The sequence below is a fragment of the Hyphomonas sp. genome (assembly GCF_965284475.1).
Lineage (GTDB): Bacteria > Pseudomonadota > Alphaproteobacteria > Caulobacterales > Hyphomonadaceae > Hyphomonas.
The window spans coordinates 3,191,357-3,246,719 of the sequence record NZ_OZ260087.1; the positions used below are offsets into that span (position 1 = coordinate 3,191,357).

The following is a 55,363-nucleotide window of genomic DNA, read 5'->3' on the forward strand; positions in this document are numbered from 1 at the left end:
AAATGGGTGCCCAGGTTGGGAGAGTGCCGAATTGATTTCGGATCTGGCGCTGAATCAGAAAGGGATCGTATTCGAGTGCGCCGTCACCCTTGAAAGGCGCCTGGTGACAAACAATGACTGTATTGTCGGCTATCACCTGGATTGGATTGTCTACACCCCTTTGAAAAGGTTGCGGATGATGAAAAAAAGCAATGCGGGCTCTCGTGGTTCTGTCGCATGGAACGCGTTGAACCCCGGACAGATCCAACAAGGCCGCCAGTCTCGGATTGATGGTTTCGTGAGGCAGGAAAAAGTCATGCCCGGTCACAAAGTGCAGGCCCACTGCCAAGCCGGCTGCTTCCAGCGCGCGAACATCTGTTTCCACGGCCGTTGCCGTGCCGCCCATGAATCGTGGATCGACAAGGATCAAGGCGTCGTACTGTGTTGATGCCATGGCCCTGTTCCGAGTGTCCAGAATAAAGAAAACTACCGTGAAAGCCTAGCAAAACCCGTGCCTGCCGCAAGCTGTATTGCCTATTGGACGGGCGCTTCGCACTAGCTAGGCGAGCGCAGTTACACACCTTGTCGAAAAGGCTCCGCAAATCGATGGGCAGATTCGCCAGTCTGGGACTCAAAGTCGGCTGAACCAGGGTTGCAATCGCCAACGATAATAGCTCGAAAGACAGAAATTGCGGTATAGCTATGCCAGTATGACCAAACTGCTCCGGAGCGGTAATCCGTGCCAAACTGGATAGCGCAATCATGAATTGAAGGCGTTTCTTGAGCAGGGTTAACCAATTCTGGGTCCTGCGCGCCAAGTCTGTCAATCTTGGTGTTGCCATACGCTATCTTGTTATCGAAGCAGCCATCGGGACTTATGGTCGATCGCACTTAAGTCGTTCGGTGAACGACTTTGCATGACTCTTGCAGGTTTTACAGGATGTGGTGTGCCATGTAAGGCACAGGAGTGGGCATCGACCGAATGGGGAGAATTGTATGGCAGGTCGCGTAAGTGTCATTCTGCCCACCTATAACCGGGCGGGCCTGATCGCTGAGACGTTGGACTCCCTGATGGTTCAAACGCGCCCTGCGCATCAGATCATAGTCATCGATGACGGATCGACCGACGGCACGGGAGACATTGTCCAGCGCTACAGAGAAAAGGTTACCTATTTAAGGAAAGTGAATGGTGGCAAGGCAAGTGCCCTGAATGTCGCGATGAACGAGATAGTCGGCGATTACCTCTGGATTTGTGATGATGATGATTTGCTGGAGCCGGATGCCTGCGAGCGGTTGGCAGGCAAGCTTGATTCTGACCCCGGGCTGGGGTTCGCAGCCGGTCGTCACGATGATTTTGTCGTGGATCATGAAACCGGTGAACACTTGCACAAATCGCCAGGCTACTGGCTGCCGTCACGACCTGCAGAGATATTTCCCGACTTGCTGGACGGCTGTCATATATTTCAACCCGGCATGATCGTCCGCAACTCGGTGTATGAGGCAGTCGGTGGGTTCAATCCAGCGCTGACCCGTGCGCAGGATTATGACATGATGCTGCGCATCGCACGTATTGCGCGCGGCCATCTTTTTTCGGAACGCGTCTATTTGCATCGTGAGCATTCCGGCGCACGTGGCTCTGCCGCAGAGCGATTTTCCACCGAGCAGATCAATGCCAAATGGATAAAGTTTCATCGCATGATCTTTGAACCATTAATGGGCGAACTGGAAGATGAAGAATTGCTCGCGCCTGAGGACTGGCTCAGGCCCGAGGTTGCACCGGTGAGTGACCGGGTCGCGAAATTGAGGCGCGCTCGTATATATGCACGTCACATGATGTGGCCTGAGGCGCTTGAGGCGCTCAGCGATGCCAGCGAGCTGCATGTGCATACCCCGCTCAGCCATTTTGAGCGGGATCTGGTCTTGGGGGCGACAATCTACAATTTCGGGTGTGCGCCGATGTATGACGATCCCGCCTATCGTGCAGAGGTTATGGGGCTAAAAGGCAAGTCACCAATCGGGCGCAGCCTGGCGGGTTTGCTCGGCCGGTCATTGCATTGGCGCATCAGGGATGCTGCGCGCAGCGGAAAGCTGGGGCTGGCTGCGAAATTGACGGGATTTGTGGCCCAGAGCCGCATTTAAGGGCTTCAATTCCTGTTCCCGGGCATGCGGAATATCCGGAACCGAGCCTGTAGTCTCTCTGCGCCAGAAAGTGTGTGCCCAAGAATAAAGCGCTTGCCCGGGATTTCGGCGAAGCGATGCAGCAGCAAGGCTGTTGCGATCACGATGATGACGGCCAGCGCAACCGATATCCAGGGAGGGATGCCCGCGCTGTTGAGCCAGTACATGTAGACCATCCCCGGCCGCTCGTGAAACAGGTATAGTGGATAGGATGCGAGCCCCACCGCGATGAAAGGCGGCCATGTCAATGGCTTCAAAAGTACGCTTCCGGTCAGGAAGAGGACGAACGGCAGGCCAACCATGAGAAGCATGATGATCTGACGGGCAGCAGATTCCGATATTCCGGTTACGCCTGGTGCCAGACTGATTATCGGACCAACCAGCACGGAGAGACCTGCAATGGTGGCGAGCAGGAGCAGGGCCGGATGTGCGCCCAGATCGCGCCACTTCCAGCTCACCAATCCGAGTGTAAACCATGCGAGCATGTCAGGCTGCACCAGCATGGCGAGTGGCCATAGTCCGCCAGGTAGCCCGCCCATCGCTTGCTGCAGGACGTCGACGCCAAAAGAGAGCGCTTGTAGTGCGGCCCAGACCCAGAGAAACAAGCTCCGTGGGCTGAGCCAGAAGGCGATTGCAATAAGCGCGTAAAAGCGCACTTCGCTCCACAGTGTCCAGTATACACCTTCCACCCAGCGTGGCATGTCCGATTGCTGGATGCCAAACAGGCTGGCTGTCATGTCTGGCGGGATGAAGACAATTGATGAGAGATATTCTACTGGCGTGACCTGCCAACGCGTCACATTCTCGTACAGATTTCCAACGCCCGAAACATTGATGATCAATGTCGATAGCGTGGCGCAGACCAGCATGGCCGGCCAAAGCCGCGCAGCACGTTTCACGATGAAGTCAAGCAGTCCCGTTGCGCGCTCCAGTGTCATCATGATCACGAAACCGGAGATAAGAAAAAACAGGTGCACGCCGACCTCGCCGGCCAGCTGCAATGGCAAGAATGTGGCCAGGTCGTCGCCATGCGCATAAAGCGTGGGTGTGAATTGCGGTTCTGCCCAACGAGCAAAGAAATGATAGGCAACAACCATCAGCGCCGCGAGGCCCCGCATGCCATCCAGAACTTCCAACCGCTGATCGGATGCGGTCTTGATGCGTATCACGGGCGTTGCGGTCATTCCGGCCTTGTGTCTGCCCTCAGAATTGTTGGTCGAGGTGCTCCAGATAGTCTACCAGCGCCTCGGTCACGCGTGGATCCTCAATACTTGCGGGCGGCATATAGCTGTCAGCAAATCCATCTGGATCATTCAGGAAGGCGATAAGGTTTTTACGGTCCCACCGGCCATCCTTGTTGCTGAGGCCATCCGAGTAGCCCTCAAATCCGGTTGCTGCGATCTGGTCATTGAATATCTGGCTGAGGCCTGGCGCCTTCTCATTGTCGTCCACCTGGAAGGAGTGACATTCCACGCAGCGGTCCATGACCGTATCGAGGTCAGACTTGACGCGGCGTGGGAGATTGCTTGTTTCAAGCCACTCCTGGAAGCGCTGGCCTTCGTCTACTCTTTGCATGGCGGAGAGAAAGATCAACTCGGAGTTATCGGTCCATAGAGCGATACGACCATCGGTATGCTGATGAACATATCGGATACGCGAACCTATTGGGATGCGCTCGGAATAGACTGCCTCATGTCCTTCCATGCGGACCCGGTGAAGTGCTTGATCGGAAAGAGATGAGACCAGGATATCTCCGTCCCAGCTTTCATCAAAACCTTTGACAAGGGTCATGCCGGAGACGGCAACAGAAGGCACCCATGAGAAGATGGGCGGTTGGAACTGGGTGTGACGACCATAGGAAAGCGAGTCGGGAATGCGTGTTCCGCGATACGTTGTGCCATAGCTTTCCAGTGGCCACCCATAGTTAAGTCCATCCTGGATGAGGTTCAGCTCATCTCCGCCGCGCGGTCCATGCTCCGCAATCAGAACAGTGTCGTCGGGCAGGGCCGCAATACCCTGCGCATTGCGATGACCAAGTGACAGGATGCGGCCTTCGCCGGTTTCCACATCCACGATAATGGTCTTGCCATACATGGCGTCAGGATCCTGAGCGATACCCGGACCCACCGAGCGCATGCCATCAAGGTGGAAGTCGCCGCTCTGAAAGATGATGGTCGCAGGCGCGCGGAAGACCATGCGGCCTCCGGCCATATGGCCCTCCATTGCCAAATGTTCCTGTTTGAAGGGCATGCACGGTTCCGTGCGGAAAAACACGTCCCAATCATCGGCTGAAGCGCTGATTTCGTCTACACTTCTGACGCCTTCTGGTAGGGCTAGCCTGGCCAGAGTGTTCGTGTAGCAGGCACCTTCAGGATGATATTCGGTATACGACGAAATAAGCGCAGGCCCCGATGGGGAGTCAATGTACATAAGGTCATTGTAGCGCAAATACCCGCGATGGAAGGTGTACTGCGAGAATGCAGGATCATCACTCAGGGCCTGGTATGCCTCCCGATTGTTGTCCGGAGCCGCAATCGCCGTTTCACGCGCAGCACCGTTGCCGGAGGATGCGTAAATTTTACCATTATAGGCCAGAACCAGGACGTCCTCACCGAGGGAGGTCAGGCCGCCCCCATTCTGGCTGAGGGGGTTTTGTTCCTGGCTGTTCCGGCCTGTATCAACGACTGAGACAGTTGATTGCAAACGCACCAGCGCAGAATTGTAGATCGTTGATTCCAAGGGCGGTGTCGGTCCGCCCCTGAAGAACATGTAGTCGAGCTTGTTGGTTACCTTGGCAAACAGGGGGTAGGCAGGGCCGACTTCGCGTTCGCCTGACACAAAGCCGAGGAAAAAGATGAATCCAATCGCCCCCGCAAGGATGGCGCCGGCTCCGGAAAGCTGCATCCATACAGGCCGTCTGCAAATCCATGCCCAGCTTGACACCAGCCAGTCTGGAATTCTCAAACGTCTTTCAGAGCCCGGATTTTGTTTCATGACCGTATTCTCACTCGATGACTTCGGCGGCTATTTTGATGTGTTTACGGCCAGCGTCTCAGGGGCTGGCTTGCGGCCGGAAGCGGGCATGGTTAAAGGCGGCACTGTCGGGGTGCTCACTTTGGTCGTGCCCGAAGCCAGGCTGTCCAACAGCATGTTCGCCATGCGGTTTCCGTCCCGGATCGCGTAATTCGTGCCGCGATCCATCGGGTAGATCTGGCTGAAATTGCACATGAATACGCCTGGGCATGGTGTTTCGTGAGGTACCAGTTTGTTTTCCTCAAACCCGATATCGACAATATGCTGGGCGTTACGCATGCGGAACAAGCCAGCATCGATGATCAGGCTGGGGTCGAAATCGGGAAACATCTTCTTCAGTTCCGCGTACCACAGGGCTTTTAGCTCTTCCTCGGGCATCGACATGTATTTGTGCTCAGGGGGGACATAGTCGCCAATATAATAGATGTGGTTGCCGTCAAAATCCTCAGTGCCGATCAGGGCTGTGAAGGACAGGAACACAACGAAGGGCGAGTTCGGGGTGTTGATATTGTGCCAGTAATAGTCGGTGATCTTCTGCGGGGTGCAAAAGGACAGCACGGCAGCGTCGAGATAATCCACCGATCGTATCTTCTGGAAATAGGTCGGGTCTGTGCTTTCATAGTCGGCGATCATCTTTGCGAGGACATTGGACGGAACAGTCGTCAATACACGGTCAAATGCCTGTTCCTCGCCACCCCTCATGGTGACCACAACCTTGCCGCTTGTTTCGTCATGATGAATCTTGTCGATGAAGCTGTTGAAGCGGACATCTGTGCCGGCAGCGCGCACCGGGGCTTCGAGAGCGTCGATGACGGTCTTGAAGCCGCCATCGAAATACCCCAGCGCTTCCCCGCCTAGCTTGGAATCACGGGAGTCCACGCGCTGCAGGACGCGGCCCCAAAGCCATGACATTGTTACCTTGTCATAATAGCGGTCGAATTTTCCGCGGAGCAGGGGTTCCCAGATAACATCAGTCACCGCTCGGCCAGCATATTTTCGCAGCCATTCCAGTGCGGTGATTTTCGATAATTTGCGCCAGTTGCGTTCTCGCTGGAGCCATAAAACAGTCAAGCCCGCCCGTATGCGGTCGATGAAGCTGATAGGCGTGAACCTGATGAGGTCTATTGGGCTCTCCATCGGGTAGAGCCGATCTCCATAATAGGTCGATACTGAGGACTTGTGATAAGTAAGTTTATCGTTCAGCCCCAGCTCGTCGACCATAGCGAGGATGAACTCGTCGGTTTTGTAGAGGAAGTGGTATGCCTGCTCCATGCGGTAGCCAGCCAATTCGTACCCCGCCGCGAGCCCACCCAGACGGTCACTGGCTTCGAAAAGAACCACATCAACGTCCTCCTTCGCCAGTTGATAAGCTGCGGTGAGGCCGGTTAGGCCACCGCCGATAATCCCGATGCGAGGCTTGGTCATTCTACTGCTTCCCTGGAAGTTCGGTGCCTGGCTGGCGTGCCTAGGCCGGTGAATCTTGAGTTTTTCGGAACGTGATCTTGGAATTGAGGATGTATTGGATGAAGAAGACAACGGGCAGTGAAACAATCTTGCCTAAATTTGCGCCAACAGCTTCATTCGTGAACAATTGCTGCACGGAAACAATCACGGCAAAACCAGCGACATAGCCGATGGTACAGACGATACAAAAGGCGACGAAGCGTTTGAGCGCATGGTCGCTGGTCTTGAAATTATGCCGCGCATTTACGACAAAGCTGAATACGACGGCTGTCGGTACTGACACCGAATGGGCAACAAGCTCTGACGTACCAACCCCATTGTAGAGGACAAAGAAGAGGATGAGGTCGATGGCGCTGGCCATGCCGCCGATGATCAAGTATTTGAGCAAGTGATGGTGGCGCGTATACAACTCGCGCAGTTTTTCAATCAGGCCGTCATTGGTGCCTTGATCTGGTTCTTGATTAGACACTCTGGTCAACTCCTGCCATCACACTGAATACTAATATTTGCCTTCGACCCCACAGTCAGACCCCACGCGCCTTCAGGCTTTACCGTTGAGCCATGCCAGGCTGTATCACAACCAATTTCATTGAGGACAAATCCGTTCGGGTAAATCCCGGTCGCGGATTCGGGCCCCTTGCGACCAAATTCTTGCAATCCTCATGCCAGTCAGGGGGGAAGATTCAGGCTTGAACTCTCCTGCGACGCTGAAAGAAAACACCAGGATATTTAGTCCGTCCCCAGACAAAGGCATTGGTGGCGACGTAATTCCAAACGACTGTAATTAATGCGCCTGCGACGGCTGGAATGAGAACCGAGACGGTTGGGTAATCCTGGTGCAGGAAACTGGCCACCCCGACATTCCCCAATATTCCCACTGAGCAGAGTGCGACAAATATCAGGAAGCCAGCATAGAATTTGGCGCCTTTAAGTCTGCGATCCGAATAGGTTACCAGGTTGTTGGCTGTATAATTGAAGGCCATGGCGACAAAGGTCGCGACAAGCTGGGCACTCACAAAGGGGTCCGAGTTCTCGCCACCGAAAAGGGCCAGCATCGGAAAGAGGACAGCCAGGTGCACCAAGATGCCAATCGAGTTGATGAAGGCGAATGATAAAAACCTAGCCGGGAGAGGCAGGACTGAACTGATCTTCTTCTCAATAAAGAACAGGAAGAATTCATACATCACGCGATTATCCAGCTTGGACTCCCCATGCTGGCGTTCGCGGAACTTGAAAGGCACTTCCATCACGCGTGGTCGAGGGTTTGCAGAAACAATCAAATCCATCATCACCTTGAAGCCGAGCTCTGAGAGGTCTGGTAGCGCGCGCCTCACAACATCCCTGCGGACGACGAAGAAACCTGTCAGGGGGTCCGTCATGTCCAGTTTGAAGATGAGATTGGAGAGCTTGATACCATTGTTTGAAATCGCAACCCGCTTGGCAGAAGACAATCCGTCAGCGCCATCTTCACGCAGGAAACGGCTCGCTGAGACCAGGTCTGCTTCGCCATTGCGAACCTTGTGGTACATGTCCGGCAAGACGCTTTCGTCATGCTGAAGGTCGCCGTCCATGACGGCAACAATATTCGCCGATGCCGCTAAAGCCCCTTCGATGACCGCAGAGGCAAGGCCCCGTCGATTATGACGGGAAATGAGCCGGACCCGATGGTTCGTGCGCGCGATAAAGCGAACGACATCTGCAGTTCCATCGGGAGAGGAATCGTCGACAAATATCAGCTCCCAGGAGATGCCCTTTAGCGTGCCATCTAGCCGATGGACCATCTCGGAGATGTTCTTGCTCTCATTATATGTCGGTACGACAACTGTGAGTTCAATCTCAGTGCCGATCTGTTCCCGTGCCATTAAAATTCCCACACCCCCTGCGCTGGTGAACTGCTTGGGCACGCTTTCTGCAGCTATCCCTGAGCAGGGCAATAACCTGCGCCAATCCACCACCTTTAATGATTTTATAGACTTTTCGCGCAAGAAAAAGGGATCAGTCAGATATTTCCGCCATTCGATCGCAAAACAGTGGCCGGAGCCTCCTGGCACCCAACCTGTTCGTTTGATTCGGCCAACATTGCTTCGATGGCCTGGCGCTTGGGGGTGCTCTTTCCTGAATGCGGGATTGTGTCGCGTCCGAGAGCATGCCGGCAGAGGCGCAGGACAAGGGCCATTGTCACTTCCGGGGGAGCCGCAAATGTGCGAACTGCACCTCGGAAATCCCGCTTTTTAGTCATTTCGATCAAGCGCACCCATGCCCATTGCTTGTGAGCGAGTGCCTTGTGCGCGCTAATGGCCTGGCGTTCATCACGACTGAGGTGGCGTTTGCGCAGCAGAGCGATATCCGTGTCGACGATGGGGCGAAGCTCTGTTGACGTGTACGCCTTGGACAGGGAATTTGGATAGTCGACTGAGAAATAGCCGCACGGATCAATCAGGCCGAATCTGGCATTTGCCGACAAGGCCCTTGCATAAAGATCATAATCCTCAGCCAGGCGCATGCTTTCATCGTAGGCAATACCATGCGTTTTCAGAAACCCGACACGCATCAGTGGCTTGAGGTATCCGAGTTCGCGTCGACTGCCTGTGTTTTTGCCGATATTCTCTCGGACAAATCGGGCGAGGTCTATTCTGATGCACCCTATCGGATCGTCTGACCATAACCGTGTGCCCGTGATGGGTGAAGGCGCGTCAGCCACCCTGATGAGATCGTCGGCCACAATGTCGAGGCTCTCAGCCCTTGCGACCTGTAGCATGCGACGGATCCGGTCCGGGTGCATGTAGTCGTCGGCATCGAGGATGGCGATCCAAGGTGTTTCAGCGGCCGCGATAGCCCTGTTTCGTGCAGCGGACGGTCCTTGATTGCGAGGCTGTTGGAGCACGCAAAGGCGTGAATTCTCCCGCGCCAACGCCTGCAACTTTTGAACGGTATCGTCGCGCGACCCATCATCCACGGTAATTACGTTAACAGGGACTGTTTGAGCGAGCGCGCTTTGGACGGCCGCCTCAATCGTGGCAGAGCTGTTATAGCTTGGAATAATGACGGTCGTTTCGGTCAAATCGACGGCTTTCTTACGCGGAATGGAAGCGCTTTTGAGTGCTGGATTTCTGCAAGAGTCGCGCCGGGTTCCCAAGCATGGCGGGAAATCTTGATCCCGGGCGACCAAACACAGAAATTGCGATGATTTTTCCGCCTAGATCAGCTAAACTGGTTCAGCTCGCTGTCATGGCGCCATCGACGACAAGTTCCTGCCCACTGATGTAACTGGAAGAGTCGCTGGCAAGAAAGACAACAAGATCAGCGACTTCCTCGGGGCGGCCGGCACGCCCCATCGGGGCGCCCTGTGCGATGACATCCGCGTTGAGCGAATTTGCACCTGATGGCCCTGACAGCCCCGCAATCTGTTCGGCGGACATGGTTTCGGTCATGCGCGAGATCGATTTGTGCCAGATTGGTGTATCGATAATGCCCGGATGGACCGAGTTGACGCGGATTGGCAGACCAAGCTGGCCGCACTCGACTGCAGCGGCCTTGGAGAAAAGCCGAACACCACCCTTGCTCGCGCAATAGGCGCTGACGCCTGATGCGCCGCGTAATCCAGCGATGGATGAGAGATTGATGATTGAACCACCAGCGACCTTCATGGCTCTCATCGCCGCGCGTGTGCCCAGGAAGACGCTGTCCATGTTAATTGCCATTTGTTTCTGCCAGTCTGCGAGACTGAACTCCATTATCGCGCCGCCAATCGCAACGCCTGCATTGTTCACCATGACGGACGGGACGCCCAACTCGGCTTCACACAATGTCATTATCTCGTCCCAACGAGCTTCATCGGTCACGTCATGATGCGCTGATAGGGCCTTCCCCCCATCTTTCTCAATGATTGCAACAGTTTCGGCGGCGCCTGCATCGTCGATATCGGTCACGAGAACTGCGACCCCTTCGTGAGCCAGACCTACACAGCAGGCCCGGCCGATACCGCTGGCGCCACCCGTAACGATGGCTGTCCGTCCCTTCAGGTTCTTCATTGTCTTCCTCCCGCACTTTTTGAATGTTTTATGCGCCAGCACTAGCAGGCGGACGGCTTGACGCGCCAGTCAATTTGGTGTTTTACCCGCCGCTTATCTACGGGCTGGTGCGGAGCCGCCGTTGAAATCGTGGGTGCGAATTAGCGCCGCCCACCGGCCCGCGTCAAAAATGAGGTACTACCATGTCACGTCGCCACAGCGCGAAGTACAAGATCGACCGTCGCGTCGGTGAAAACATCTGGGGTCGCCCCAAGTCTCCCGTCAACAAGCGTAACTACAAGCCAGGGCAGCACGGCCAGAACCGCCGCAGCAAGGTCTCGGACTTTGGTATGCAGCTCATGGCGAAGCAGAAGCTCAAGGGCTATTACGGCGACATTACTGAGAAGCAGTTTTCGCGCGTGTACGTTGAGGCGAGCCGGATGAAGGGCAACGCTGCAGAAAACCTGATCGGCCTGCTTGAATCGCGCCTTGAGGCGTTCGTTTATCGCGCCAAGTTCGTGCCGACGATCTTTGCTGCCCGCCAGTTCGTCAATCACGGGCACGTCACGGTCAATGGTCGCCGTTGCAACATTGGCTCGGCTCGGCTCAAGCCGGGGGATGTGGTCCAGGTGCGTGAAAAGTCGCGTAACATTGCGCTCGTGCTTGAAGCCCTTGGCAGCCCTGAGCGCGACTTGCCCGATTATATCGATGTCGATCCGAAGGCGATGTCGGCGACTTACACCCGCGTCCCTGGCCTGGCCGAAGTGCCTTATCCGGTACAGATGGAACCCGCACAGGTAGTCGAGTTCTACTCCTCATAAGATACTTGTTTTTCTTGAAGTTTTGGAAAGGCCGCGCCAGACTGGCGCGGCCTTTTGCATTCCGGAGACGAATTCATGAGCATACCCAGTATCACGGCGACCCGACGCGCTCTCGTGGCAGCACCTGGCAAACCGTTCGAGCTTGCAGCGCGGGACTCCCGCGATCGGTCCCTGTTTGACGACAAGGAGACGGCGGAAACCAGCCTTAAAAAAGACGCTGCGGTGATCAATGAGTTGAAGGACCGGATGTACGCCGAGGGCAAAAGATCCCTTCTGGTTGTCCTTCAGGGCATGGATACAGCCGGCAAGTCGGGCACGATCAAGGGCGTTTTTTCTGATACGACGCCATTGGGCATGGAGGTGAAGGCGTTCAAGGCGCCGAGTTCGAATGAGCTGGCCCGAGACTATCTCTGGCGCGTACACAATGCGGTGCCCGCCAAAGGGCATATCGGCATCTTTGATCGGTCTCACTATGAAGACGTTCTGGTCGTGAAAGTTCGAGAGTTTGCGCCAGCAGATGCGATCGAACAGCGTTATGGACAAATCAACGCTTTCGAGAAGCATCTCACCGAGAACGGCGTCACAATTGTCAAATGCATGCTCAACCTGGGATATGAAGAGCAGGGCGTCCGCCTGGCCGAGCGCCTGGAAGAGCCGCACAAGCAGTGGAAGTTCAATCCTGCGGATCTTGAAGACCGCAAGCGGTGGCCCGAATTCATGTCGGCCTATGAGACGGCGGTCAATCGCTGCTCCACCCGGCATGCGCCCTGGTACGTGATCCCGTCCGATAGTCGTACGCGGCGAAACGCCATGATCGCGCGACTTGTGCGTGGCGCGCTGGAGGACATGAAACTCGAATGGCCCGGCTCGAAATACAAGCCGGGCGACTTCGACATAGGTTAGTGGAACGTCGTCGAACCGCCTGATATTGAGCGATTGTTCTCACGGGTTTCAGGGGCGCCATAGATGTCGACGCTGCCGCCGCTCGATGTGTGGCTCTTTGCTTGTTCAGAGGCGTAGGCCCTGACTGACCCTCCACTCGACGCTTTTGCGGCGACCTTCTGGCAGCTGACACTTTTTGCCGAAGCGTTCCCACCTGAGTTCGCCTCGATCTTGAGCGATCCACATTTGCCGTCGGCCTTGATGTTGGCGCCACTGGAAGCGTCGAGTACCAGGATTTCGGAATCGATTCCCGAGGCGCGGATACTGGATCCTGAGCTGGCCTCTATCTCATTCAGCTGTGGCGATGTTATGCGCACTTTTGCGCGGACACGGTCGCGCCAGCCTGACGTCGCCTTTTGTGAAATATAGAGGCGGGAGCTATCTTGGCGAAGTTTCATGTCGTCCGGGCCGCCGTGCTTGAAGTCGATGACGACCGCATAATCTGGCCCCGTTTCATAAGTGACGTCGACGCCTGCCGAGATGTCGAGGGCGTCGAAACCTGTAAAGTCATAGGCTTTGGACGTATCGGCGATAGCGGCGCCGGGTATGAAAAGGGAGAAGCAAATCGCTGCCAGGAGGGTCTTGTACATGGAATTGGTCCTTCAGGAATTAGCCGTTGATCTCAATGTTGCCGCCACTGGACTCGCTGATGTCGCGCGATGGCGGATTTCCGGAAATTTCAATATCGCCCCCGCTCGAGGCGCGCGCTTCGACACCCTCTTCAAGGAAAGCCGAAATGTCGGCGCCGCTGCTCGCCTGGACCATGCCCGTTGCGCAAGGCAGGTCGTGGGCTTCGACGTCGGCACTGGATGATGCGGCAATGTCGAGGCTCTCACAGCTTCCCGACACCTCAACGTCGGCGCTCGATGATGCTTGGACCGACACCTTGCTCGCGTCAAAGGCTGTGACAACCACATCAGCGCTCGAGGAAGCCTCAACATCGAGTGTGCCATTGCGGACAAGGGCGTGTGCGTCAGCGCTCGATGAGACGTCCAGTTTCAGGCTTTCAGCTTCGAACTCTGATGCATCGAGATCGCCGCTTGATGATGCACGCAACGAAACCTGTGCAGCCTGACCTGCGAGGACGAGGTCAGAGCTGGATGACACTGCGCCACTAAATGTCTGACTGTTGATGCCGGATGCCTTGATGGATGACGAGTTGGATACAGAGGCTTCGGTCAGCAATGGTGCGGTGACGCGAATGGTATAGGTAGGCACTTGCTTTCCGTTCACCTTGACCACTTTCTCGCCATCCTTGTGGCGGACCGAGATATTGCGAGCCCACCCGGCCTTTTCGCGGAGACTTTTGCGGCCGATCTCGAGCTTCGCACCATCTTGGCCAATATAGATGTCGGTGAAATCTCCGTCGTCCTGATCGACGGTGATCGAGGCCGTTTCGCCGGTTTCGAATATGACGTCGATCACGCCACTGACATCCAAGCCAGTGAAGTCGCCGGCGGGGTATGTCTTTGTCTCGGCATTTGCGAGTGGTGCCAGCAACACAGCCAGGGCGAGCAGGGGAAGTGTCGTGCGGGTCATGTGATGTCTCCCAAGTGATTTCAGGCGACTATGATATATCGAAATACGATATGTCAACATATTGTTTTTCAATAAGTCTATTTTTCCGTGAAATCAGGGACTTTCACTACAAAGAAGCGTGCGCTCGGGGATGTGGGCTCGCGAAGACGTGGGCCTTTGGCCGGATTCGACTGCGCGGACGCTCACAAACCTGTTCTGCTAGGCAGGTTCTGCATAGAGATCGTACGCGTCGGCATCGGTGATGTGCGCGCTTATGATGTCGCCGGGCTTCAGGTGGGCCGCGTTCGCGAGATAGACCACCGCGTCCACTTCTGGTGCGTCGGCCTTGGTGCGCGCCAACATTTCACCCGCCTCGTCACCTGGACCATCAATGATCACGTCCTGCGTCGTGCCGACCTGGGCCGTGGCGCGGGCAGCGCTCACTTCGGCCTGGGCCTGCATGAAGCGGTGCCAGCGGTCTTCCTTGACGTCCTCCACGATATGGCCGGGCAGGTCGCGACTGTCAGCGTGGGCGACATTTTCATACTTGAAGCAGCCGGCCCGATCGATCTTTGCTTCACGAACAAAATCGAGCAGGATCTGGAAGTCTTCCTCGGTCTCGCCCGGAAAGCCGACGATGAACGTGGACCGGATGGCAAGGTCAGGCACATCACGGCGCCATTGCTGGATGCGCTCAAGAACACGGTCCTGTTTTGCGGGGCGCTTCATGGCTTTCAGGACGTTGGCCGAGGCGTGCTGGAAGGGGATATCCAGATAGGGGGTAATCAGGCCCTCGGCCATGAGGGGTATGACCTGATCGACATGGGGGTAGGGGTAAACGTAATGCATTCGGGTCCAGACCCCGAGACTGCCCAGCCCCCTGGCGAGATCCAGGAAGCGCGTTTCGTATTCAGTTCCGCGCCAGTTCTCCGGTTTGTAGCGAACATCCAGTCCATAGGCTGACGTGTCCTGGCTGATGACCAGCAATTCTTTCACGCCTGACCGCACGAGTTGTTCGGCTTCTGTCAGGACGTGGTGGATCGGGCGGGATGCAAGGTCGCCGCGCAGCTTGGGGATGATGCAGAAGCTGCAGCGGTTGTTACATCCTTCCGATATTTTCAGGTAGGCGTAGTGGCGGGGCGTGAGACGCAAGCCAGCCTCTGGCACGAGGTCCAGATGGGCATTGTGGGGTGGCGTGAGGTGGGTGTGCACTGCGGCCATAACGTCTTCGTACTGGTGGGGGCCGGTAATGGCGAGCACCTTGGGGTGCGCTCGCTCGATCACGTCGGGTTCGGCACCGAGGCATCCGGTGACAATGACCTTGCCGTTCGCCTCGATAGCTTCGCCAATGGCTTCGAGGCTTTCATCCCGAGCGCTGTCCAGGAAGCCGCAGGTATTGACCAGGACAAGGTCTGCGCCAGCATAATCTGGAGCGATCTGGTAGCCTTCTGCGCGCAGGCGCGTGATGATACGCTCTGAATCGACGAGTGCCTTCGGGCATCCGAGAGAAACGATGCCGACTTTTGGCGCGCGGGTGCTGGGTGAGGTCAGTGTCATGGCGCGCGCTTTACCACATCGGGAGGCGTTTGCGAGCCGATTGTCTCAGCGGACCGGTCAGACATCGTCGTAAACCGGCGGTTAAGCGGATGGACGGATTTTCCAGATTACATTTTCGTGAACGCAAACACGTTTGGCATAGACTGCGTCTCGGAGGCGAGGCGGAGGTTTCAATGGCAATGCTGGATGCGGGCATCCTTTACTGGCTGGCCTCAGGCGTCGGGCTTTTCCTGATCGGGTACGTGCTGCTGCGTTGGCGTAAGTCTGCGCGGGCCTGCTACCCGATGCCGTTCCGCCGTCGCAAGGGCTATCTGGCTGGTCTGCTTTTTGGTCTTACAGTCATGCTGCTGCCACTGAGCCTGCGGCCGGATAATTGTGCCGGATGCGCGCTGGCGGCGGCCCCGTCCACGATTGCCAGCCTGATCGGTTACACACTCTAGCCGCGGTCCAGACGGTTCAGAAGGCGCTGATGCAGGCGGTCCTGTAGCAATTGGGCAGGATCGCGGTCCGCTTCCGGCTTGCTGAGCGACAAGACTGCCGGGGACGGGTTGGCTGCGTTGTACGTCAGCGCAAGCGGTGGCTTGTTCGTCGCAGCAAGGACCGGGGCTGACTGGCGCACATGTGCCGGGTTTTCGGAGGACACCAAACGCAGCGCGCCCTGCCTCCCCACTTCGGCCGTTGACGCGGCGCGGGCTTCCTGAATATCGAACAAGGCCGTCAGTACGTCATGGCTGTTGAGTATCGCATCCCGAACAATAACCGTAATGGCGGCTTGGCCCGGAACCGTATGGATGAACTGAACCTTCATCTCGTGACGCTGACGGGGGAAATAGCGATATATGCCCCCGGTTTGCCCATTGAACTCGACAGTCAGCGAATGAACGTCCGACACGTTCCGCATGAGAAGCGTCCACGGCTCACCTGCAACACACTGATTGTCTATGAAAAACTCGAATCCCTGTCCGACCACGTCACATTCTCCTGATGCGTGTCCCATTCATAGAGGCGTGAAAAAGATGGGAAACAGGTCAGGCAGTTACGCGTTATGTGCAGATTGTTCGCTTGATCGAGATCAGGCTGCTTCGACTTCGACGCCTTTTTCCAGGAAAAAGTCGCGCAGTTCGCCGCTTTCAAACATCTCCTTGACGATGTCGCAGCCGCCGACGAATTCGCCCTTCACGTAGAGCTGCGGGATCGTTGGCCATTGCGAATAGGCCTTGATGCCTTCGCGTACGCCAGCATCTTCAAGAACGTTCGTGGAGACATATTCGACGCCAAGATAGTCAAGGACCTGTACGACAACCGAGGAGAAACCGCACTGTGGGAACGTGGGCGTGCCCTTCATGAACAGGACGATATCGTTCGATGTGACGACCTTCTCAATGGCGTCGTGGGTGGTTTGATCTGTCATGGCAGGTTCCTGAATGTTGATTAGACGCTGATGTGTGGTGCGCGGCCGCCCTCGTCAAGCGGACCGCCGCGCACAACAGTATCGAGCCTATTCTGAGGCCTCTCTGTCCCAGCCACATGACTGACCGGCATTTTCCTCTTTGAGATAAACCATCAGCGGGTCGAAATACTCAACGATTGCACTGCCATCCATCTCGCGGGTGCCGGTGAAGGATTCCAAGGCATCCGGCCAGGGTTTGGACGCACCCATTTCCATCATCGCGTTGAAGCGCTCTCCGACTTCCTTGTTGTCATAGATCGAGCAGCGGTGAAGCGGGCCTTCCCAGCCAGCCTGTTCGCAGGCCGCTTTATGGAACTGGAACTGCATCACAAAGGACAGGAAGTAGCGCAGGTACGGCGTGTTGCCCGGAATGTGGTACTTCGCGCCCGGATCAAATGCGTCAGCTGGCCGTTCGCCTGGCGGTATGATCCCCTGCAATTCGAGGCGCTTGGCCCACCAGGCATCATTGTAGTCTTCAGGCGCGGTTTCGCCGGAGAGAACATCCCAGCGCCATCCATCGACGGTCAGCGCGAAAGGAAGGAAGGCGACCTTTGTGAGGGCCGTGTTGAGCAGAAGCGCAGTGTCGGCCTCGGCTGGCGGCATCTCGCTCTCATCGATCAGCCCGATCTGCTTGAGGTATTCCGGCGTGATGGAGAGGCCGACAAAGTCGCCTATGGCTTCATGGAAACCATCATGGGCGCCGTCCTTGTAGAGCAGGTCCTGATCCTTGTAGGCGCGCTGGTAAAAATTGTGCCCAAGCTCGTGATGGACCGTATCGAAATCCTCTTTGTTGACTTCGGTGCACATCTTGATGCGCACGTCTTCCTTATTGTCGAGATCCCAGGCTGAGGCGTGGCAGATGACTTCACGGTCAGCCGGTCGAGTGATCATCGAGCGCTCCCAGAAAGTCTGGGGCAGTGGGGCCAGGCCCAGCGACGTGAAGAAGGCTTCACCGGTCTTGACCATCTTGATCGGGTCATACCCTTTTTCGACAAGGCGCGCGGTGAGGTTGTAGCTGGGGCCGGGCGTGTCCGTCTTGACGACGTCGTAAATGCCCGACCAGTCCTGAGCCCACATGTTGCCAAGAAGGTCGGCACGAATGGGGCCGGTCTTTGGCTGGACGTCGTCGCCATACTGCGCGTTCAGCTTGGTGCGCGCGTAGCAGTGGAGTTCGTCGTAAAGAGGCTCAACCTGCCCCCACAGGCGGTCGACTTCCGCTTCCATCTCTTCCGGCGGCATGTCGTAATTTGACAGCCACATCTGGTCGAGGCTGGTATAGCCGAGCTCTCGCGCGCCTTCATTGGCGATCTCCACCATGCGGGCATAATCATCCTTCATGGCCGGTGAGACGGTGCGCCAGCCTTCCCAGACCGCTTTGAGCTCTTCAGGATCACGTGACGTTTCGATAATGGTCGACAATTCGTCGAGCGTGAGGTCCTTCCCCTTGTAATTGAATGTACCGGTGCCGTAGGCGGCATCCAGGCCAGTTGTGATATTGGACAATTCTTCCGCGGCGCCTTCGGTAGACGGGGCAGGGATGGTGATACCCGCGCGCAGGCGCGTGAACTTGCGGGCAAGGTCTGGCGGCAAGTCGTCGATATTGAACGTCTTGGACTCATTGGCGAGTGAAACGGCCAGCTTGGTTGCGCGCGCGCCAACTTCTGCCGCTGCCGCATTCGTCTCGTCAGTGATGTTTGTGGCCTGGTTCCAGAATACCAGGCTGGCCTCGTCCGACATGTCCGACAATTCCGATTCGGCGCGGGCCATGAACGCCTTTGCGTCTGCAATTGTCGTGTCCTCGGCGACGGTTTCAGTGGCAACCGGCGTTGTTTCTGCGATAGTTTCTTTGGGTGCCGCACAGCTAGCGACGGCAATTGTTAGCGCAATGGCGCTGGTTGCGAGTGAAAAACGCATGGTGAAATGGGACTCCCTTGGTGAGATTTGCCCCGAAGTGACAGGATAGACGCAATGCCGTCAATCGTGACAGCGGACAAAATAATGATTGTTTCTTTCAGCGTTCAGGCTGTAATGACTACTCAGCAAATGGAGCCGCAACCAATGACCGATACATTGTCCTATGTTCTCAAAACGTCCGTCAATCAGATACTCGGCGCGACCAGAAGCACGCTCAGGAAGGGTGAAGAGCACGCCCGTACCCTTGGTGTCGAAGATTCGGTCATGCTGGCGGCACGCCTTTACCCGGACATGCTTCCGCTAAGCCGTCAGGTGCAGATTGCATGTGACAATGCCGCCCGAGGTGCAGCCCGTCTTGCCGGTCTCGACATGCCGGTCTTTCCCGACACCGAAACGACCTTTCAGGAACTGATGTCGCGGTGTGAGGCGGCCCTGGCATTTGTCAATTCAACCGACGATGCCAGCATCAACGCGAACGAACGCGAAACCCTGCAGATTCCACTGGGTCCGCAGACCGTGCCGATGCAGGGACGTCAGTACCTCACCTCGTTCGTGCTGGCGAACGTGCTGTTTCATGCGACGATGACCTATGGCTTGTTGCGCCACCAGGGCGTGGTCCTGGGCAAGCGGGACTTCTTGGTTCCTGGCTAGGCGTCAGGTGCCTTTGTCTTGAGGGCGAGGGCGTGCAGTTCGCCGCCCATCGTGCCCTTTAGCGCCGCGTAGACCAGCTGGTGCTGTTTCACTCGGGACATGCCGGCAAAGTGCGGGCTGATTATCTCGGCCTGCCAGTGATTATCATCCCCTGCGAGATCGGTGAGTGTGATCTCGGCGTCCGGAAAGGCGTCGGTCAGGTAGCCGAGCAAGGTGTCGCGGGTCATGGCCATGGCAGTGTGTCCTCGATTCAGTTAGGCACATGGATGCAGGTCCTGATGGGGTCAAGGTGGCTAGCGGAGTAGATTCAGCGATGAATGGCAGGAAAGCGTGGGGCCTGGCGGCCATTCTGGGGGTCGCAGGGCTGCTGATCGGCGGGGTTCTGCTGTCGCTGGACCGGGATGAGACTGCGCCGGGTCTGGTGCGATACAATGCGCAATACATCGACGCAGGGGCCATGCTGCGCCTGACTGAAACATTGTCCAGCGATGCGCTGGAAGGACGGGCGACGGGCACGCGCGGCAACCAGGCGGCACGGGATTTCGTGCAGAAGCGGTTCGAGACGCTGAGCCTGAGGCAATTTGGCGAGACTTATGTCCAGCCATTCGCTGTGATTTCCAGTGACGACGGCGAGGCGCCGATTTCCGGCGCGAATGTCGTCGGCTGGATCGCCGGGCAAACACCGGGCGAGGGACCCGCCATCGTCATAACGGCGCACTATGACCATCTCGGTGTTGTCGATGGCGCGGTTTATAATGGTGCAGATGACAATGCGTCCGGGACGGCTGCCCTGATTGCTGTCGCCGAATACTTCACGCGGCATGCGCCCAGGCATGACATCATCTTCGCTGCATTTGACGCCGAAGAGATTGGCCATCTCGGGTCGCGCAACCTGGTCCGGTCTCCGCCCGTGCCGCTGGAGCGGATTGCCCTGAACATTAATTACGACATGGTCAGCCGGTCAGCAGCCGGAGAGCTCTATGTGGCGGGCACGTTCCACACGCCCGGTCTGAAGCCGCTCGTCGAATTGGTCGCTACAGATGCGCCGGTCAGGATATTGATGGGGCATGACGACCCGGCACTGGGACAGGCTGATGACTGGACCCTGCTGTCTGACCATGCGGCGTTTCATGAGGCAGGAATCCCGTTTCTCTACTTCGGCGTCGAAGACCATCCGGGCTACCATCAACCGACGGATGACTATTCAGACATCACACCGGATTTCTTCGCACGTGCGGGCGATGCACTGGTCATCGCGGCGATGGCGGCTGACGATGATCTGGAGTCTATCGCCGAGATGAGGCGCGCCGACTAGTCGACTTTGTTCATGTAGGTTGGCAACCAGCCTTCATGCGCTTCGCGGAGCCGGGAGAGGGGGAGATTGACCTCGTGACCGTCAGACGTGATTCCGCTGAGGGCTTCACCTTCGAATTTTGCAAAGGCAAAATAGTCGAGGCCTGCCTCTGTGGCTCTGGGGGCAAGGGCGCTAAGTGCGTCATCGCTCATTGCTACCAGGTATCGCGCCTGGTCTTCGCCAAACAATTCCAGGGAGCCGTGTGCGCCGCCGTGCAGAGTGAATTTGACGCCGATGCCGCACGCAAGTGCCATCTCCGCAGCGGCACATGCAATGCCGCCATCGCTGACGTCATGCACCGCGTTCGCGAGACCGTCATGGATCAGTTGACGAACAAATGCGGCGTTCTGGATTTCGGATTCGAGATCGACAGGCGGTGGCGCACCAAGGGCTTCACCCTTCAGGCCAAGCCATTCGCGTGCATAGAGGCTCGCGCCGATATGGCCTTTGGTTTCGCCGATCAGGATGAGCACGTCACCGGGCTGTGCGCCTTTCAGCGTGGCGATCTTGCTGACATCCTCGATCAGGCCGACGCCGCCGACGACGGGTGTTGGCGGGATCGCGACACCGTCGGTCTCATTGTAAAGCGAGACGTTTCCTGAAACGACCGGGAAGTCGAGCACGCGGCAGGCTTCGGCCATGCCTTCTATGGCTTTGACAATATATCCCATCGTCGCGGGCTTTTCCGGGTTGCCGAAATTGAGGTTGTCGGTGATGGCAACAGGAGTTGCGCCAACGGATGAGAGATTGCGGTAGGCTTCCGCAACGGCCTGCTTGCCTCCCTCATACGGGTCAGCGGCAACGTAGTGCGGGTTGCAGTCCGAACAGATGGCGAGCGCCTTGTTCGTACCATGGATGCGTACGATCGCGGCGTTGCCCATGCTCTGCGAACTTTCGACTGTGTCGTTCATCACGTGGCGGTCATACTGTTCCCAGATCCAGCGCTTCGAGGCCATGTCGGGACAAGACATCAGCTTCAGCAGCACTTCACCATAGTCATTCGGCTCGGGGAATTTGGAGATGTCGAGCGGCGCGCGTTTTGGCGGCTCGACCCAGGGCCGGTCATAGTTGGGCGCATCTTCAGCAAGAGGGGCAACCGGAATGTCGCAAACGACCTCGCCGAATTGCTTGAGCACAAGGTGACCGGTGTCGGTTGTCTCGCCGATAACTTCGGCCGAGAGGTCATACTTGTCGAAAATCGCCTTCGCCATGTCGATCTTGTCCGGGTAGAGTACCATGAGCATGCGTTCCTGGCTCTCGGACAGCATGATCTCGTAGGCGGTCATGCCCTCTTCGCGCTGCGGCACTTTATCGAGGTCCATGACCACGCCGACACCTTCGCCATTCTCGCCGCCACTGGCCGCCATTTCGACCGATGATGATGTCAGGCCCGCCGCGCCCATATCCTGGATGGCCTGAATTGCGTCAGTCGCCATCAGCTCGAGGCAGGCTTCGATGAGCAGTTTTTCAGTGAACGGGTCGCCGACCTGAACTGTCGGGCGTTTTTCCTCATCGCCTTCGGAGAACTCGGCTGATGCCATGGTCGCGCCGTGAATGCCGTCGCGGCCGGTCTTGGACCCGACATAGAAGATCGGGTTTCCGGGCGTGGCGCCGCGTGCGTAGAAAATCTTGTCCTGGTCGGCGAGGCCGACAGCCATCGCGTTGACGAGGATGTTGCCATTGTAGCCGGCGTCAAACTGGGTTTCGCCGGCAACCGTTGGCACGCCGACGCAATTGCCGTAGCCGCCAATGCCAGCGACGACCCCCTGAACGAGACTGCGTGTCTTCGAATGGCTCGGGTCCCCGAAGCGAAGGGCGTTCACCAGTGCAATGGGCCGCGCGCCCATGGTGAACACGTCGCGCAGGATGCCGCCAACGCCTGTTGCCGCGCCTTGGTATGGCTCGATATAGGACGGGTGGTTGTGGCTCTCCATCTTGAAGATGGCGGCCTGGCCGTCCCCTATGTCGATTACGCCGGCATTCTCGCCCGGTCCCTGGATCACACGGGCATTCTTGGTTGGGAATTTCGACAAGTGTCGCCGTGACGACTTATAGGAGCAATGCTCGGACCACATGACCGAATAGATGCCGAGTTCGACAAGGTTTGGGTTGCGCTCAAGGCGGGTGACGAGGCGTTCCCACTCATCGGCCTTGATGCCGTGCTCAAGACCTTGGGTCTCGTCCTGGGTGGCTGTCAGGTGGGCGAGTATCGCAGATGTATCAGGCATGCGGGCGCTTTAGACGCAAAGCGCGCGAGTCGCCAGCCTGATTGTGCTCACTCGGCGTTTTGGGTGTCCAGCCATGCGCGTCCTTGAACTTTAGCCAATCCGACAAGGTTTCCCATCGCCAGGTTCATGTCGACAAGATGCAGGCCCCAGTCCGACACGACTTCTCCATTGACGATAAGGTCGCCGGGTATGTCGTCTGCGCGGGGATCGGCAGGATCGGCATGAACCGTAACGGCCAGCCAGTCATGCGTCTCGTTGGATAGACATTCGGCTGTCAGGAGGCCAGGCAGTGTCACGAAGGGCGTGTCGACGGCGACGCCATAATCATTCGGTGCCAACCGTCCGAGGCTCTGGCGGGGCATGATGGCTTTCAGGTTGCCGTCATCACCGCTGAGGCTGGCGGGATTGGTGCAGACAGCGCGCTTGCCGTTCTGGGTCTTGCCGAACCAGGAGTTGGACGGGGGCGGCACGGCCTCACGAAAGCTTTCAAAGCTGACCAGGCACTCGGTTTGCGCGCCGTCTGTGCAGACGGGCAAGCCTGCCGCCAGGCCTGTGGCCGGATCAATACCGGTTCCATACCCGATCGCATGCACGGCGATGAGCTTTTCCCTTGCAGGCGACGCGAGGATGTCTTTCTCGAGCATTTCGTAGATCATGCCGGCGCCTTGTGAGTGGCCGACAAGGACGACGCCGCGGCCATCATTTTCTGTCGCGAGATAGGCATTCCAGCTGTCGATCACGTCTGCATAGCGCATCGCATCGTCCGCGGCTGTCTGGCCGGTAGTCATCTGGTTGCGCAGTTCGAGTAATGTGGTTTGCCGGTACATGGGCGCGAAAAGCCGGCACGCCTCACCGTACCGGGCAAACTGGTTGGCAACGACGTTCAACTCTTCCGGCCCAGCAACCATGTCGCTATTGGGCGTGACGTCAAAAGACACGGTCGGGTAGATGTAGAAACAATCGAATGCAGGCCCAGCCGCTGGTTCAAAGGGTATGAGTTGGGTCGAGCCGTCTGCTGAAATCTCTGTCGCCGTGAGGTCGACAGAGCAGGCATCGTCGGGCTTGTCAGGGTGGCATAGCCAGTTGGCCATCTCAGCATAGTCATTTCCCGCGCTTGCCGAGGATTCCGTTTCAGGTGCGGCAGGCACAGGCGCGTCCACCACGGGAGAGCCACCCTGGCTGCATGCCGTCATCGCGATCATGGCCGCGCCAATCATCAGTTTCTTGAGCATGTCAGACTTCCTTGGATGCGATTATGGGACGGGTCGGAAACGTGTCAGATTCCCAGGACCGTGTCGATTTCTGCCAGATGGCGGGCCTTGTCGGCGTCACTCATGAATGCGGCGGTGAAGCTGTTGCGGGCGAGTTGGATGATCTGATCATCGGACAGGTCCAGCGCGTCCGCCACTTCCCGGTAGTTTTGGTTCACATAGCCGCCGAAATAGGCCGGATCATCCGAATTCACCGTAACCAGTAGCCCGGCTTCGAGCTGGGCCTTGACCGGGCTGTCGCGCAAGTCGTCGATGACACAGAGCGAGAGATTGGAGAGAGGACAATTGGTCAGAGGCGTCTGTGTGTCCTGAAGCACTTTCAGCAGGCCTGCATCTTCCATCGAGCGATTGCCATGATCGATGCGGTCCGCGCCGATATCGACAAGGGCTTCCCGGACATATTCTGGCGGGCCTTCTTCGCCCGCGTGGAGGCATAGATTGAATCCCAGTTCCCGGCATTTCGCGAACAGGCGCGCAAACTTGGACGGCGGGTGACCGATTTCAGAGCTATCGAGGCCAACCCCGATGAAGCGGGAGTGATAGGGGCTCGATTCCTCAAGCAGCGCGAAGCCGTCCTCCTCGCTGAGATGTCGGAGAAAGCTCATGATCAGATGAGACGTAATACCGAGCCGGGCTTCGCCATCGGCCAAAGCCTCGAGAATGCCGTCGGCAACGGTCGAGAAGGCAACGCCGCGTTCTGTATGGGCTTGAGGATCGAAGAATATCTCGACATGCCGGACATTCTCTGCCGCGACCCGTTCAAGATACGCCCAGGTGAGGTCGTAGAAGTCCTGCTTGTGCTGCAAGACCGCCATGCCCTGATAATAGATGTCGAGAAACTCCTGAAGGTTCGAGAACGCATAGGCCGCTCTGGCCTCGTCCAACGTCTTGAAAGGGACGGATATCCCGTTTCGCTTGGCGATCATCATCATGAGCTCGGGCTCGAAGCTGCCCTCAATGTGGAGATGAAGCTCGGCCTTGGGCAATTTTGCGATCAGTGCGGCGCGGTCAGTCATTCAGAGCCTCCAGAAGTGGTTCAAGGTGGGGTTCATAATTGCGCCAGCGCCCCGATGAGCGCTGGTAAAGCGGTTCGCGAACTTGCCAGACACTGGCGGTCTTAACGGGCGCCGGGCTGGTCTGAAAGTCTAGGCATGCCGCCTCGAATGAAAGGCCGAGGAACGTCGTCACGTTGCGAATGGCGGTTTCCGGATTGCGGACAAGCGTGTCGTACTCGACGTCGAGCATCCTGTCGCCTGCGATGGTTTTCCAGTGGGCCATCAGGCGCTGGTACGCGCGGTAGTGATGGCCGAGATCGGCTAGGTCGAGTGCGTGCGGCTGGTCGTGGCTGAGGTGCAGGAAGTAGTTGGACAGGCAGGTGTCACGTGGATCACGAACGGTGTGCAGTATCCTGGCATTGGGAAACAGGCGAAGGATGAGCCCAATATGGTAGAAATTGTCGGGGCGTTTGTCGGTCACGATCCCGAATGAACCAGGAAAACGGAGCATAACGCCTTCCAGGTAGGCGTCGCGCAAGGCCGAGGCCTTGTCAGCGGCAAGCGATGCCAGGCTGGCGGGATAAGGGCTCAGATCACGCGCAGCGATGGTGCCAAGCAGGGGTAGCTCGCCCCCTGTTGTGATTGCGCTATGCGCCGACAGGATCTGTTCGAGCAGGGTTGAGCCAGAGCGAAACTGTCCAAGAATGAAGACCGGCGAAATCGCGGTCGCGCTGTCGGCAGCCGCACTCGCAGGTGGTGGTAAGGAAATCAGTGAGTCCACAAGCTCATCCTGACGAGCCCGATTGTATCCGGGCATTCGCGGATGACGCGAGGCGAGACTTGCCGCATTGGCGTGTCTGTACGCGTCAAAAGCCATATCGAATTCGCCAGCCTGGTCGAACAGCCGGCCCAGCGCAAACCCGAGGCTGGCGCGATGGTCTGCGGGCAAGTCGTTACGCGCGAGCGTTGATTTCAGCCTTTCGACAAGTTCGTCACCTGGCGATGTGACCACTGTCAGGTTTGCTAGCCGGGCAAGTGGCTCGGCCGCATCTGGCGCCTGGTCCAGCAGGGTCCGGTATTCTGCCGCCGCAGCCTCGCGGTCGCCAAGGTCTTCCAGCGTGTTGGATAGATTGAACCGCGCCTCCGCATACAGGGGATTGATCGCGAGCGCGGCGCGGTAGGCCTGTTCGGCGTTAGCCGGGTCCAGCAAATCGTCAGCGTAGATGACACCCTTGTTGAGCAGCACTTCCTCCGGCCTTGAAATCAACAGCGAGAGTGCGCGGTCATAGGCCTCAAGGGCGCCGATCGGATCGCCCGCCCGCCGGAGGAGCCAGCCGAGATTGTACCAGCTGTCAGGCAGCCCGGGCACCTCGGCGAGTACGGCGCGATAGGCGGTGACGGCCTCGGCTACCTTGCCGGCCTGCCGAAGCGCCGAGGCCTGCGCCAGACGCTGGGCGACGTGAGGTGGGAGCGGTGGATGCTTCATCTTGCTAGTCGTCATAACGGTGGCAGCAAGGTGTGGCCAGCAGGGTCAGGCGGCGTTCACGAGGCTTACAAACACGCCGAGGCCATCCATGCCACCTTCATTGCCACCCACGGCTCGCTCAGGATGCGGCATCATGCCGAGAACGCGCCCGTTTTCGCTGAGTATGCCGGCAATGTCTCGTGCGGCGCCGTTTGGATTCTCACCCTGGGCATAGCGGAAGGTCACGCGGCCTTCGCCTTCGAGCCGGTCGAGCGTTGCCGGGTCGGCGTAATAGTTGCCATCATGGTGGGCGATCGGGAAGGTCACCATGTCACGACCGCTATAGGCGCTTGTGAAAGCGGTGTTCGCGCTTTCTATCGTCAGGCGCTGCGGTTTGCAGACGAAGTGAAGCGACGCATTGCGCATCAAGGCGCCCGGCAGGAGGCCTGTCTCGCAGAGGATCTGGAAGCCATTGCAAACGCCGAGCACATAGCCGCCGCGTTTGGCGTGGGCGGTCAGCTGCTCAATAACGGGCGAGTTACCAGCAATCGCGCCGCACCTCAGATAGTCTCCGTAAGAAAAGCCGCCCGGAACCATGACCAGATCGGCATCATCGGGAATAGTGCCGTCCTTATGCCAAACCATGACAGGTGCCTTGCCAGTAACTTTGGCGAGGGCATCTTGAGCGTCCCGGTCGCAATTGGAACCGGGAAATACGACGACGGCGGTTTTCATGCGGGTCCTTTAGCAGGGAGTCGCGACGAATGGGAACTGATATTCACCGTCGATCGTGACAGGATGAGGCTCATTGGCGCCTCAATGGCTAACATCAAAACTTTGGCTTGCCCGTTCAAAACGGAGGCGTAATCATGATTTGTCTACTCAAAAGGAAAGTATCCGATGAAGAAAATCCTTATTGCCCTATTGGCCGTCTCTTATGCGCCATTCGTGACCGCCTGCAATACAGTGGAAGGCGTTGGCAAGGATGTCGAAGCCGGCGGCGAAGTCGTACAGGATGTTGCCAAGGATGTGAAAGAAGAGATCTCGAACTAGAAGTGATCGGAGTCCGGCATTTATGCTTTTGCCGGGCTCCGGCGTTCTGACCGAAGCCTCAGTTATCCTTCATGAAATCGAAATCGATGTGGCGCTTGAGCGACCACATTCCGGGCAGGTTCAGGGAGACGCCCCATTTTTCGGCAATTGCGCGTCGGCGGCCTAGACTCACGAGTTTGAGATAGTCGGTTTGGGGATGGTATTCTGATAGGGCACGGTTTGCAGCCAGTCTCCCAATCTGCTCGGCGAGGACAGCGCCCTGGCGGACTGCAAACACGCCCGCTTTGGGGCGGGGAGAGAATGTCAGATGCGCCGTGTCACCGCAGGCAAAGATGTGTGGGTGGCTGATCGACTGAAGGGTCGGACCAACTGAAACGAAGCCATCGTTCAGCGCCAGCCCGGTCCCGGCGAGCCATGACTGAGGGCGCGCGCCGGTGGCAAGGGCCACAAACCGGGCTGGAACGCTTTCGCCGGATGCAAGACGCATAAGGGTTTCGTCAGCATCGACAACAGGCTCGCCCTTGTACACGGTCACACATGCCCGGTTCAGTTCCTTCTCCAGCTGCCGCCGCATTGACGCGTTTCCATCGGGCAAAAGGACTTCGCCGCGCTCGATAAGGGCGACCTTTGGCCGGGCGGTCAGGTCGAGCTTGTCCAACCGGTGTTTCATGGACAGGGCGAGTTCAACGCCTGCTGTTCCTGCACCGATAACAGCGGCGCAGGGTGGATTGGCACCGGCCTCTACACTGGAGACAAAGGCTGACCATTGGTCGGCGAAGGGGCCGAGTGGCTTCACCGGAACTCCAACAGATACCAGTCCATCCGGCGCATCGACCGCTGCAATGGCACCGATATCGAGCGAGGCATATTCGAAGGCGAGCTCGCGTCCGTCGTCGAGTCCGGCGATGCGCGCGGAAGGGTCCAGCGATATGGCGCGGGTGGTGTGCAGCGTGGTGCCGGAGGGGTGGCAGAGGGGGGCCAAGGGTATTTCGAGGTCGGTGCGCGGCCAGTGGCCTGCAATATGGCCGGGCAACAGCCCGCTGTATGATGTCGACGGTTCCGGACTGACCAGATGAATGTCCAGGCCAGCTGGTTTCATGCTGGCAAGGCGTCGCAACGCGACCACGTGCGTGTGTCCGCCTCCGATAAGGAGGATGCGCGTCACGTTTTGGCTGCCGGTGACGACCACCAGGACTGGATCGCTGCAGCGATGGCGTGGCTTGGATCGCGGGCTGAAGCGGGGGCGCGGAAGGCGACCATGGCTGAACCTTCGAGGGCGCTTTCATCTTCGACATCGACTGGCCACCTTGCGCCAGCGATGATGCAGTCTTCAAGGCTGCCCAGATACTCGCCGAATTCGGCTTCGCGGCCGTCCCGAAACAGCGGTAGCCAGAGGATGAGAATGCCTTGTGGCCAGCGCTTGAGGGCGCGAGGGGTCCACAAGGCCAGCGCATCGATGTCGCGGCTGGTCTCGTAGCTCGGGTCAACGAAGCAGACCATTTGCTCTCCGCTGCGGGGCGAGAGCTTCAGTGCGCCGGAATACCCGTCAGCATGCTTGACCTGAACGCGTGGGTCATTGCCGACAGCTTTTGCCAGAGCCGCATGTTCGGCGGGATGCTTTTCAAAGAAGACCATGCGTGCCGACGGGGGCAACAAGGCCTGCGCGAGCGCGGGAGAACCGGGATAGTCCTTCATGCCGCGGTCTTCGACATAGGAGACCCACGGCTTTAGCGCGCGCGGCGGCTTGCCGCGATGCAGGGCGATAATGCCCGTTTCTGCCTCGCCGCCTTTGCGGGCCTGCTCTCCGGTCAGGTCATAACGACCACGACCGGAATGGGTCTCGACATAGAGAAGGGGTTTTCCGGCCGCAGCGATGTGACCGAGCAGAGCATGCAGGACGGCATGCTTGAGCACGTCAGCGCGGTTACCCGCATGAAATCCGTGTTGGTAGGAGAGCATGGCAGCATCTTTCTGGCGTCAGAATGAAATAGTCCCGAATGGCCGACAGGGCCATCCGGGACTAAGCCGTTTGTTCAGTTGCGTTTATTCAGAAGCAAGGGATTCCTTGCGGGCAGCTTCGAACTCGTTGCCGGCATACCAGGTTGGCCAGTCGCTGGAATCAGCGATGCCTTGGCCAACGGCGTAGAGCGCCTGGATGTCCTGCGCGAAACCGGACAGATCCCAATCGTCTGAGTATTCGTCCATGGGCTTGTGGTAGCGCTCGGCGGTGTAAGCGGCAGCTGCAGCCTTGCCGGCAGCTATGCCGCCATCAACCTTGTCTTCGCCGCCATCCGCATACAGCATCGGCACGCCGCGCTTGGCAAGCGAGATATGGTCGGAACGGTAGAAATACCCGGCCTCCGGTTTGCCGTCTGGCGTGACAACGCGATTGTCCGCTTTGAGAATCTCCGCCAGGCGGTCTTCGAGTTCAGATGCGCCATAACCGATGACGACCATGTTACGGGTCGGGCCGATGGGAAGTGCGCCATCCATGTTCAGGCCCGCCACGATCTTGTTGAGCGGCACGGTGGGGTTTTCGGCGAAGTATTCAGAGCCAAGCAGGCCGGACTCCTCAAGTGTGACAGACAGGAACATGACCGAGCGCTCATGCGGTTCCTGTGCAAAGGCTTCTGCGAGTTCGAGAAGCGCTGACACACCCGTCGCGTTATCGACGGCACCATTGAATATCTGGTCCTCGTAAAAGTCTTCGCCGGGGGCCCCTGTCTTGGCACCTGTTTTTTTGCCCAGGTGATCCCAGTGAGCTGTATAGAGAACATATTCGTCAGGCCTCGTCGTGCCGGGCAGGACGCCTATCACGTTGCGGCTGTCCAGCTTGTCGATTGTCTGGACGATCTCGCCTGTTGCCTTGACACCCTCAAGCGGTGCTGGCTGGAAGCCGCGTGTCTTCGCGGCAGTCTTCATGGCATCGAAGTCCATGCCAGCCGTAGAGAATAGCTTCTCAGCCATGTCACGCGTGATCCAGCCTTCGACCTGTGCACGGTTTGCGCCGCCATCGGCACGCACAAGATCAGACTGTGCGCCTGACCAGGAATTCTTGACGACATCCCAGCCATAGGATGCCGGTTCGGTTTCGTGGACGATGATAGCAGCGGCTGCACCCTGACGGGCGGCCTCTTCAAACTTGTAGGTCCAGCGGCCATAATAGGTCATGGCCTTGCCCTTGAAGAGCTCCGGATCACCTGTTGCGAAGCCGGGGTCGTTTACGAGAATGACAACGGTCTTGCCGGTGTAATCCTGGTCCGCATAGTCATTCCAGCCATATTCGGGCGCAACGACACCGTAGCCGACAAAGACGACATCAGATGGCGCAAACGAGGTCTTGTCGGCCCCTTGCTGCTTGGTCCAGATGACTGAGTCTTCCTTCAGGACGGTTGGCATCTCGGTGCCATCCGGCGCGGTGAAAGTGAGGAAGGACTGTTCCGGATCAATGGTCTGATTGACCATGGCAACTTTCTGGAAATATGTGCCGTCATCGCCACCAGGCTCAAGGCCGAGGCGGGCCATTTCGGCGCTAATCCATGCAGCGGCAGCCTCACCAACCTGCGTACCCGGCCCGCGACCTTCGAACGTGTCGTCGGCCAGTGTCTTTACGCGTACGGCAAGGTCTTTGGCATTGATATCTGCAGTCGTGTCAGTTGGAAGCGGAAGCAGAAGTGTTTCAGCTTGTGGCGTTTCGGCGGCGGGTGCCGGCGCGGGCGTTTCCTGCTTCGGGCCGCCGCATGCGGCAAGCGCCACAAGCGACACGGCGAGTGCGAAATATTTCATGGATGTCTGCCCCTCCAATGGGCGTTGTTTGTAGATTACCAAAGGGTCTGGCATGGCCGGTGGCAGGCTTCAAGCTGCAGGAGATCACCGGGATCAGGAAAAAGGGCGGACTCCATTTCTGGAACCCGCCCTGAATCGTCTTGAAATTGGTCAGAAACTATTCGGTCGCTTCTTCAGCAGCAGCCTCTGCTTCATCGGCTGCTTCTTCAGCAACTTCTTCCGCAGCGTCAGCGGCGGCTTCGGTTGCAACGGCTGCAGCGTCGGCGGCTTCTTCTGCAGCCTCTTCGGCAACGTCGGCAGCTTCTGCTGCGACAGTTGCGTCTTCAGTGGTTTCAGCAACTTCGGCTGCCACAGCGGCTTCAACAGCAGCGTCTTCTGCGACTTCAGCAGCAGGAGCTGCTTCTTCGGCAACATCTGCTGCTTCAGCAGCAACGTCGGCGGAAACGTCAGCCGATGCGGCGTCCAGGCTTGCAGCGGTTTCGGATTCGGCAACGGTTGGTGTTGCGCAAGCTGCGAGCATAGCGATTGATGCGGCTGCGCCGGCGATAAGTTTGATGTTCATGTATTCACCCTCTCTGAGACTTTATAGTCTTGTGTATGGCGAACTCCCTTCCCGAAGATCGCCTATCGCGGGCGTCTCAATCAAATGTGGCGATTTCAGGGCAGGGGTATCCATTCCGTATCGTCACCCGGAACAAACGGAAAGCGTTCTGTGCCGTGCAATCTGATGGATTCATTCCAGTCTTGCTTGGCCTGGTCGATCCGGTCTGCACTGGATGCGACGAAGTTCCAGTCAATATTCCGGGCGCCGTCGAGCGACGCGCCTCCGCAGATGACGGCCTTCGTGCCAGGCAGGAATTCCACAGCAATATCGACGCCTGGCGTGAAGACAACCATCACGCCTTCGCCGATCTGACTACCGTCGACCGTGACACCACCCGACACGAGATAGAGAGCGCGTTCCTCCGCAAGTGTGGCGGGAAGAACCATGCTGGCGCCGTTCGGGGTTTCGATGGCTGCGTAAAGGATGGGCCAGGGAAAGCTGACGGGTGAGCGATGGCCCCACGCCTCGCCGGCGAGCACCCGAATATCTGCGCCGTTGATCACGAATGTCGGGAGCGTGTCTGCAGGATGATGGACGAATGATGGCGGCATGTCTTCGTGGGTGACCGGCAGGGCAACCCAGGTTTGCAGGCCGTGCATGCTCTGGCCAGCTTCGCGTTCCGGTGCTGGCGTGCGCTCTGAGTGCACGATGCCGTGGCCGGCGGTCATCCAGTTCACGGCGCCGGGGCGAATGACCAGGTCCGAACCAAGGCTGTCCTTATGGCGGATCGCGCCCTCAAACAGGTATGTCACTGTGGCGAGACCGATATGCGGATGAGGGCGGACGTCAAAACCGTCGCCCGGTGCGTATTCGACAGGGCCGAAGTGATCGAAGAAGATAAATGGCCCGACCATCTTGTGGGCGTGGAACGGCAGCACCCTGCGCACGTGAAATCCGCCACCGAGGTCACGGGCGCGCGGATCGATTGTTCTGACAATTGCATTGGTCATGAGAAGACAGCCTTTCCAGCAGTATTGGAATGCCCGAATATGACGTCATGACCGACGATCTCAAATCATATCTGAATGGCGTCCGCGCATGCCGGCTGTGCGAGCATGAGATGGCGCGCGCTCCGAACCCTGTTCTGCAGGCGAGCGATACGGCCCGCGTACTGGTCGCCGGGCAGGCCCCTGGAAACCTGGCAGATGTAACGGGGACGCCGTTCAACGACCCATCCGGCGTTCGCTTGCGCAACTGGATGGGCGTCTCGGAAGACGAGTTCTACGATGCGTCACGAATGGCGATTATTCCGATGGGTTTCTGTTTTCCCGGCAATGACGCCAAGGGCGGCGACCGGCCGCCGATGAAACGCTGCGCGGCAACCTGGCGCGAGGGACTTTTGTCGAGATTGCCGAATATTCGCGTGACGGTCCTCGTCGGTGCCTATGCCCAGAAATGGCATCTGAGAGAAAGGACGGCAGGCTCGCTGACCGAAACGGTCAAAAACTGGAAAGCCTTTACGAGTGAACAAATGTTCACTATTCCTCATCCGAGTTGGAGAAACACGGCATGGCTGAAACGCAATCCCTGGTTCGAAACAGACGTGCTGCCGGAACTGCGGCGCGCCGTTCGTGGTGCCTTGGAGTCCTGACCTTTCTGATAGCTGCGGTGACGCTGACCAGCTGTACGCACCCGCTCACGCAAGGACCGCAATTCGTGTCTCATCCTGTTGGACCTCACTTCGACACCGATCACGATCTGTTTGTCGCGTCCGATGACGCGAAGCTGGGTCTCACGGTGTGGCCAGCCGAAAATGTCGAATCCCCGGACTTCGTCGTCGTCGGCGTGCACGGCATGAATGATTATGCGAACGCCTTCCACATGGCAGCGCCTTATTGGGCCGCCAGGGGTGTGACCACCTATGCCTATGACCAGAGAGGATTCGGTCGGTCGCCGGGGCGGGGGATCTGGCCAGATGAGGAACTCATGCGCAACGACTTGCGCACGGCGGTCGACGTTGCCAGGGCGAAACACCCTGATGCGGTTATCACGGTGGTCGGCATATCCATGGGGGCCGCCGTGGCGATCAGCGCTTTTGGGTCTGACGATGCGCCCAGGGCCGATCGGTTCATCGCCTCCGGGCCGGGGCTGCGTGGTTGGGGCGCGATGAATCCGATCTATCGGGCCAGCCTGTGGGCTTCGACGCGCACCCGTCCGGGCTGGATCGTGCGGCCGCCACGCCGGCTCGTGAAGATTCAGCCATCCGACAATGTCGAGATGCTACGCCGGACATGGGCCGATCCCCTGATGCAGCCGTTTAACCGCATCGACCAGGTCTATGGCGTGGTAAGCCTGATGGAGACCGCTCACACGCGGTCAGCGAGTTTACCAGCAGACGTACCCACCTTGTTTTCCTATGGCGCGAATGACCTTGTGATCCCGCCATCTGGTGTAAAACGTACCGCAAGGGACCTGCCTGGCAGTGTTCGGACAGTGTATTATGCGGATGGTTACCATATGCTTTTGCGTGACCTGCAGGCGGAGACAGTCCACGCCGACTATCTCGCCTTCATGCAGGCGCCGGACGCACCCTTGCCGAGTAGTGCGCCAGAATGGCCGTGGCGCTGATGCAGGCATTCCACAGCCCAAAGCCTCTTGCGGTCAGTCACGCGTGGACAAATATAGGTCCTTCTGCCAGTTCTGGCAGAACAGAGATTCCTGACAGCCAGCCCCGAGGCCTGATTTCATGACGAGTTCGTACCAGACTGCCCTCAACCTTGTTCCGATGGTGGTGGAACAGACCAGCCGAGGGGAGCGGGCTTTTGATATCTTTTCGCGCCTGCTGAAGGAGCGAATCATCTTCGTAACAGGCGGGATTGATGACGGTATGGCTGCCCTGATCACATCGCAGCTCCTGTTTCTTGAGTCTGAAAACCCGAAAAAAGATATCGCGATGTATATCAACAGCCCCGGCGGATACGTCACATCGGGCCTCGCGATCTACGATACGATGCAATATATACGGTGCCCGATTTCGACAGTCTGCTTCGGACAGGCGGCCAGCATGGGCTCGCTTCTGCTCGCAGCTGGTGAAAAAGAAATGCGCACCTGCCTGCCAAATGCGCGCGTCATGTTGCACCAGCCATCGGGCGGATATTCAGGCGTTGCTACAGATATCGAGCGGCACGCGCAGGACATTATCGACCTGAAACGCCGCCTGAACAACATTTACGTCAAGCATACCGGCCAGGAATACGACGTGATCGAGCGCAAGCTCGACCGGGATACGTTCCTGACGGCCGAGGAAGCTGTCGAGTTCGGGATCGTCGACAAGGTGTTTGAGCGTCGCGACTCTGAGGACGAAAAATAGTCGACGACGCTCCCCACCAAATGCGGCCCACCTCTTGCAGGGCGGGCCATGACCCTTATTGTCATAATAACGAACCGGGTAAGGGCGCTTAAAGGCCCCGTTAAACCTTACCCGGCATTGAGGACGGTATGACCAAGCAAAACGGATCAGGCGATTCAAAGAATACGCTTTATTGCTCTTTCTGTGGAAAGAGCCAGCATGAAGTGAAAAAGCTGATCGCCGGACCAACGGTGTTCATCTGCGACGAATGCGTCGAACTGTGCATGGACATCATCCGCGAAGAAAACAAGACAGCTATGGTGCGGTCGCGCGAAGGCGTGCCGACACCGCAGGAAATCTGCGACGTGCTGGATGATTACGTTATTGGCCAGCGCCATGCAAAGCGCATCCTGTCGGTGGCCGTGCATAACCATTACAAGCGCCTGTCACACGCCGGTAAAACGGATGGTGTGGAGCTTTCGAAGTCCAACATCATGCTGGTTGGCCCAACGGGTTGCGGCAAGACTTTGCTTGCGCAAACCCTGGCTCGCATCCTGGATGTGCCGTTCACGATGGCCGACGCGACAACCCTGACCGAAGCCGGCTATGTCGGTGAAGATGTCGAGAATATCGTCCTGAAGCTGCTCCAATCGGCCGACTACAACGTTGAGCGTGCCCAGCGCGGCATCGTTTACATCGACGAAATCGACAAGATTTCGCGCAAGTCGGACAATCCGTCCATCACGCGTGATGTGTCGGGCGAGGGCGTCCAGCAAGCGCTTCTGAAGATCATGGAAGGCACGGTTGCAGCCGTTCCGCCACAGGGCGGACGCAAGCATCCCCAGCAGGAGTTCCTGCAGGTCGACACGACGAATATTCTGTTCATCGTTGGTGGAGCCTTTGCCGGGCTGGACAAGATCATTTCGTCACGCGGCGACAATGCGTCGATCGGCTTTGGGGCGTCGCTGAAAGACCCGGAGGCACGCAGCGTTGGCGAAATCCTGCGCAACACCGAGCCGGAAGACCTTCAGCGGTTTGGTCTGATCCCGGAATTCATCGGGCGTCTGCCCGTCATTGCGACGCTTGAAGACCTGGATGAAAAGGCCCTGATTGAGATTCTCACGCAGCCGAAGAACGCGCTGCTGAAGCAATACCAGAAGCTGTTCGACATGGAGAATGTCGCTCTGACGTTTACGCCTGAGGCGCTGACCAGCGTGGCCCGTCGTGCCATCGGACGCAAGACCGGTGCGCGTGGTTTGCGCTCGATCATGGAATCAATCTTGCTCGATACCATGTTCGAATTGCCGAACCTGCGTGGTGTCGAAGAAGTCGTGATCAATGGTGAAGTGGTTGAAGGCAATGCCGAGCCGCTCTACGTCCACGCCAAAAAGAGCCAGCCAGAAGCGGGCTGACTACAATTGATACTCAAAAGCAGAAACGCCCCGGGTCATCGATCCGGGGCGTTTCTGCTTCTGCCCAAAAGCAAAAGGCCGACACCCGAAAATGCCGGCCTCACTGAGCTTTCGAGAGGTCTCGCTCTTAGACTTTGTAATACATGTCGAATTCCACCGGGTGAGGGTGAAGCTCGTAGCGCATGTTCTCTTCCATCTTCAATTCGATGTAGGCATCGATCTGATCGTCATCGAAAACGCCGCCCTTGGTAAGGAATTTGCGGTCCGCATCAAGTGCCGCGAGTGCCTCGCGGAGTGATCCGCAGACTTGTGGGATCGACTTGGCCTCTTCCGGCGGCAGGTCATAGAGATCCTTGTCCATGGCGTCGCCTGGGTGGATCTTGTTCTCGATGCCGTCGAGACCGGCCATGAGCAGGGCTGCGAAGGCAAGATATGGGTTCGCTGTCGGATCAGGGAAACGCGTTTCAATACGCTTGGCTTTTGGATTGGAGCCGAACGGGATGCGAATGGATGCCGAACGGTTTCGAGCCGAGTAGGCCAGCATCACGGGCGCTTCATAACCGGGGACCAGGCGCTTGTAGCTGTTGGTCGACGGGTTAGTGATCGCGTTCAGGGCCTTTGCGTGCTTGATGATGCCGCCAATGTAGTAGAGGCACATCTCGGACAGACCGGCATACTTATCGCCGGCGAAGAGTGGTTTGCCGCCGCCCCAGATCGACTGGTGTACGTGCATGCCTGATCCGTTATCCTTGAACATCGGCTTCGGCATGAAGGTCGCCGTCTTGCCGTAGGACGCTGCAACATTGTGAATGACGTACTTATAGAGTTGAAGGCGATCAGCCATAACGGTCAGTGTCGAGAATTTCAGACCCAGTTCGTGCTGGGCGGGCGCCACTTCGTGGTGGTGCTTTTCAGGCTCGAGGCCGATATCACCCATGATCGACAGCATTTCACCGCGCATGTCCTGCTCGGAATCGATCGGTGGGACAGGGAAGTAGCCGCCTTTTGGACCAGGGCGGTGGCCCATGTTGCCCATTGGGTATTCTTTCCCGGTATTGATCGGCAACTCGGTCGAATCGAAGCTGTAGCCGGTATTGTGCGGCTCAACTGACCAACGTACGTCGTCGAACACGAAGAATTCAGCTTCCGGTCCGAAGAACACTGTGTCGCCAACGCCCGCCGCCTTGACATAGGCTTCAGCTTTCTTTGCGGTCGTGCGCGGGTCGCGGTTGTAGGCTTGGCCCGTGATGGGATCCAGGACATCGCACATTACGGCCAGCGTCGTCTGCTGGAAGAATGGGTCGATCATCGCTGTATCCTGGTCAGGCATCAGCAACATGTCGGACTCGTTGATGGCCTTCCAGCCCGCAACGGACGATCCATCAAACATCTGGCCCTCGGTGAAGAAGTCATCTTCAACCATGCCCTTGTGGAAGGTCACGTGCTGCATCTTGCCGCGCGGGTCTGTGAAACGAAGGTCGACGTATTGTACGTCCTCGTCCTTCATCATTTTTATAAGCTTGTCAGCCATTGGATTTGCCCTCCAGGAATGTGGTTTGCTGAGTCGAGAGTTGTTTATTGCAGGATTAAAGCGCCGCGTCGCCGGTTTCTCCGGTCCGGATGCGCACGGCTTCCAGCACCTCTGAAACGAAGATCTTCCCGTCGCCAATCTTGTCGGTGTGCGCGGCTTTCTTGATGGCCTCAACGGCACCCTCGACAGCGCTGTCAGCAAGCACGATTTCGATCTTGAGCTTTGGCAGGAAGTCGACGACATATTCGGCGCCGCGATACAGTTCTGTATGTCCGCGCTGACGGCCGAACCCCTTGGCCTCAATAACGGTCATGCCCTGCAGGCCGATTTCCTGTAGCGCTTCCTTTACGTCGTCCAGTTTGAATGGCTTGATGATCGCTTCGATTTTTTTCATGGCCCATGTTCTCCCAGCCGCTGAATTTGGTATTGATTTTGGGTAGGCGTACTCTCGCTGCGAGGCGAGCGCTAGATGCTGAAAGGGCAGTGGGATCAGAACACGTGGTCAACAATTGGGCACGCGTGCCCCGAAATTGACCACCGACTGAACGGACCTGATGTTCGAAATATGACGCGTGCGTCACTTTAATTGTTAATCCGCACATGCTAGGGTAAATTCGTAATTTCAGCGAAAGCGTACGTCATGACCGAAGTGTTTGTTCATCCTGATCGCCGTCCGGCCAAGTTCCGCCCGTTCACGGCGTGGAGGCATATGCAGAATCTTATCGCTGATAAAGAAGACACAGAGCAGGTGTTTCATATTATCGAGTCTCTGAATGGCCGCTCTTTCGAAAAGAACTTTCATGCGTTTGCGGAAAGCGAAGAGGGGAAGGCGCTGCTGGCAAAGCGAGAATACCTGCCTCCGATGCTGGATGATCATGACTGGATCCGTGCGTTGCCGAAAGGCACGGTTGGGCATGCTTATGTGGATTTCATGGAGCGTGAGGGTCTGACAGCCCAGGGACTGGTTGACGAAAGCGAGAAATTTCGTGGAGCGGTTCGAGATTTTGATGACGACTATTACTGGTTCGGCAATCGGCTGCGCGACACGCACGACCTGTTCCATGTCCTGTCTGGATATGGTCGGGACGCGCTGGGCGAAGCAAGCCTGCTTGCCTTTACCTACGGCCAGAACCCAGGCCTGGGCGTGATATTCATTTCTTATATGGGTTGCCGCCAGATCATGAAGAGCGTGCCAAAGGAAGCGCGCATCATGGATTGCTTCCGTGAAGGCAAGCGGAACGGTGCCGCCGCTTCGCGTATCGTGCGCGAGGACATCATTGCCTTGCTTCATGAGCCTCTTGATGCCGCGCGGGCGAGACTGAATATCGCCAAGCCGGTCGCCTACCTTCACGCGCTGGATGTTTGCGCCGAGAAGGGATTGGTCGCACATCAGATAGGGCTCGATCCGAACCAGGTTCAGGTCGCGGCGTGATTTTTCTCGTCAGGCATGGTGAGGCCGCAGCCGGTTGGGGTGATCATCCGGACCCTGGATTGAGCGACCTCGGCAAGCAGCAGGCAAATGCCGTCGCCGTTGCACTTGAAAACCTCGGTGCAAAGTCAGCCATCTCCAGTCCGATGCTGCGGTGCCGAGAAACCGCCTTGCCTTTCGAGCAGCGTATGGGTCTGGTCGCGAAAGTGGCACCGGAAGTATCCGAAATAGATACGCCCGACGATGTGGAGGATCGCGTGGCGTGGTTACGCACATTGATGGCGGGCGAATGGAAAGGTGCGTCACACGACTTCCAGGGCTGGCGACAGGCCATGCTCGACTTCGTTACTGGCCTGCCTGATGATACAGTTGTCTTCTCTCACTTCGTGGCAATCAATGCATTGGCCGGCATGATCGAGTCGGATCCGAGAGTCGTTGTGTTTCGCCCGGGGCATTGTTCCGTGACCCAGCTTTCGCGAACGCCAACGGCCCTTCATGTTGCTGAATATGGAAGCGAATCTGCTACACGCGTGTTATGAGGTCGCCCTATGGGCAGACCAATTATTACACCGCAGGAAATGACCGCCGCTGAGCAGGCAGTTTTCACAGCAGGCACAGACAGTTTTGATGTAATGAAACGTGCCGGCAACGCCGTCGCGGAGTTTCTTCATGCGCGCTGGCCGGAAGGCAAGGTGCAGGTCCTTTGCGGCCCAGGCGGCAATGGCGGTGACGGCTTTGTGGCTGCGGCCCAGCTTTCGAGGCTGTGGCGTGAGGTTGAGGTCTACTGCACACATGACAAGGCGAGCCTGACAGGTGACGCCGCCAAGGCGGCCGCGATGTGGGACGGCAATGTCCATCCGCTCGAATCGGCTCTTGAAGCACCCCACGCCATCGTGCTCGATGCACTTTTCGGCGGCGGCTTGTCACGTCCCCTGGATGGCATGGCAGCAGCACTGGCAGAGCGGGGAGGCCGGGTTGTATCCGTTGATGTGCCATCCGGCGTCGATGGTTTGAAAGCACGGCCGCTTGGTCCCTGTTTTCGTGCTGAGGGAACGATCACATTTGCGGGTTTGCGTCCGGCACACGTCCTGCAACCGGCCTCGGCTTATTGCGGGCTGGTTGCGACGGCTGATATCGGGGTGCCGGTGCAGACGCTCACGGTCGAGAACGGCCCGATGCTGTGGGGGCCTCTCATGCCGCGGCTCGGACCAGTCGTTTACAAGCACGCGCGTGGACATCTGAAAGTTGTAAGCGGGCCGGCATCCGCGACCGGTGCGGCGCGCCTCGCGGCGATGGCGGGACTCAGGATAGGGGCGGGGCTGGTCACGGTTCTGTCGCCGCCCGGCGCGGTAAGTGTGAATGCAAGCCATCTCACGGCCATCATGCTGCAACCGATAAATGACGCCGTAGACCTTGAATTGGCGGGCCAATCGGCACAGGTGGTGATCGTTGGCCCCGCCGCAGGCGTGACACCGGCGACGCGGGCGAATGTCGAAACCATCCTTAAGTCCAGGGCGCGGGCCCTTCTCGACGCAGATGCGCTGACCGTTTTTGAGGGTTCACACAACGCTTTGTTCAAGCGCCTCAGGCCTGATGACATCGTCACGCCACATGCGGGAGAGTTTCACCGCCTTTTCGGATACGCGCAGGATTCCGGCGTCAACAAGATCGAAACGGCCCGCCGTGCGGCCAAAGAGGCCGGATGTGTGGTGTTGTTGAAGGGGGCCGACACGGTCATCGCGGCGCCAGACGGGCGAGCGATCGTGAACACGCACGCGACGCCATGGCTCGCGACGGCGGGTTCGGGCGATGTGCTGGCAGGTTTTGTTGCGGGGCTGATGGCTCAGGGCATGCCCACGCTTGAGGCTGCCGCCATGGCGTCATGGGTTCACGGTGAGGCAGGACGGCGCGTGGGAGCAGGCCTGATTTCCGAGGATTTGCCGCATCATGTGCCAGACATATTGAGCGCCCTGCATGGCGAAACCGCTTGAAAATCGACGCTCATGGTCTTTCCTGTTGATACGTCCGGTCTGCTCGGTTAGGAACCGCGGATCGCGGATGTGGCGGAATTGGTAGACGCACTGGATTTAGGTTCCAGCGCCGCAAGGCGTGGAGGTTCGAGTCCTCTCATCCGCACCAGACTTCTGAACATGCAGCATATCCCGCATAGTCTGCGTGGACAGGCGCTTTAGCCTATGACATAAGCCGCGCCTTCAGACAGGTTCACACAGCCTCCAGCGTGCTTTTTTGCCTCGCGACGCCAAAAACGGATGAATAAAACAATGGAAGTAACCCAGACCAAGGCAGAAGGTCTTAGCCGCACATTCGAAGTGAAGGTTCCGGCGAGCGAACTCAAAACGAAGCTTGACGAGCGAATTGAAGAAATTCGCCCGAGCATGAGGCTGAAAGGCTTCCGTCCGGGCAAAGTTCCGGCTGCTCACGTTCGGAAAATGTTCGGTCGGGACCTTATGGGTGAACTCGTCAACAAGCTTGTCGATGAAACCAACCAGAAAGCCCTGGAACAAAATGAGCTGCGTCCGGCTGGCCAGCCAAGTGTGCGCCTTGATGCCGACATGGAAGCTGTGATCAAGGGCGAAGCTGATCTTGCCTACCACATGGACATCGACGTGATGCCCGAGTTCACACCAGCAGACATCGCGAACCTGGAAATTGCGCGTCCGGTTGCAGACGTTTCTGACGAGCAGATCGACGAAGCACTTGGCCGAATCGCTGAACAGAACACGCAGTACGAGCCCCGCGCCAAGACTGCCAAAGCGAAAGACGGCGACGCGGTCGTCATTGATTTCGTCGGCAAGGTCGACGGCGTGGCCTTCGAAGGTGGCGCGGCAGAGCAGCAATCGGTCGTGCTCGGCGCCAACCGCTTTATCCCGGGCTTTGAAGAACAGCTCGTCGGCGTCAAAACCGGCGAGGAAAAAGAACTCAATGTCACGTTCCCTGAAGATTACCCATCGGCTGATCTCGCTGGCAAGCCGGCGGTCTTCGAAGTGAAGGTGCAGGAAGTTCGTGCGCCCAAGACGCCGGAACTTGATGATGATTTCGCCAAAGGCCTCGGTCTTGAAGACCTTGATCAGCTGAAGGGCCTTGTGAAGGACCAGCTCAAGGCGGAGCATGACACTGCGTCCCGCTCAAAAGCGAAGCGTGATCTGCTCGACAAGCTCGACGACGCACACAGCTTCGATCTGCCGCCCAACATGGTCGAGCAGGAGTTTGCCCAGATCTGGCAGCAGCTGCAGACCGAAATGGATGCGGGTCGGGTTTCTGATGAGGATAAGGCGAAGTCGGAAGATGAACTCAAGGATGAGTATCGCAAGATTTCCGAGCGCCGCGTACGCCTTGGTCTCGTGCTGGCGGAGATCGGCCGGATCGCTGATGTCCGCATCACCGAGCAGGAAGTGAACCAGGCGCTGATCGCTGAAGCCCGGCAGTATCCGGGGCAGGAGCGTCAGGTTGTAGAGTTCTTCCAGAAGAACCCGAATGCCATGGCCCAGCTGCGCGCACCGATCTATGAGGACAAGGTTGTGGACCACATCCTGGCCACGGCCAAGGTGACGGACGAGACAGTTTCGCGCGAAGACCTCTTCAAGGAAGACGACGAGTAGATCCGACCAAATCGGATTAAAATCAAAAGCACCGGACTTCAGGGATGAAGTCCGGTGCTTTTCGTTTGTGATGCAGTCTGGATGCTCTGGTAAACGCTGTGTTAACCGCGCTGGGAGAAATTGACCGATATTGATTCTTGGGGATTACGGGCCAATGAGCGTTCAGAGTATACGACCGCAGCTGACCGAGCAGGACATTGAACGGCTGATGCGGGGTGAAACCCCCGAGCAGCGTGCGTCAGTGGCGCACCGCGTCTGCCGCCGTATTGCACTCGACGTTTTGAGTGATCGCGAAAAGTCGTTCGCCAACGAGATCATGGCAATTCTGGCGGAGGATTCGGCCGATCTGGTGCGCCGCACCTTGTCTGTCACGCTGCGCAATTCGCCTGTCCTGCCGCGCGAAATTGCCCTTAAGCTGGCCCAGGATATCGAGGCTGTCGCCATTCCGGTGCTTCAGGATTCGCCCGTCTTTACCGATGAAGACCTGATTGAACTGGTTCTGGCCGTCACGGCTGCCAAGCAGGCTGCCATTGCCAATCGCAATTCCCTGTCGATCACCCTCACCGAAGTGATTTCAGAGCATGGCGCAGTGGAGGCTGTTCGGGCGGTATCGAAGAACAATGGCGCCGAATTTAGCGATAAGGCCTATGATGACACACTGCGGCGTTTCGGGGCGGACGAGGTTGTTCAGAGCGGTCTGATCAAGCGGGAGTTCATTCCGACGCATATCGCAGAGAAAATGGTGTCCCTGGTCTCAGGGCAGCTGTTTGACCTCCTGGTCAACCGTCACGAGTTGCCGGCCCAGATGGCGATCGACCTAGCTGGCAGCGCACGTGAGCGCGCGACAATCGATCTGGTCGAACAGGCAGGGCGAACTCACGATCTGCCGCGTTTCGTCTCCCAGCTGAATCTGAACGGGCGTCTGGGGCATTCGCTGATCATGCGGGCGCTGTGCTGCGGCCAGATGCCGTTTGTCGAGCATGCGCTCGCTGAATTGTCCGGCGTTGGCCACCAGCGCGTCTGGTTGATGATCCATGATGCCGGGCCGCTCGGGCTGCAGGCCGTATTCGATCGGGCTGGGTTGCCGCGCAAGATGCTTCCTGCATTTCGTGCCGCCGTGAATGTTTTCCACGAGACAACGCATGATGGCGGCGCCAATGATCGCGCAAGGTTCCGCGCGCGCATGATCGAGCGGGTTCTCACACAATTTCAGGCCATACCCAAGGATGACCTCGACTACCTGCTCGACAAACTCGACTATTATTCGGAAATGGCTGCTGAAGAGGAGAGCGAGAAAGAATTCGACGCCGCCTAGGCGTCAGTTCTCGGGTGCGTGGCAGCATGAACACCCACGCGTGCCAGGTATTCGCCATCGCGCCAGTGCGCGTTCTCGGCAACGATCAGGATACCCGACGCATCCGCAGCTTCAACCAGGTCCATCAGATCGGGATTGGTTTCAAGTGCTCTGGCATCCACGCGGATCGTATCGATCAGCAGGCGCAGTGAATCGCTGAGCGGCGTCTGCCATGATCGACGCATGTCAATGGCAACACGAAAGCCATGGCGGCGCAGCAAACCCAGACGAACAACATAATCAGCCGCGCCCCCGGCGAATGCGGCATCTGCAAACTCGAGGCATACTTCCTGTTGGCAAAGTGACGTCCGGCGGATGGCGGCGTCGCAAGCGACGGCCGTGTTCGAATGCGCGAGCGCTGCGATAGGAGCTGAGACGAGTATAGGGCGCTGGCTGGCTGGCTGGCCATGCGTAGCGCTCGCGATGCGGCTCAGCTGGTCGGCCAGCCACTTGGCAGGGTTGGCAACCTCGTTAGGCATCGTACGGGGACCGAACGCGACACGCTCTTCGAATGCAACGGGAGTTTCGCAAACCTGACCGAGTGAATCGCCGCTCAAGAGGTGAACAACTGTATGAAAGCGCAACTGCGGGGCAGGGGAAAGGCGGGCCTGACGATCAAGCGGGGATTGAATGGCGCGCATGGCCAACTCCTTTCCTGTGTGTTGTCTCTTGCCTTCCCTAAGGGCGAGAGTTGAACATCACGCGCAGATAATCGGCTGCATTTTTGCGAAATTTGACCAATCGAGGTTACCAGCATGACGAAGACCCCTTCGACACCACGTCTTTCAGCCACTGTCCTGATCATTCGGGACGGAGAAACCGCGCCTGAAGTCCTCATGGTAAAGCGCCATTATCAGATCGATTTCGCGGCTGGCGCACTCGTGTTCCCGGGTGGCAAGGCCAATGACGAAGACTCCAGTCCGGACTGGGATGCCTATACTGACGGCGATTTTGGTCCGGTGCAGCAAGATGCACGAATTGCGGCGGTGCGTGAGGCGTTTGAGGAGTCAGGCTTGCTGTTGGCGCGGCATGCGAGCAGGCGTGGCCCTGGCGCGCCGCTTGTTGGTCCCGAGATATCCGAGAAGCTTGCACCGCACCGCGGTGCCGTTGACCGGCAGGAGGAAAGCTTCCTGGAACTGATACGCGATAACGGCCTCGTTCTGGCGCTAGACAGCCTGATCCACTTTGGCCACTGGATTACGCCGGAGATGATGCCGAAGCGCTTCGACACACATTTCTACCTGGCGCCAGCACCGTCCGACCAGATTGCCGCGCATGATGGCCGCGAAACGACGGATGCCGTCTGGCTGGGCGCAAGCGAAGCACTCGACATGGAGCTTGCCGGAAAGGCCACGATCATTTTTCCGACCCGGATGAACCTTGTGAAACTGGCCCGCAGCACATCAGTCGCAGAGGCGGCTGAACGGTTCGGCGCAGAAGATGTTGTCATGGTGCTGCCGCAGGCCGGAAAGACCGATACGGGTGAACCCTGCCTGTTCATCCCCGAAGAAGCGGGATACGGCCAGACCGTCGAACTGCTGTCGCGGGTCAATGTCTGATCAGTTGGTGGCGGCTTTTGCGGCGACCGTTTGCTCGAGCGCATCGCAAACGGCGTCAGCGACTGAATCGGAGCCGTCGCCCCTGCCAACCCCGATGAAGGCGGCGCGGCACGCTTCGACATGCAGATTGATGAGGGCGGAGTTCTCGCCTGGGTGTGTGTCGCTGAGCAGGGTCGAAAGCGATCCGCAAAGGCGCGATATTGCAGGGTAACCGTAAGACCCCGCGACCCCACGTATGTTGTGTGCGGCCATGAAGACGGCGCGGTATTCTTCCGGAGTCGCATCCGGGACGTTTGCGGCGTTCCAGGAGGCTATCAGATTGTCCAGGTCAGCGGACATCCATGCTTCGAACCGTTCGGAGAGGGAATCGACCGCCGCCTCTGCCTTGTCGGCAAGTTCTTCCGGATCGACCGAACTGGCGATCACAGCCTTGGAGTCTTCCGGTTCCGGCGTGCGCATCTTGATGACGCGGGAAATGTCCGGCGTGGAAACCTGCTTCGTTTCAGCGGTCGAGCGACCTGCCGTAAGACGCCATTTCCCAAGTAATTTGTCGAACATCAATTCGCCCCGCATTTGCAGGACAACACTATGAGCGAAGCCTTAAAAAAACGCTGACAAGTCAGACGTCACATCAAAACGCGAATTGCTCGCGCAGTATGCGTTCGTCAAGCGCATGCCCTGGATCAAACAACATGGTCAGTCGCTGGTCCCGGCTCTCGCGAACTTGCACATGGACAATGTTTCTGACTTCCTGATTGTCGGCAGCGGCGGCCACAGGCCGGCGGTCAGGGGCAATGACATCAATGTTGACCGTTGCGTCATGGCGTAAAAGCGCGCCTTTCCAGCGTCGCGGCCTGAAGGCGCTTACAGGGGTCAGCGCCAGGAGGTTGGCGCCAATCGGCAGGATCGGACCGTGTGCCGACAGGTTATAGGCGGTCGATCCGGCGGGCGTGGCCACCATAACGCCGTCACAGGTCAGCTCTTCCATGCGCAACCGGTCGTCGACGGTGATCTTGAGGCGAGCCGATTGGGCCGTCTGACGCAGTAGTGAAACTTCGTTGATGGCCAGTGCCCTGTGGTGTTGGCCATGGGTGTCGGTTGCGATCATGCGGAGGGGAACGATGCTTGCCCGCTCGGCGGCATTGATTCGCTCGACCAGTCCGTCGACGCTGTAATCGTTCATCAGGAAGCCCACGGTTCCGCGATGCATGCCGTAAACGGGTTTGTTATCGTCAAACCGGCGGCGGAGCGTATCAAGCATTGCGCCATCACCACCTATAGCGACGATCACGTCGGCGTCCTCTTCCGCAAAGTGTCCGTAAAGCCGCCGCAACTCCGGCAGGGCTTCCTGAGCTTCAGGGCGTTTGGAGGCAAAAAAGGATATTCGTAACTGGGTCATGGCGCCCACATGTCGGCGGCGCCGGAAGAATCGTCAAGGCGTTCGATGCCTGCGCTATCCTGACGCCAGTGTCAGGTTTGACTGGCATGTGCCCGCGATTTCCGGTACTTTCCCTTTAAAAGATGGAGGAAGACAGAATGGCTGACGGTGCCCAAAAGATTGATATTCGCGGTTCTGTAAGTGCGGACGAGTGGAAAGCGCGTGTCGATCTGGCCGCGATGTACCGTCTTGTCGCCTTACACGGTTGGGACGACATGATTTTCACCCATATTTCCCACCGCGTGCCGGGGCCGGACCACCATTTTCTCATCAACCCCTATGGCATGCTGTTTGAGGAAATCACGGCCTCATCGCTGGTGAAGGTCGATCTCGACGGTAACGTGATCCAGGAAACCGAATATTTCATCAACCCGGCGGGCTTCACGATTCACTCTGCTGTTCATGCTGCGCGCGACGATGCGCATGTCGTCATGCACCTGCACACCGACGATGGCGTCGCGGTGTCCTGCCAGAAAGATGGCCTGATGCCGCTCAGCCAGACATCCATGCTGGTTCGGCACGATCTGGCCTACCATGACTATGAGGGCGTTGCTCTTGATCTTGGAGAGCGTGAGCGCCTCGTCGCTGATCTCGGCACAAGGAACACGATGTTGCTCTACAATCACGGCACTTTGGCCGTTGGTGGCACTGCAGCTGAAACCTTCCTGCGCATGTTCTTCCTCGAGCGCGCCTGCACAATGCAGGTTCGCGCCCTGTCGGCGGGACGGGACGGTGTGATTGTCGCTCCGGAAGCCGTTCAGGACGTCGTTAAGGGCCAGAGCAATCCTGAAGGGACCAAGGTGCTCGCCAACCGTCTCGCCTGGCCGGCACTGTTGCGCAAATTGGACCGCCAGTCGCCTGGATATGACTCTTAAGGAAATCCACGTATGCGACAAATGCGGCCTTTGTCGTAGTTGAGGATTATCAACCGGGCTGTGCCCGCCTATCTAACGCCACAAATCCACCAAGGGCGACCACAAGCCATGAAGCATCTTAAAGCATTCGAAGACGCCCTGGGCGCAATCCATGGCGAGGGCCGCTACCGGGTCTTCATAGACCTTCATCGCCATCGTGGGCGGTTTCCCAAGGCGACCGCGCGGTTTGAAGATGGCGAACGCGAAGTCACGATCTGGTGCTCGAACGATTATCTCGGCATGGGCCAGGATGATGACGTGATCAATGCGATGCACGAGGCGATTGACAGTTTCGGTGCAGGCTCTGGCGGTACACGCAATATATCGGGCACGACTCGCTACCATGTCGACCTGGAACGGGAGCTGGCCGATCTGCATGGCAAGGAATCGGCGCTGTTGTTCACGTCGGGCTATGTGTCCAACGAAGCAACGCTTTCGACGCTGGGCAAAATACTGCCCGACATGATTATCTACTCCGACGCGCTCAACCACGCGTCCATGATTGAAGGCATCCGCCGGTCGGGTCTGGACCGCCGCATTTTCCGGCATAATGACGTGGACCACCTTCGCGCCCTGCTGGAACTTGATGACCCCGAAAGGCCAAAGCTGATTGCGTTCGAAAGCGTCTATTCGATGGATGGCGATTTCGGCCGGATGGAAGAGCTTTGCGATCTTGCGGACGAATTCAACGCCTTGACCTATCTTGACGAAGTCCACGCGGTCGGACTTTACGGGCATAATGGGGCAGGGGTGGCAGAGATGCAGGGCCTCGCCGACCGGATCGACATTATCGAAGGCACGCTGGGCAAGGCCTATGGCGTGATGGGCGGATACATTGCCGGGCATTCAACCGTGATCGACTCGATCCGTTCGATGGCCTCCGGGTTCATCTTCACGACATCGACCTGCCCTGTGATGGCGGCAGGAGCGCTCGAGAGCGTGTCCAAGCTGCGGACGGATGAAGGGCGCCGCTTGCGGTCTGTGCACCAGGCGAATGCGGCCCTGCTCAAGCAGAAATTCGCTGACGCGGGCCTGCCTGTCATGGACTCACCCTCGCATATCGTGCCGCTGCTCGTTGGTGACCCTGAGCGCTGCAAGGCGCTGTCCGACACGCTCTTGTTCGATTTCGGCATCTATGTTCAGCCCATCAACTACCCCACTGTGCCGCGTGGCACCGAGCGCTTGCGGTTTACGCCAAGCCCGGTTCACGGCGAGGCCATGATGGATGAACTCGTGGCGGCGATACTTGCGGTATGGAAGCAACTCGGACTCGACCAGGCGGCCTGAGGCGCTGGTCGGTTAATTAATCCTCGTCGAATACTTTATGTGTCACGATTTCTTCTTGCCAAGGCCGATATCTCTGGCGTGCTGGGACCGGATCTTGGCATAGTTTGGGGCGACCATCGGGTATTCGGCCGGCAAGTTCCAGCGGGCCCTGTATTCCTCCGGAGTCATGTCATACCGGGAACGAAGATATCGTTTCAGCATTTTCAGTTTCCGGCCGTCCTCAAGACATATCAGGTAATCTGGCGTGATGGATTTCGCAACAGGCACCGCAGGTTCGGGTGTATCTTCCTTGACAGGATCTCCCTTTGAAAGACTGACGATCGTGTCATGGACAGCCTTGATCAGTTCCGGCAACTCAGAGGCGGGAACTGCATTGTTGGCGACAAAGGACGACACGATGCCTGTCGTCATTTCGAGCGCATCCGTGTGGTCGATTTCGCGCATGATTGACGATGCCCCGTTGCGATACAAGTGCGCAGTTTGCCTGTTAATACAGCCCCAATAATCATGATATCATATACAGCCAAGTAATGGCACTCAATATTCGTCACTTAAATGGACTAAGAATACTGCGACTTGCATGATCTTCTTGGTAAATCGTCGTGGTTGCAGCAGGAGTGCAGGCGGCGTAAAGACGTGCTGACCCTTGCTACAGGAGATTCTCATGGCTGACACGGCAGTACCCGCGCAGATCAAGTCGCGCGGATTCTTTACAATGTCGGTGTCTGAAGCTGACCCCGAGCTGTTCGCAGCCATCGCGGACGAACGGTCACGCCAACAGCATCAGATTGAATTGATTGCCTCCGAGAATATCGTTTCGCGTGCAGTGCTGGATGCGCAGGGTTCCATTCTCACGAACAAGTACGCCGAGGGCTATCCTGGCAAACGCTACTACGGCGGTTGCGAATTTGTTGACGTCGCCGAAAACCTGGCAATCGACCGCGCCAAGGCCTTGTTCGACTGCCAGTTTGCGAATGTGCAGCCGAACTCGGGCAGCCAGGCCAACCAGGGTGTATTCCAGGCCGTGCTCAAGCCGGGTGACACTATACTTGGCATGAGCCTGGACGCTGGCGGCCACCTCACACACGGTGCAAAGCCCAACCAGTCTGGCAAATGGTTCAATGCGGTCCAGTATGGGGTTCGGCGCGAAGATGACCGGATCGATTTCGTGGAAGTGGAGCGCCTGGCCAAGGCCCATCGTCCGCAGATGATCATTGCGGGCGGCTCTGCCTATCCGAGGCAGATAGATTTCAGGAAATTCCGCGAGATCGCCGACGATGTCGGCGCGATCTTCCTGGTCGATATGGCGCACTTTGCCGGTCTCGTCGCAGGCGGGGTGCACCCCAACCCGCTTGAGCATTGCCACATCGCGACGACAACAACACACAAGACGCTGCGTGGCCCACGTGGCGGTATGATCCTGACCAATGACGAGGCGTTGGCGAAGAAGATCAATTCGGCCATTTTCCCGGGTATCCAGGGCGGTCCGCTGATGCACGTCATCGCCGCCAAGGCGGTCGCGTTCGGTGAAGCACTGACGCCTGAATTCAAGGCGTACGCCGCTCAGGTTGTGGCGAATTCGCAGGCCATGGCTGCGGCCTGCAAGGCCGGCGGACTGGATGTTGTTTCCGGTGGCACTGACACGCACCTCGCGCTGATCGACCTGCGTCCCAAGCAGGTGACTGGTCGTGACGCCGAACAGGCGCTTGAGCGGGCCTTCATCACCTGCAACAAGAATGGTGTACCTTTCGATCCGGCCAAGCCGACCATTACCAGCGGCATTCGCGTTGGGTCGCCCGCTGGAACGACGCGCGGCTTTCGCGAGCCGGAATTCACGCAGATCGGCAATTGGATCGTTGAAGTCGTCGACGCAGTCGCGGCGGGTGACAGCACAGCGGTTGAAGACAAGGTCCGCGCCGAAGTGAAGGCGCTGACAGTCCAGTTCCCGATTTACGATGGCCTGGGAGCTTGATGCGCTTTGCGGTGTCCGTTCTGTGGTTCTGAAAATACAGCCGTAAAAGACAGCCGTTCGGCTGAAGACGACACCGCAGTCCGTCGCCGCCGTGTGTGCGACAGCTGCGGCGCACGTTTCACCACATTCGAGCGTGTCCAGTTACGCGAGATCATTGTCGTGAAGCGCGATGGCAAGCGGTCCCTGTTTGAACGTGACAAACTGTTTAGGTCAATCTCGGTTGCCGTGCGTAAACGACCTGTAGACCGCGAGCGCATTGATCAGATGGTTTCCGGAATCGTGCGGAAACTGGAAAGCGGCGGAGAGTCCGAAGTGCCTTCATCCGAGCTCGGGGAGCTGGTCATGGAATCCCTCAAGCGGGTCGATCCCGTCGGCTATGTCCGCTATGCCAGCGTCTATCGCGACTTCAAGGATCCGAGCGATTTCGCGCAATTCATCGAGAAGACCGCCCTCGAAGAAGACAATGACGAGTCATGAGCGGCGTGAGGGTCACCCTCAAGATTGCAACGTCGCTGGATGCGCGCATCGCGCTTGCTGATGGCACCAGCCAGTGGATCACAACGAGCGGTTCGCGCGCACGCGCCCACCAGTTGCGTGCCGAACACGATGCGGTCCTCGTAGGTATCGGCACGGTCCTGGCAGACGACCCGCTGCTCACCGCCCGCACTGTGCCAATGCCTGTCAGGCAACCTGTCCGCATTGTCGCTGACTCCAGCGGACGCACGCCGAAACAGTCGCGCCTTGTCCAGTCCATTTCCAGTGGTCCTGTGGTCGTTGCCACGTCAGGCCAGCCGCAGGATATCCTCGCGGCCAGCGGCGTAGACATCTGGCGGTGCGGGAACGGGCTGCGCGTGGATGTGAAGTCGCTCGTGCGCCGCGCTGAAGGCGAAGGGATAACGTCCATTCTGCTGGAAGGGGGCGGAACCCTGGCGGCGTCCTTCATCCGGGCAGGGCTCGTTGACCAGATCGCCTGGTTCCGCGCACCGATCCTGATCGGTGGGGACGGCCTTCCGGCGCTCGGGGGGCTTGGCCTCAGCGATCTTGCCTCTGCGTCCCGCTGGCGACCTGTCGCAACGGAACGGATTGGAGATGACGTTCTCGATACTTATGTTCGAATTTAGCATAAGTCCGGCAAAGGATACGCCCTGCAATGTTTACTGGTCTCGTCACAGATGTCGGCACCGTCCGGAAGGCGGAAGCGCGCAACGGGCTGATGCGCTTCGAAGTCGAAAGTGGTTATCCGCTTGACGGCATAGCCATGGGAGCGTCGATCATGCATTCGGGTGTATGCCTCACAGTCGTCGACAAGGGGCAGGCAGAGCGCGGGGCCTGGTTTGCGGTCGAGGCCGTACCCGAAACCCTGTCAAAGACCGTGCTTGGCGACTGGAATGTCGGCTCGCGCGTCAATCTCGAACAAAGCCTGAAGCTTGGCGACGAGCTTGGCGGTCATTTCGTATTCGGTCATGTTGATGGCGTGGGTGAGGTCGTGTCGATCGAATCGGAAGGACAAAGCTGGCGGCTCACCATTCGCCCGCCTGCAGCAATTGCGCGCTATTTTGCGACCAAGGGGTCGGCCGCGATCAATGGCGTGTCACTGACCGTGGCCGAGGCCCTGCCAAATGGCGATTTCCAGCTGGCCATCATTCCCCATACCTGGGACGTCACAACGCTTTCAGAGCTGGCACCCGGCTCCCACGTAAACCTTGAGATCGATATGCTGGCACGCTATGTGGCCCGCATGATAGGCGCCGACGCGCCAGAAGGACCCCCTCACAATGTCAGATGAGTTCCATCACGCGATATCCTCGATCGACGAGATCATCGAGGATGCCCGCAACGGCAAGATGTACATTCTCGTCGATGCCGAAGATCGCGAAAATGAAGGCGACCTGATTGTGCCGGCCACTTTTGCCACGCCCGAGCAGGTCAATTTCATGGCGCGTTTCGGGCGCGGCCTGATCTGCCTCGCCATGACGCAGGAGCGTGCGCACACACTTCATCTCGACATGATGACGCGCAATAATCGTGAAAGCATGCAGACTGCGTTCACCGTTTCCATAGAGGCAAAAGAAGGCGTGACGACGGGCATTTCCGCCCATGATCGCGCGCGCACCATTGCTGTCGCCATCGACCCGACAGCTGATCATGACGATATCGTTTCGCCCGGCCACGTTTTCCCGCTGGTCGCCAAGGATGGTGGCACAATGGTGCGGGCCGGGCACACAGAGGCAGCCGTCGATATATCCCGTATGGCCGGGCTGTATCCTGCTGGCGTGATCTGCGAAATCATGAATGAAGATGGCTCGATGGCACGTCTGCCGGACCTTGTTGCCTTCGCCCAACTTCACAACCTCAAGATCGGTACGATTGCGGACCTGATCGCGTGGCGGCGCAAGAATGACCGCTTCCTTGAGCGCCGAGTCGAAGCACCGCTGGACTCTGCCTATGGCGAAGGTTTCAAGACGGTCTGCTTCCGCAACGCGCTTGATGGATCAGAACACATTGCTATCGTCCATGGGGCCATCACCCCTGACGCGACGACCATTGTGCGGGTTCACCGCACCGATGTTCTGGCCGACATCCTCGGTGAAACTGGCCCCCGTCAGGGCCTTGTCGAACGTGCCATGCGCATCATCGCCGAGGCGAAAGCACCCGGTGTCATCGTTTTCGTCAACACGATGCGCCCGAATGCACTTTCAGAACGCCTTGGCTTGAAATCGACCATACCTGTCGATCCGACGGCACCGCTGCGGGAGTATGGCGTCGGAGCCCAGATTTTGCGCGAACTCGGCGTCCGCAAGATGACATTCCTGTCGAATACGCAGCCCACCCGCGTTGCAGGGCTTGACGGATACGGCCTGACCATAGAGGGCTGGCGCCGCTTGAACGAGGAGAACAAATAATGGCGGACCGCGTCCTCATTGCGATATCACGCTATTACAAACACATCAGCGACGAACTTGAGCTTGGCGCTATGGAAGTCCTGGAAGCAGCCGGCGCGAAGGTGACGGTCATGGAAGTGCCGGGCGCATTTGAGCTTCCCGGCCTAATCGCCATGGCAGCTGATAGCGGTCGGTTCGATGGTGCCGTTGCGCTGGGGTGTGTCATTCGGGGCGAGACATCCCACTATGACTATGTGTGTGGTGAAAGCGCCCGAGGTCTTATGGATCTGATTGTCCAGCGCCGCCAGGCTGTCGGCTACGGAATCCTGACAGTCGAGAACGAAGAACAAGCATGGGTGCGCGCTGACCGCAAACAGAAGAACAAGGGTAAGGACGCTGCTGA

At 58.0% G+C, this 55,363-nt stretch carries 56 protein-coding genes and 1 tRNA gene (2 of these 57 cut by a window edge); 26 read left to right on the top strand and 31 right to left on the bottom strand.

From position 1 onward, the window contains the following. Positions 1-433 carry the 5' portion of a glycosyltransferase gene (locus ACQ66M_RS15445; protein WP_430404912.1) on the bottom strand. It extends 725 nt beyond the left edge of the window, so 433 of the gene's 1,158 nt are visible here — the first part of the coding sequence; it begins with the start codon at positions 431-433; its stop codon lies beyond the left edge, outside the window. Between the two features lie 542 nt (positions 434-975). Here ACQ66M_RS15445 and ACQ66M_RS15450 point away from each other — a divergent pair. After that, entirely contained in the window at positions 976-2,118 is a 1,143-nt protein-coding gene (locus tag ACQ66M_RS15450) for a glycosyltransferase family 2 protein (RefSeq protein ID WP_430404914.1), read from the top strand. Positions 2,119-2,123: 5 nt separating this feature from the next. Here the strand turns inward: ACQ66M_RS15450 and ACQ66M_RS15455 are convergent, their stop codons facing one another. The 7 genes from ACQ66M_RS15455 to ACQ66M_RS15485 all read right to left on the bottom strand — a co-directional run bounded on the left by ACQ66M_RS15455 (position 2,124) and on the right by ACQ66M_RS15485 (position 10,685). Beyond that, positions 2,124-3,341, bottom strand: a complete 1,218-nt coding sequence (locus tag ACQ66M_RS15455) for an acyltransferase family protein (protein ID WP_430404916.1) — start codon at positions 3,339-3,341, stop codon at positions 2,124-2,126. A gap of 19 nt (positions 3,342-3,360) precedes the next feature. Next, on the bottom strand, positions 3,361-5,061 hold the full coding sequence (locus ACQ66M_RS15460) for a PQQ-dependent sugar dehydrogenase (protein WP_430404918.1): 1,701 nt from the start codon (positions 5,059-5,061) through the stop codon (positions 3,361-3,363). A gap of 120 nt (positions 5,062-5,181) precedes the next feature. Further along, a complete protein-coding gene (locus ACQ66M_RS15465; protein ID WP_430404920.1) occupies positions 5,182-6,615 on the bottom strand; it encodes an NAD(P)/FAD-dependent oxidoreductase in 1,434 nt (477 codons plus the stop codon). A gap of 40 nt (positions 6,616-6,655) precedes the next feature. After that, on the bottom strand, positions 6,656-7,123 hold the full coding sequence (locus ACQ66M_RS15470) for a GtrA family protein (protein WP_430404922.1): 468 nt from the start codon (positions 7,121-7,123) through the stop codon (positions 6,656-6,658). Positions 7,124-7,337: 214 nt separating this feature from the next. Then, positions 7,338-8,639 (bottom strand): glycosyltransferase, encoded by a 1,302-nt coding sequence (locus ACQ66M_RS15475; protein WP_430404924.1) that lies wholly within the window; start codon positions 8,637-8,639, stop codon positions 7,338-7,340. 14 nt (positions 8,640-8,653) lie between these two features. After that, complete coding sequence (locus ACQ66M_RS15480; protein WP_430404926.1) at positions 8,654-9,715, bottom strand: glycosyltransferase family 2 protein; 1,062 nt, start codon at positions 9,713-9,715, stop codon at positions 8,654-8,656. Between the two features lie 154 nt (positions 9,716-9,869). Then, positions 9,870-10,685, bottom strand: coding sequence for an SDR family NAD(P)-dependent oxidoreductase (locus ACQ66M_RS15485; protein ID WP_430404928.1), 816 nt, complete (start codon positions 10,683-10,685; stop codon positions 9,870-9,872). A 182-nt stretch (positions 10,686-10,867) separates the two neighbouring features. Between ACQ66M_RS15485 and rpsD the strand changes: the two genes are divergently transcribed. Together rpsD and ACQ66M_RS15495 are read left to right on the top strand one after the other, a co-directional pair. Then, positions 10,868-11,485 carry a 30S ribosomal protein S4 gene (rpsD, locus tag ACQ66M_RS15490; RefSeq protein WP_350171989.1) on the top strand — a complete coding sequence of 206 codons (618 nt, stop codon included), beginning with the start codon at positions 10,868-10,870 and terminating at the stop codon, positions 11,483-11,485. Positions 11,486-11,560: 75 nt separating this feature from the next. Further along, a complete protein-coding gene (locus tag ACQ66M_RS15495) occupies positions 11,561-12,388 on the top strand; it encodes a polyphosphate kinase 2 family protein (RefSeq protein ID WP_430404930.1) in 828 nt (275 codons plus the stop codon). On the opposite strand, the gene ACQ66M_RS15500 is transcribed toward ACQ66M_RS15495, so the two are convergent. The 3 genes from ACQ66M_RS15500 to rimO all read right to left on the bottom strand — a co-directional run bounded on the left by ACQ66M_RS15500 (position 12,385) and on the right by rimO (position 15,502). Beyond that, on the bottom strand, positions 12,385-13,017 hold the full coding sequence (locus tag ACQ66M_RS15500) for a GIN domain-containing protein (protein WP_430404932.1): 633 nt from the start codon (positions 13,015-13,017) through the stop codon (positions 12,385-12,387). The genes ACQ66M_RS15495 and ACQ66M_RS15500 overlap by 4 nt on opposite strands. Positions 13,018-13,036: 19 nt before the next feature. Beyond that, positions 13,037-13,966, bottom strand: coding sequence for a GIN domain-containing protein (locus ACQ66M_RS15505; RefSeq protein ID WP_430404934.1), 930 nt, complete (start codon positions 13,964-13,966; stop codon positions 13,037-13,039). 198 nt (positions 13,967-14,164) lie between these two features. Further along, positions 14,165-15,502, bottom strand: a complete 1,338-nt coding sequence (gene rimO / locus ACQ66M_RS15510) for a 30S ribosomal protein S12 methylthiotransferase RimO (protein ID WP_430404936.1) — start codon at positions 15,500-15,502, stop codon at positions 14,165-14,167. Positions 15,503-15,675: 173 nt separating this feature from the next. On the opposite strand from rimO, the gene ACQ66M_RS15515 reads away from it, so the two are divergent. After that, the gene (locus tag ACQ66M_RS15515) at positions 15,676-15,942 is read left to right on the top strand and encodes a hypothetical protein (protein ID WP_430404938.1); all 267 of its coding nucleotides are present in this window, start codon (positions 15,676-15,678) and stop codon (positions 15,940-15,942) included. Here ACQ66M_RS15515 and ACQ66M_RS15520 read toward each other — a convergent pair. The 3 genes from ACQ66M_RS15520 to ACQ66M_RS15530 all read right to left on the bottom strand — a co-directional run bounded on the left by ACQ66M_RS15520 (position 15,939) and on the right by ACQ66M_RS15530 (position 18,866). Beyond that, complete coding sequence (locus tag ACQ66M_RS15520) at positions 15,939-16,472, bottom strand: hypothetical protein (protein WP_430404940.1); 534 nt, start codon at positions 16,470-16,472, stop codon at positions 15,939-15,941. The two genes, ACQ66M_RS15515 and ACQ66M_RS15520, sit on opposite strands and share 4 nt — an antisense overlap. Positions 16,473-16,574: 102 nt before the next feature. Further along, positions 16,575-16,913 (bottom strand): Grx4 family monothiol glutaredoxin, encoded by a 339-nt coding sequence (gene grxD, locus ACQ66M_RS15525; RefSeq protein WP_430404942.1) that lies wholly within the window; start codon positions 16,911-16,913, stop codon positions 16,575-16,577. Positions 16,914-17,000: 87 nt separating this feature from the next. Continuing rightward, positions 17,001-18,866, bottom strand: a complete 1,866-nt coding sequence (locus ACQ66M_RS15530; protein WP_430404944.1) for a M2 family metallopeptidase — start codon at positions 18,864-18,866, stop codon at positions 17,001-17,003. Between the two features lie 54 nt (positions 18,867-18,920). Between ACQ66M_RS15530 and ACQ66M_RS15535 the strand changes: the two genes are divergently transcribed. Next, on the top strand, positions 18,921-19,517 hold the full coding sequence (locus ACQ66M_RS15535) for a DUF1993 domain-containing protein (protein WP_430404946.1): 597 nt from the start codon (positions 18,921-18,923) through the stop codon (positions 19,515-19,517). Here ACQ66M_RS15535 and ACQ66M_RS15540 read toward each other — a convergent pair. Further along, positions 19,514-19,750 carry a BolA family transcriptional regulator gene (locus ACQ66M_RS15540; RefSeq protein ID WP_350172009.1) on the bottom strand — a complete coding sequence of 79 codons (237 nt, stop codon included), beginning with the start codon at positions 19,748-19,750 and terminating at the stop codon, positions 19,514-19,516. The two genes, ACQ66M_RS15535 and ACQ66M_RS15540, sit on opposite strands and share 4 nt — an antisense overlap. 80 nt (positions 19,751-19,830) lie before the next feature. Between ACQ66M_RS15540 and ACQ66M_RS15545 the strand changes: the two genes are divergently transcribed. Next, the gene (locus ACQ66M_RS15545; RefSeq protein WP_430404948.1) at positions 19,831-20,832 is read left to right on the top strand and encodes a M28 family peptidase; all 1,002 of its coding nucleotides are present in this window, start codon (positions 19,831-19,833) and stop codon (positions 20,830-20,832) included. On the opposite strand, the gene purL is transcribed toward ACQ66M_RS15545, so the two are convergent. Genes purL through purQ form a run of 5 tightly spaced genes read right to left on the bottom strand, consistent with a single transcriptional unit; the run spans position 20,829 to position 27,565 of the window. Beyond that, on the bottom strand, positions 20,829-23,099 hold the full coding sequence (purL, locus tag ACQ66M_RS15550; protein ID WP_430404950.1) for a phosphoribosylformylglycinamidine synthase subunit PurL: 2,271 nt from the start codon (positions 23,097-23,099) through the stop codon (positions 20,829-20,831). The two genes, ACQ66M_RS15545 and purL, sit on opposite strands and share 4 nt — an antisense overlap. Positions 23,100-23,146: 47 nt before the next feature. Continuing rightward, positions 23,147-24,331: a DUF3089 domain-containing protein gene (locus tag ACQ66M_RS15555; RefSeq protein ID WP_430404952.1), complete on the bottom strand. Its 1,185-nt coding sequence runs from the start codon at positions 24,329-24,331 to the stop codon at positions 23,147-23,149. Between the two features lie 44 nt (positions 24,332-24,375). Then, positions 24,376-25,386 carry an adenosine deaminase gene (locus tag ACQ66M_RS15560; RefSeq protein ID WP_430404954.1) on the bottom strand — a complete coding sequence of 337 codons (1,011 nt, stop codon included), beginning with the start codon at positions 25,384-25,386 and terminating at the stop codon, positions 24,376-24,378. After that, complete coding sequence (locus ACQ66M_RS15565; RefSeq protein WP_430404956.1) at positions 25,379-26,851, bottom strand: sulfotransferase; 1,473 nt, start codon at positions 26,849-26,851, stop codon at positions 25,379-25,381. The genes ACQ66M_RS15560 and ACQ66M_RS15565 overlap by 8 nt, the downstream gene beginning before the upstream one ends. Before the next feature lie 45 nt (positions 26,852-26,896). After that, on the bottom strand, positions 26,897-27,565 hold the full coding sequence (gene purQ / locus ACQ66M_RS15570) for a phosphoribosylformylglycinamidine synthase subunit PurQ (protein ID WP_350172020.1): 669 nt from the start codon (positions 27,563-27,565) through the stop codon (positions 26,897-26,899). A 165-nt stretch (positions 27,566-27,730) separates the two neighbouring features. Between purQ and ACQ66M_RS15575 the strand changes: the two genes are divergently transcribed. Then, a complete protein-coding gene (locus ACQ66M_RS15575; RefSeq protein WP_430404958.1) occupies positions 27,731-27,883 on the top strand; it encodes an entericidin A/B family lipoprotein in 153 nt (50 codons plus the stop codon). A gap of 58 nt (positions 27,884-27,941) precedes the next feature. On the opposite strand, the gene ACQ66M_RS15580 is transcribed toward ACQ66M_RS15575, so the two are convergent. The 5 genes from ACQ66M_RS15580 to ACQ66M_RS15600 form a co-directional block, all read right to left on the bottom strand. Beyond that, entirely contained in the window at positions 27,942-29,072 is a 1,131-nt protein-coding gene (locus tag ACQ66M_RS15580) for an FAD-dependent oxidoreductase (protein WP_430404960.1), read from the bottom strand. Continuing rightward, on the bottom strand, positions 29,045-29,842 hold the full coding sequence (rlmJ, locus tag ACQ66M_RS15585; protein ID WP_350172026.1) for a 23S rRNA (adenine(2030)-N(6))-methyltransferase RlmJ: 798 nt from the start codon (positions 29,840-29,842) through the stop codon (positions 29,045-29,047). The genes ACQ66M_RS15580 and rlmJ overlap by 28 nt, the downstream gene beginning before the upstream one ends. Positions 29,843-29,926: 84 nt before the next feature. Then, positions 29,927-31,669 carry a M28 family metallopeptidase gene (locus tag ACQ66M_RS15590; RefSeq protein ID WP_430404962.1) on the bottom strand — a complete coding sequence of 581 codons (1,743 nt, stop codon included), beginning with the start codon at positions 31,667-31,669 and terminating at the stop codon, positions 29,927-29,929. Between the two features lie 157 nt (positions 31,670-31,826). Next, positions 31,827-32,231 (bottom strand): hypothetical protein, encoded by a 405-nt coding sequence (locus ACQ66M_RS15595; RefSeq protein ID WP_350172030.1) that lies wholly within the window; start codon positions 32,229-32,231, stop codon positions 31,827-31,829. Positions 32,232-32,326: 95 nt separating this feature from the next. Next, positions 32,327-33,223 carry a pirin family protein gene (locus tag ACQ66M_RS15600; protein WP_430404964.1) on the bottom strand — a complete coding sequence of 299 codons (897 nt, stop codon included), beginning with the start codon at positions 33,221-33,223 and terminating at the stop codon, positions 32,327-32,329. A 47-nt stretch (positions 33,224-33,270) separates the two neighbouring features. Between ACQ66M_RS15600 and ACQ66M_RS15605 the strand changes: the two genes are divergently transcribed. From ACQ66M_RS15605 to clpX, 4 genes are all read left to right on the top strand, one after another. Then, positions 33,271-33,864: a uracil-DNA glycosylase family protein gene (locus tag ACQ66M_RS15605; RefSeq protein ID WP_430404966.1), complete on the top strand. Its 594-nt coding sequence runs from the start codon at positions 33,271-33,273 to the stop codon at positions 33,862-33,864. A gap of 65 nt (positions 33,865-33,929) precedes the next feature. Then, positions 33,930-34,841, top strand: coding sequence for an alpha/beta fold hydrolase (locus ACQ66M_RS15610; RefSeq protein WP_430404968.1), 912 nt, complete (start codon positions 33,930-33,932; stop codon positions 34,839-34,841). Between the two features lie 118 nt (positions 34,842-34,959). Then, on the top strand, positions 34,960-35,583 hold the full coding sequence (locus ACQ66M_RS15615) for an ATP-dependent Clp protease proteolytic subunit (RefSeq protein ID WP_350172038.1): 624 nt from the start codon (positions 34,960-34,962) through the stop codon (positions 35,581-35,583). A 128-nt stretch (positions 35,584-35,711) separates the two neighbouring features. Next, positions 35,712-36,974 (top strand): ATP-dependent Clp protease ATP-binding subunit ClpX, encoded by a 1,263-nt coding sequence (gene clpX, locus ACQ66M_RS15620; RefSeq protein ID WP_350172040.1) that lies wholly within the window; start codon positions 35,712-35,714, stop codon positions 36,972-36,974. Between the two features lie 127 nt (positions 36,975-37,101). On the opposite strand, the gene glnA is transcribed toward clpX, so the two are convergent. Next, positions 37,102-38,505 (bottom strand): type I glutamate--ammonia ligase, encoded by a 1,404-nt coding sequence (glnA, locus tag ACQ66M_RS15625; protein ID WP_350172042.1) that lies wholly within the window; start codon positions 38,503-38,505, stop codon positions 37,102-37,104. A gap of 55 nt (positions 38,506-38,560) precedes the next feature. Beyond that, positions 38,561-38,899 carry a P-II family nitrogen regulator gene (locus tag ACQ66M_RS15630; protein ID WP_350172044.1) on the bottom strand — a complete coding sequence of 113 codons (339 nt, stop codon included), beginning with the start codon at positions 38,897-38,899 and terminating at the stop codon, positions 38,561-38,563. Positions 38,900-39,214: 315 nt separating this feature from the next. On the opposite strand from ACQ66M_RS15630, the gene ACQ66M_RS15635 reads away from it, so the two are divergent. From ACQ66M_RS15635 to ACQ66M_RS15660, 6 genes are all read left to right on the top strand, one after another. Beyond that, positions 39,215-39,937: a Coq4 family protein gene (locus ACQ66M_RS15635; protein WP_430404970.1), complete on the top strand. Its 723-nt coding sequence runs from the start codon at positions 39,215-39,217 to the stop codon at positions 39,935-39,937. After that, entirely contained in the window at positions 39,934-40,473 is a 540-nt protein-coding gene (locus tag ACQ66M_RS15640) for a histidine phosphatase family protein (protein ID WP_350172048.1), read from the top strand. Before ACQ66M_RS15635 ends, ACQ66M_RS15640 begins: the two co-directional genes overlap by 4 nt. A 9-nt stretch (positions 40,474-40,482) precedes the next feature. After that, positions 40,483-41,925: an NAD(P)H-hydrate dehydratase gene (locus ACQ66M_RS15645; protein ID WP_430404972.1), complete on the top strand. Its 1,443-nt coding sequence runs from the start codon at positions 40,483-40,485 to the stop codon at positions 41,923-41,925. A 63-nt stretch (positions 41,926-41,988) separates the two neighbouring features. Continuing rightward, positions 41,989-42,073 (top strand) — tRNA-Leu (locus tag ACQ66M_RS15650). Between the two features lie 143 nt (positions 42,074-42,216). Next, entirely contained in the window at positions 42,217-43,554 is a 1,338-nt protein-coding gene (tig, locus tag ACQ66M_RS15655; RefSeq protein WP_350172052.1) for a trigger factor, read from the top strand. A 154-nt stretch (positions 43,555-43,708) separates the two neighbouring features. Further along, the gene (locus ACQ66M_RS15660; protein WP_350172054.1) at positions 43,709-44,869 is read left to right on the top strand and encodes a DUF2336 domain-containing protein; all 1,161 of its coding nucleotides are present in this window, start codon (positions 43,709-43,711) and stop codon (positions 44,867-44,869) included. On the opposite strand, the gene ACQ66M_RS15665 is transcribed toward ACQ66M_RS15660, so the two are convergent. Next, positions 44,866-45,549: a hypothetical protein gene (locus tag ACQ66M_RS15665; protein WP_350172056.1), complete on the bottom strand. Its 684-nt coding sequence runs from the start codon at positions 45,547-45,549 to the stop codon at positions 44,866-44,868. The genes ACQ66M_RS15660 and ACQ66M_RS15665 overlap by 4 nt on opposite strands. Positions 45,550-45,663: 114 nt before the next feature. On the opposite strand from ACQ66M_RS15665, the gene ACQ66M_RS15670 reads away from it, so the two are divergent. Next, positions 45,664-46,467, top strand: coding sequence for an NUDIX hydrolase (locus tag ACQ66M_RS15670; protein ID WP_350172058.1), 804 nt, complete (start codon positions 45,664-45,666; stop codon positions 46,465-46,467). Here ACQ66M_RS15670 and ACQ66M_RS15675 read toward each other — a convergent pair whose 3' ends face one another. Both ACQ66M_RS15675 and ACQ66M_RS15680 read right to left on the bottom strand, forming a co-directional pair. Next, positions 46,468-47,025: an Hpt domain-containing protein gene (locus ACQ66M_RS15675; protein WP_350172060.1), complete on the bottom strand. Its 558-nt coding sequence runs from the start codon at positions 47,023-47,025 to the stop codon at positions 46,468-46,470. Between the two features lie 73 nt (positions 47,026-47,098). Next, positions 47,099-47,866, bottom strand: coding sequence for an NAD kinase (locus tag ACQ66M_RS15680; protein WP_350172062.1), 768 nt, complete (start codon positions 47,864-47,866; stop codon positions 47,099-47,101). Between the two features lie 137 nt (positions 47,867-48,003). Between ACQ66M_RS15680 and ACQ66M_RS15685 the strand changes: the two genes are divergently transcribed. Next, on the top strand, positions 48,004-48,780 hold the full coding sequence (locus ACQ66M_RS15685; protein ID WP_350172064.1) for a class II aldolase/adducin family protein: 777 nt from the start codon (positions 48,004-48,006) through the stop codon (positions 48,778-48,780). A 108-nt stretch (positions 48,781-48,888) separates the two neighbouring features. After that, positions 48,889-50,106 carry a 5-aminolevulinate synthase gene (gene hemA / locus ACQ66M_RS15690; protein WP_350172066.1) on the top strand — a complete coding sequence of 406 codons (1,218 nt, stop codon included), beginning with the start codon at positions 48,889-48,891 and terminating at the stop codon, positions 50,104-50,106. Positions 50,107-50,148: 42 nt separating this feature from the next. Here the strand turns inward: hemA and ACQ66M_RS15695 are convergent, their stop codons facing one another. After that, complete coding sequence (locus ACQ66M_RS15695) at positions 50,149-50,550, bottom strand: MucR family transcriptional regulator (protein WP_350172068.1); 402 nt, start codon at positions 50,548-50,550, stop codon at positions 50,149-50,151. Positions 50,551-50,770: 220 nt separating this feature from the next. Here ACQ66M_RS15695 and glyA point away from each other — a divergent pair, with 220 nt between their 5' ends. The 6 genes in view from glyA to ribH are tightly spaced (at most 29 nt apart) and all read left to right on the top strand, a layout consistent with a single transcriptional unit that may run on beyond the window. Continuing rightward, the gene (gene glyA, locus ACQ66M_RS15700; protein WP_350172070.1) at positions 50,771-52,078 is read left to right on the top strand and encodes a serine hydroxymethyltransferase; all 1,308 of its coding nucleotides are present in this window, start codon (positions 50,771-50,773) and stop codon (positions 52,076-52,078) included. Positions 52,079-52,084: 6 nt separating this feature from the next. Next, positions 52,085-52,555, top strand: coding sequence for a transcriptional regulator NrdR (gene nrdR, locus ACQ66M_RS15705; protein ID WP_350172072.1), 471 nt, complete (start codon positions 52,085-52,087; stop codon positions 52,553-52,555). Then, entirely contained in the window at positions 52,552-53,199 is a 648-nt protein-coding gene (locus ACQ66M_RS15710) for a RibD family protein (RefSeq protein WP_350172074.1), read from the top strand. Before nrdR ends, ACQ66M_RS15710 begins: the two co-directional genes overlap by 4 nt. A 29-nt stretch (positions 53,200-53,228) precedes the next feature. Next, on the top strand, positions 53,229-53,864 hold the full coding sequence (locus ACQ66M_RS15715; protein WP_350172076.1) for a riboflavin synthase: 636 nt from the start codon (positions 53,229-53,231) through the stop codon (positions 53,862-53,864). Further along, positions 53,854-54,981, top strand: coding sequence for a 3,4-dihydroxy-2-butanone-4-phosphate synthase (gene ribB, locus ACQ66M_RS15720; protein WP_430404974.1), 1,128 nt, complete (start codon positions 53,854-53,856; stop codon positions 54,979-54,981). Before ACQ66M_RS15715 ends, ribB begins: the two co-directional genes overlap by 11 nt. Continuing rightward, a protein-coding gene (ribH, locus tag ACQ66M_RS15725; protein WP_350172080.1) for a 6,7-dimethyl-8-ribityllumazine synthase crosses the window boundary here: on the top strand, positions 54,981-55,363 show its 5' portion. 46 nt of this gene lie beyond the right edge of the window; the window shows 383 of its 429 coding nt (coding positions 1-383); the start codon lies at positions 54,981-54,983; the stop codon falls past the right edge of the window. Before ribB ends, ribH begins: the two co-directional genes overlap by 1 nt.

What these genes read in the sequence shown, in the direction of transcription:
- ACQ66M_RS15635 (WP_430404970.1), top strand. Translation starts at nt 39,215, where the DNA reads ATGCAGAATCTTATCGCTGATAAAGAAGACACAGAGCAGGTGTTTCAT.
- rlmJ (WP_350172026.1), bottom strand. Translation starts at nt 29,842, where the DNA reads ATGCTCTCCTACCAACACGGATTTCATGCGGGTAACCGCGCTGACGTG.
- ACQ66M_RS15595 (WP_350172030.1), bottom strand. Translation starts at nt 32,231, where the DNA reads ATGAACATCAAACTTATCGCCGGCGCAGCCGCATCAATCGCTATGCTC.
- ACQ66M_RS15450 (WP_430404914.1), top strand. Translation starts at nt 976, where the DNA reads ATGGCAGGTCGCGTAAGTGTCATTCTGCCCACCTATAACCGGGCGGGC.
- glyA (WP_350172070.1), top strand. Translation starts at nt 50,771, where the DNA reads ATGGCTGACACGGCAGTACCCGCGCAGATCAAGTCGCGCGGATTCTTT.
- ACQ66M_RS15465 (WP_430404920.1), bottom strand. Translation starts at nt 6,615, where the DNA reads ATGACCAAGCCTCGCATCGGGATTATCGGCGGTGGCCTAACCGGCCTC.
- ACQ66M_RS15565 (WP_430404956.1), bottom strand. Translation starts at nt 26,851, where the DNA reads ATGAAGCATCCACCGCTCCCACCTCACGTCGCCCAGCGTCTGGCGCAG.
- purL (WP_430404950.1), bottom strand. Translation starts at nt 23,099, where the DNA reads ATGCCTGATACATCTGCGATACTCGCCCACCTGACAGCCACCCAGGAC.
- ACQ66M_RS15665 (WP_350172056.1), bottom strand. Translation starts at nt 45,549, where the DNA reads ATGCGCGCCATTCAATCCCCGCTTGATCGTCAGGCCCGCCTTTCCCCT.
- ACQ66M_RS15675 (WP_350172060.1), bottom strand. Translation starts at nt 47,025, where the DNA reads ATGTTCGACAAATTACTTGGGAAATGGCGTCTTACGGCAGGTCGCTCG.
- ACQ66M_RS15505 (WP_430404934.1), bottom strand. Translation starts at nt 13,966, where the DNA reads ATGACCCGCACGACACTTCCCCTGCTCGCCCTGGCTGTGTTGCTGGCA.
- rimO (WP_430404936.1), bottom strand. Translation starts at nt 15,502, where the DNA reads ATGACACTGACCTCACCCAGCACCCGCGCGCCAAAAGTCGGCATCGTT.
- ACQ66M_RS15710 (WP_350172074.1), top strand. Translation starts at nt 52,552, where the DNA reads ATGAGCGGCGTGAGGGTCACCCTCAAGATTGCAACGTCGCTGGATGCG.
- ACQ66M_RS15590 (WP_430404962.1), bottom strand. Translation starts at nt 31,669, where the DNA reads ATGAAATATTTCGCACTCGCCGTGTCGCTTGTGGCGCTTGCCGCATGC.
- ACQ66M_RS15540 (WP_350172009.1), bottom strand. Translation starts at nt 19,750, where the DNA reads ATGGCCATGACCCGCGACACCTTGCTCGGCTACCTGACCGACGCCTTT.
- ACQ66M_RS15485 (WP_430404928.1), bottom strand. Translation starts at nt 10,685, where the DNA reads ATGAAGAACCTGAAGGGACGGACAGCCATCGTTACGGGTGGCGCCAGC.
- rpsD (WP_350171989.1), top strand. Translation starts at nt 10,868, where the DNA reads ATGTCACGTCGCCACAGCGCGAAGTACAAGATCGACCGTCGCGTCGGT.
- ACQ66M_RS15615 (WP_350172038.1), top strand. Translation starts at nt 34,960, where the DNA reads ATGACGAGTTCGTACCAGACTGCCCTCAACCTTGTTCCGATGGTGGTG.
- ACQ66M_RS15500 (WP_430404932.1), bottom strand. Translation starts at nt 13,017, where the DNA reads ATGTACAAGACCCTCCTGGCAGCGATTTGCTTCTCCCTTTTCATACCC.
- hemA (WP_350172066.1), top strand. Translation starts at nt 48,889, where the DNA reads ATGAAGCATCTTAAAGCATTCGAAGACGCCCTGGGCGCAATCCATGGC.
- ACQ66M_RS15530 (WP_430404944.1), bottom strand. Translation starts at nt 18,866, where the DNA reads ATGCGTTTTTCACTCGCAACCAGCGCCATTGCGCTAACAATTGCCGTC.
- ACQ66M_RS15645 (WP_430404972.1), top strand. Translation starts at nt 40,483, where the DNA reads ATGGGCAGACCAATTATTACACCGCAGGAAATGACCGCCGCTGAGCAG.
- ACQ66M_RS15695 (WP_350172068.1), bottom strand. Translation starts at nt 50,550, where the DNA reads ATGCGCGAAATCGACCACACGGATGCGCTCGAAATGACGACAGGCATC.
- ACQ66M_RS15560 (WP_430404954.1), bottom strand. Translation starts at nt 25,386, where the DNA reads ATGACTGACCGCGCCGCACTGATCGCAAAATTGCCCAAGGCCGAGCTT.
- glnA (WP_350172042.1), bottom strand. Translation starts at nt 38,505, where the DNA reads ATGGCTGACAAGCTTATAAAAATGATGAAGGACGAGGACGTACAATAC.
- ACQ66M_RS15670 (WP_350172058.1), top strand. Translation starts at nt 45,664, where the DNA reads ATGACGAAGACCCCTTCGACACCACGTCTTTCAGCCACTGTCCTGATC.
- ACQ66M_RS15455 (WP_430404916.1), bottom strand. Translation starts at nt 3,341, where the DNA reads ATGACCGCAACGCCCGTGATACGCATCAAGACCGCATCCGATCAGCGG.
- ACQ66M_RS15605 (WP_430404966.1), top strand. Translation starts at nt 33,271, where the DNA reads ATGACCGACGATCTCAAATCATATCTGAATGGCGTCCGCGCATGCCGG.
- purQ (WP_350172020.1), bottom strand. Translation starts at nt 27,565, where the DNA reads ATGAAAACCGCCGTCGTCGTATTTCCCGGTTCCAATTGCGACCGGGAC.
- ACQ66M_RS15715 (WP_350172076.1), top strand. Translation starts at nt 53,229, where the DNA reads ATGTTTACTGGTCTCGTCACAGATGTCGGCACCGTCCGGAAGGCGGAA.
- ACQ66M_RS15460 (WP_430404918.1), bottom strand. Translation starts at nt 5,061, where the DNA reads ATGCAGCTTTCCGGAGCCGGCGCCATCCTTGCGGGGGCGATTGGATTC.
- ACQ66M_RS15600 (WP_430404964.1), bottom strand. Translation starts at nt 33,223, where the DNA reads ATGACCAATGCAATTGTCAGAACAATCGATCCGCGCGCCCGTGACCTC.
- ACQ66M_RS15545 (WP_430404948.1), top strand. Translation starts at nt 19,831, where the DNA reads ATGAATGGCAGGAAAGCGTGGGGCCTGGCGGCCATTCTGGGGGTCGCA.
- ACQ66M_RS15515 (WP_430404938.1), top strand. Translation starts at nt 15,676, where the DNA reads ATGGCAATGCTGGATGCGGGCATCCTTTACTGGCTGGCCTCAGGCGTC.
- ACQ66M_RS15660 (WP_350172054.1), top strand. Translation starts at nt 43,709, where the DNA reads ATGAGCGTTCAGAGTATACGACCGCAGCTGACCGAGCAGGACATTGAA.
- ACQ66M_RS15575 (WP_430404958.1), top strand. Translation starts at nt 27,731, where the DNA reads ATGAAGAAAATCCTTATTGCCCTATTGGCCGTCTCTTATGCGCCATTC.
- ACQ66M_RS15630 (WP_350172044.1), bottom strand. Translation starts at nt 38,899, where the DNA reads ATGAAAAAAATCGAAGCGATCATCAAGCCATTCAAACTGGACGACGTA.
- tig (WP_350172052.1), top strand. Translation starts at nt 42,217, where the DNA reads ATGGAAGTAACCCAGACCAAGGCAGAAGGTCTTAGCCGCACATTCGAA.
- ACQ66M_RS15555 (WP_430404952.1), bottom strand. Translation starts at nt 24,331, where the DNA reads ATGCTCAAGAAACTGATGATTGGCGCGGCCATGATCGCGATGACGGCA.
- grxD (WP_430404942.1), bottom strand. Translation starts at nt 16,913, where the DNA reads ATGACAGATCAAACCACCCACGACGCCATTGAGAAGGTCGTCACATCG.
- ACQ66M_RS15535 (WP_430404946.1), top strand. Translation starts at nt 18,921, where the DNA reads ATGCCGTCAATCGTGACAGCGGACAAAATAATGATTGTTTCTTTCAGC.
- ribB (WP_430404974.1), top strand. Translation starts at nt 53,854, where the DNA reads ATGTCAGATGAGTTCCATCACGCGATATCCTCGATCGACGAGATCATC.
- clpX (WP_350172040.1), top strand. Translation starts at nt 35,712, where the DNA reads ATGACCAAGCAAAACGGATCAGGCGATTCAAAGAATACGCTTTATTGC.
- ACQ66M_RS15685 (WP_350172064.1), top strand. Translation starts at nt 48,004, where the DNA reads ATGGCTGACGGTGCCCAAAAGATTGATATTCGCGGTTCTGTAAGTGCG.
- ACQ66M_RS15495 (WP_430404930.1), top strand. Translation starts at nt 11,561, where the DNA reads ATGAGCATACCCAGTATCACGGCGACCCGACGCGCTCTCGTGGCAGCA.
- ACQ66M_RS15680 (WP_350172062.1), bottom strand. Translation starts at nt 47,866, where the DNA reads ATGACCCAGTTACGAATATCCTTTTTTGCCTCCAAACGCCCTGAAGCT.